At 65.9% G+C, this 54,167-nt stretch carries 58 protein-coding genes and 2 pseudogenes (1 of these 60 running past the window's edge); 33 read left to right on the top strand and 27 right to left on the bottom strand.

Annotated elements, in window-relative coordinates:
* From E8F12_RS09325 to E8F12_RS09310, 4 genes are all read left to right on the top strand, one after another.
* Window positions 1-300, top strand: partial view of an ankyrin repeat domain-containing protein gene (locus E8F12_RS09325; RefSeq protein WP_280324957.1) — the 3' portion only. It extends 369 nt beyond the left edge of the window; the window shows 300 of its 669 coding nt (coding positions 370-669); its start codon lies beyond the left edge, outside the window; the stop codon is at window positions 298-300.
* Between the two features lie 15 nt (window positions 301-315).
* Window positions 316-777 (top strand): nucleoside deaminase, encoded by a 462-nt coding sequence (locus E8F12_RS09320; protein ID WP_280324956.1) that lies wholly within the window; start codon window positions 316-318, stop codon window positions 775-777.
* A complete protein-coding gene (locus E8F12_RS09315; RefSeq protein WP_280324955.1) occupies window positions 764-1,960 on the top strand; it encodes a CynX/NimT family MFS transporter in 1,197 nt (398 codons plus the stop codon). The genes E8F12_RS09320 and E8F12_RS09315 overlap by 14 nt, the downstream gene beginning before the upstream one ends.
* Window positions 1,961-2,161: 201 nt before the next feature.
* Entirely contained in the window at window positions 2,162-2,905 is a 744-nt protein-coding gene (locus E8F12_RS09310) for an SDR family oxidoreductase (protein WP_280324954.1), read from the top strand.
* A 17-nt stretch (window positions 2,906-2,922) separates the two neighbouring features.
* Here E8F12_RS09310 and E8F12_RS09305 read toward each other — a convergent pair whose 3' ends face one another.
* Entirely contained in the window at window positions 2,923-3,810 is an 888-nt protein-coding gene (locus E8F12_RS09305; RefSeq protein ID WP_280324953.1) for an HD-GYP domain-containing protein, read from the bottom strand.
* Between the two features lie 167 nt (window positions 3,811-3,977).
* Between E8F12_RS09305 and E8F12_RS09300 the strand changes: the two genes are divergently transcribed.
* The 9 genes from E8F12_RS09300 to E8F12_RS09260 all read left to right on the top strand — a co-directional run bounded on the left by E8F12_RS09300 (window position 3,978) and on the right by E8F12_RS09260 (window position 12,121).
* Window positions 3,978-4,304 (top strand): DUF190 domain-containing protein, encoded by a 327-nt coding sequence (locus E8F12_RS09300; protein ID WP_280290493.1) that lies wholly within the window; start codon window positions 3,978-3,980, stop codon window positions 4,302-4,304.
* A 52-nt stretch (window positions 4,305-4,356) separates the two neighbouring features.
* A complete protein-coding gene (locus E8F12_RS09295; protein WP_280324952.1) occupies window positions 4,357-4,581 on the top strand; it encodes a DUF3820 family protein in 225 nt (74 codons plus the stop codon).
* Window positions 4,582-4,890: 309 nt separating this feature from the next.
* On the top strand, window positions 4,891-6,240 hold the full coding sequence (locus E8F12_RS09290; RefSeq protein ID WP_280324951.1) for an outer membrane beta-barrel protein: 1,350 nt from the start codon (window positions 4,891-4,893) through the stop codon (window positions 6,238-6,240).
* 83 nt (window positions 6,241-6,323) lie between these two features.
* Window positions 6,324-7,628, top strand: coding sequence for an ABC transporter substrate-binding protein (locus E8F12_RS09285; RefSeq protein WP_280324950.1), 1,305 nt, complete (start codon window positions 6,324-6,326; stop codon window positions 7,626-7,628).
* 112 nt (window positions 7,629-7,740) lie between these two features.
* Window positions 7,741-8,463, top strand: coding sequence for an ABC transporter ATP-binding protein (locus tag E8F12_RS09280; protein ID WP_280324949.1), 723 nt, complete (start codon window positions 7,741-7,743; stop codon window positions 8,461-8,463).
* Window positions 8,464-8,467: 4 nt separating this feature from the next.
* Window positions 8,468-9,169 (top strand): ABC transporter ATP-binding protein, encoded by a 702-nt coding sequence (locus E8F12_RS09275; protein ID WP_280324948.1) that lies wholly within the window; start codon window positions 8,468-8,470, stop codon window positions 9,167-9,169.
* Between the two features lie 2 nt (window positions 9,170-9,171).
* Complete coding sequence (locus E8F12_RS09270; RefSeq protein WP_280324947.1) at window positions 9,172-10,035, top strand: branched-chain amino acid ABC transporter permease; 864 nt, start codon at window positions 9,172-9,174, stop codon at window positions 10,033-10,035.
* Window positions 10,035-11,051, top strand: coding sequence for a branched-chain amino acid ABC transporter permease (locus E8F12_RS09265; RefSeq protein ID WP_280324946.1), 1,017 nt, complete (start codon window positions 10,035-10,037; stop codon window positions 11,049-11,051). The genes E8F12_RS09270 and E8F12_RS09265 overlap by 1 nt, the downstream gene beginning before the upstream one ends.
* Before the next feature lie 140 nt (window positions 11,052-11,191).
* Window positions 11,192-12,121 (top strand): LysR family transcriptional regulator, encoded by a 930-nt coding sequence (locus tag E8F12_RS09260; protein ID WP_280324945.1) that lies wholly within the window; start codon window positions 11,192-11,194, stop codon window positions 12,119-12,121.
* Window positions 12,122-12,229: 108 nt separating this feature from the next.
* On the opposite strand, the gene E8F12_RS09255 is transcribed toward E8F12_RS09260, so the two are convergent.
* Together E8F12_RS09255 and E8F12_RS09250 are read right to left on the bottom strand one after the other, a co-directional pair.
* Window positions 12,230-13,423: an MFS transporter gene (locus E8F12_RS09255; RefSeq protein ID WP_280324944.1), complete on the bottom strand. Its 1,194-nt coding sequence runs from the start codon at window positions 13,421-13,423 to the stop codon at window positions 12,230-12,232.
* A gap of 168 nt (window positions 13,424-13,591) precedes the next feature.
* Window positions 13,592-14,266, bottom strand: coding sequence for a response regulator transcription factor (locus E8F12_RS09250; protein WP_280324943.1), 675 nt, complete (start codon window positions 14,264-14,266; stop codon window positions 13,592-13,594).
* Window positions 14,267-14,384: 118 nt separating this feature from the next.
* On the opposite strand from E8F12_RS09250, the gene E8F12_RS09245 reads away from it, so the two are divergent.
* Window positions 14,385-15,116 carry a phosphatase PAP2 family protein gene (locus E8F12_RS09245; RefSeq protein WP_280324942.1) on the top strand — a complete coding sequence of 244 codons (732 nt, stop codon included), beginning with the start codon at window positions 14,385-14,387 and terminating at the stop codon, window positions 15,114-15,116.
* Here the strand turns inward: E8F12_RS09245 and E8F12_RS09240 are convergent.
* The 10 genes and pseudogenes from E8F12_RS09240 to E8F12_RS09195 form a co-directional block, all read right to left on the bottom strand.
* Window positions 15,103-16,062 (bottom strand): SdiA-regulated domain-containing protein, encoded by a 960-nt coding sequence (locus E8F12_RS09240; RefSeq protein ID WP_280324941.1) that lies wholly within the window; start codon window positions 16,060-16,062, stop codon window positions 15,103-15,105. The genes E8F12_RS09245 and E8F12_RS09240 overlap by 14 nt on opposite strands.
* A gap of 78 nt (window positions 16,063-16,140) precedes the next feature.
* Complete coding sequence (locus tag E8F12_RS09235) at window positions 16,141-17,664, bottom strand: glycosyltransferase family 39 protein (protein ID WP_280325025.1); 1,524 nt, start codon at window positions 17,662-17,664, stop codon at window positions 16,141-16,143.
* 44 nt (window positions 17,665-17,708) lie between these two features.
* Window positions 17,709-18,449 carry a glycosyltransferase family 2 protein gene (locus tag E8F12_RS09230; protein ID WP_280324940.1) on the bottom strand — a complete coding sequence of 247 codons (741 nt, stop codon included), beginning with the start codon at window positions 18,447-18,449 and terminating at the stop codon, window positions 17,709-17,711.
* Window positions 18,450-18,557: 108 nt separating this feature from the next.
* Window positions 18,558-19,253, bottom strand: coding sequence for a VTT domain-containing protein (locus tag E8F12_RS09225; protein ID WP_280324939.1), 696 nt, complete (start codon window positions 19,251-19,253; stop codon window positions 18,558-18,560).
* Window positions 19,253-20,251, bottom strand: coding sequence for an NAD-dependent epimerase (locus E8F12_RS09220; RefSeq protein WP_280324938.1), 999 nt, complete (start codon window positions 20,249-20,251; stop codon window positions 19,253-19,255). The genes E8F12_RS09225 and E8F12_RS09220 overlap by 1 nt, the downstream gene beginning before the upstream one ends.
* The gene (locus E8F12_RS09215) at window positions 20,248-21,594 is read right to left on the bottom strand and encodes a UDP-glucose/GDP-mannose dehydrogenase family protein (RefSeq protein WP_280324937.1); all 1,347 of its coding nucleotides are present in this window, start codon (window positions 21,592-21,594) and stop codon (window positions 20,248-20,250) included. The genes E8F12_RS09220 and E8F12_RS09215 overlap by 4 nt, the downstream gene beginning before the upstream one ends.
* 160 nt (window positions 21,595-21,754) lie before the next feature.
* Window positions 21,755-22,699: a hypothetical protein gene (locus E8F12_RS09210; protein WP_280324936.1), complete on the bottom strand. Its 945-nt coding sequence runs from the start codon at window positions 22,697-22,699 to the stop codon at window positions 21,755-21,757.
* A gap of 14 nt (window positions 22,700-22,713) precedes the next feature.
* Window positions 22,714-23,310, bottom strand: coding sequence for a class I SAM-dependent methyltransferase (locus E8F12_RS09205; protein ID WP_280324935.1), 597 nt, complete (start codon window positions 23,308-23,310; stop codon window positions 22,714-22,716).
* Between the two features lie 304 nt (window positions 23,311-23,614).
* Window positions 23,615-25,234 (bottom strand): annotated as a pseudogene (locus E8F12_RS09200) (phosphoethanolamine--lipid A transferase); the annotation flags it as partial.
* Window positions 25,235-25,672: 438 nt separating this feature from the next.
* A complete protein-coding gene (locus E8F12_RS09195; protein WP_280324934.1) occupies window positions 25,673-27,250 on the bottom strand; it encodes a malate:quinone oxidoreductase in 1,578 nt (525 codons plus the stop codon).
* A 281-nt stretch (window positions 27,251-27,531) separates the two neighbouring features.
* Here E8F12_RS09195 and E8F12_RS09190 point away from each other — a divergent pair, with 281 nt between their 5' ends.
* Window positions 27,532-28,098 (top strand): GNAT family N-acetyltransferase, encoded by a 567-nt coding sequence (locus E8F12_RS09190; RefSeq protein ID WP_280324933.1) that lies wholly within the window; start codon window positions 27,532-27,534, stop codon window positions 28,096-28,098.
* A 38-nt stretch (window positions 28,099-28,136) separates the two neighbouring features.
* Here the strand turns inward: E8F12_RS09190 and E8F12_RS09185 are convergent, their stop codons facing one another.
* The 3 genes from E8F12_RS09185 to E8F12_RS09175 all read right to left on the bottom strand — a co-directional run bounded on the left by E8F12_RS09185 (window position 28,137) and on the right by E8F12_RS09175 (window position 30,940).
* Window positions 28,137-28,751 (bottom strand): HTH domain-containing protein, encoded by a 615-nt coding sequence (locus tag E8F12_RS09185; RefSeq protein WP_280324932.1) that lies wholly within the window; start codon window positions 28,749-28,751, stop codon window positions 28,137-28,139.
* A gap of 31 nt (window positions 28,752-28,782) precedes the next feature.
* A complete protein-coding gene (locus tag E8F12_RS09180; protein ID WP_280324931.1) occupies window positions 28,783-29,415 on the bottom strand; it encodes a hypothetical protein in 633 nt (210 codons plus the stop codon).
* Between the two features lie 97 nt (window positions 29,416-29,512).
* On the bottom strand, window positions 29,513-30,940 hold the full coding sequence (locus E8F12_RS09175; RefSeq protein WP_280324930.1) for a mechanosensitive ion channel family protein: 1,428 nt from the start codon (window positions 30,938-30,940) through the stop codon (window positions 29,513-29,515).
* Window positions 30,941-31,086: 146 nt separating this feature from the next.
* Here E8F12_RS09175 and E8F12_RS09170 point away from each other — a divergent pair, with 146 nt between their 5' ends.
* Window positions 31,087-31,674: a DUF4157 domain-containing protein gene (locus tag E8F12_RS09170; RefSeq protein WP_280324929.1), complete on the top strand. Its 588-nt coding sequence runs from the start codon at window positions 31,087-31,089 to the stop codon at window positions 31,672-31,674.
* 183 nt (window positions 31,675-31,857) lie between these two features.
* Here the strand turns inward: E8F12_RS09170 and E8F12_RS09165 are convergent, their stop codons facing one another.
* Window positions 31,858-32,166, bottom strand: coding sequence for a hypothetical protein (locus E8F12_RS09165; protein WP_280324928.1), 309 nt, complete (start codon window positions 32,164-32,166; stop codon window positions 31,858-31,860).
* A gap of 429 nt (window positions 32,167-32,595) precedes the next feature.
* On the opposite strand from E8F12_RS09165, the gene E8F12_RS09160 reads away from it, so the two are divergent.
* The 10 genes from E8F12_RS09160 (at window position 32,596) to E8F12_RS09115 (ending at window position 41,357) form a co-directional block, all read left to right on the top strand.
* The gene (locus tag E8F12_RS09160) at window positions 32,596-33,090 is read left to right on the top strand and encodes a hydroxyquinol 1,2-dioxygenase (protein WP_280324927.1); all 495 of its coding nucleotides are present in this window, start codon (window positions 32,596-32,598) and stop codon (window positions 33,088-33,090) included.
* 38 nt (window positions 33,091-33,128) lie between these two features.
* On the top strand, window positions 33,129-34,148 hold the full coding sequence (locus E8F12_RS09155) for a hydroxyquinol 1,2-dioxygenase (RefSeq protein WP_280324926.1): 1,020 nt from the start codon (window positions 33,129-33,131) through the stop codon (window positions 34,146-34,148).
* Window positions 34,149-34,251: 103 nt separating this feature from the next.
* Window positions 34,252-35,715, top strand: coding sequence for an aldehyde dehydrogenase family protein (locus E8F12_RS09150; protein WP_280324925.1), 1,464 nt, complete (start codon window positions 34,252-34,254; stop codon window positions 35,713-35,715).
* A gap of 7 nt (window positions 35,716-35,722) precedes the next feature.
* Entirely contained in the window at window positions 35,723-36,790 is a 1,068-nt protein-coding gene (locus tag E8F12_RS09145) for a maleylacetate reductase (RefSeq protein ID WP_280324924.1), read from the top strand.
* Window positions 36,791-36,897: 107 nt separating this feature from the next.
* Window positions 36,898-37,773, top strand: coding sequence for an intradiol ring-cleavage dioxygenase (locus E8F12_RS09140; RefSeq protein WP_280324923.1), 876 nt, complete (start codon window positions 36,898-36,900; stop codon window positions 37,771-37,773).
* On the top strand, window positions 37,770-38,081 hold the full coding sequence (locus tag E8F12_RS09135) for a YciI family protein (RefSeq protein WP_280324922.1): 312 nt from the start codon (window positions 37,770-37,772) through the stop codon (window positions 38,079-38,081). Before E8F12_RS09140 ends, E8F12_RS09135 begins: the two co-directional genes overlap by 4 nt.
* Window positions 38,078-38,404 carry a Rieske 2Fe-2S domain-containing protein gene (locus E8F12_RS09130; RefSeq protein WP_280324921.1) on the top strand — a complete coding sequence of 109 codons (327 nt, stop codon included), beginning with the start codon at window positions 38,078-38,080 and terminating at the stop codon, window positions 38,402-38,404. The genes E8F12_RS09135 and E8F12_RS09130 overlap by 4 nt, the downstream gene beginning before the upstream one ends.
* A 121-nt stretch (window positions 38,405-38,525) precedes the next feature.
* Window positions 38,526-39,425 (top strand): LysR family transcriptional regulator, encoded by a 900-nt coding sequence (locus tag E8F12_RS09125; protein ID WP_280324920.1) that lies wholly within the window; start codon window positions 38,526-38,528, stop codon window positions 39,423-39,425.
* Between the two features lie 33 nt (window positions 39,426-39,458).
* Window positions 39,459-40,118: a DUF480 domain-containing protein gene (locus tag E8F12_RS09120; protein WP_280324919.1), complete on the top strand. Its 660-nt coding sequence runs from the start codon at window positions 39,459-39,461 to the stop codon at window positions 40,116-40,118.
* Between the two features lie 108 nt (window positions 40,119-40,226).
* A complete protein-coding gene (locus E8F12_RS09115; RefSeq protein WP_280324918.1) occupies window positions 40,227-41,357 on the top strand; it encodes a M14-type cytosolic carboxypeptidase in 1,131 nt (376 codons plus the stop codon).
* 138 nt (window positions 41,358-41,495) lie between these two features.
* On the opposite strand, the gene epsC is transcribed toward E8F12_RS09115, so the two are convergent.
* Window positions 41,496-42,437, bottom strand: a complete 942-nt coding sequence (epsC, locus tag E8F12_RS09110) for a serine O-acetyltransferase EpsC (RefSeq protein WP_280324917.1) — start codon at window positions 42,435-42,437, stop codon at window positions 41,496-41,498.
* A gap of 92 nt (window positions 42,438-42,529) precedes the next feature.
* Window positions 42,530-43,423 carry a threonine/homoserine exporter RhtA gene (gene rhtA, locus E8F12_RS09105; RefSeq protein ID WP_280324916.1) on the bottom strand — a complete coding sequence of 298 codons (894 nt, stop codon included), beginning with the start codon at window positions 43,421-43,423 and terminating at the stop codon, window positions 42,530-42,532.
* 59 nt (window positions 43,424-43,482) lie between these two features.
* On the opposite strand from rhtA, the gene E8F12_RS09100 reads away from it, so the two are divergent.
* A complete protein-coding gene (locus E8F12_RS09100) occupies window positions 43,483-44,073 on the top strand; it encodes an XRE family transcriptional regulator (RefSeq protein ID WP_280324915.1) in 591 nt (196 codons plus the stop codon).
* 141 nt (window positions 44,074-44,214) lie between these two features.
* Here E8F12_RS09100 and E8F12_RS09095 read toward each other — a convergent pair whose 3' ends face one another.
* Both E8F12_RS09095 and E8F12_RS09090 read right to left on the bottom strand, forming a co-directional pair.
* Entirely contained in the window at window positions 44,215-44,544 is a 330-nt protein-coding gene (locus E8F12_RS09095; RefSeq protein ID WP_280324914.1) for a DUF5629 family protein, read from the bottom strand.
* Between the two features lie 56 nt (window positions 44,545-44,600).
* Entirely contained in the window at window positions 44,601-45,701 is a 1,101-nt protein-coding gene (locus tag E8F12_RS09090) for a 2OG-Fe(II) oxygenase (RefSeq protein ID WP_280324913.1), read from the bottom strand.
* Window positions 45,702-45,737: 36 nt separating this feature from the next.
* Between E8F12_RS09090 and E8F12_RS09085 the strand changes: the two genes are divergently transcribed.
* Together E8F12_RS09085 and E8F12_RS09080 are read left to right on the top strand one after the other, a co-directional pair.
* The gene (locus tag E8F12_RS09085; protein WP_280325027.1) at window positions 45,738-45,911 is read left to right on the top strand and encodes a hypothetical protein; all 174 of its coding nucleotides are present in this window, start codon (window positions 45,738-45,740) and stop codon (window positions 45,909-45,911) included.
* Window positions 45,890-46,027, top strand: a pseudogene (locus E8F12_RS09080) (CorA family divalent cation transporter); the annotation flags it as partial. The gene E8F12_RS09085 and the pseudogene E8F12_RS09080, both read left to right, overlap by 22 nt.
* A gap of 1 nt (window position 46,028) precedes the next feature.
* Here E8F12_RS09080 and E8F12_RS09075 read toward each other — a convergent pair.
* The 4 genes from E8F12_RS09075 to E8F12_RS09060 form a co-directional block, all read right to left on the bottom strand.
* On the bottom strand, window positions 46,029-46,349 hold the full coding sequence (locus E8F12_RS09075; protein ID WP_280324912.1) for a hypothetical protein: 321 nt from the start codon (window positions 46,347-46,349) through the stop codon (window positions 46,029-46,031).
* A 154-nt stretch (window positions 46,350-46,503) separates the two neighbouring features.
* Window positions 46,504-46,761 (bottom strand): DUF2790 domain-containing protein, encoded by a 258-nt coding sequence (locus tag E8F12_RS09070; RefSeq protein WP_280324911.1) that lies wholly within the window; start codon window positions 46,759-46,761, stop codon window positions 46,504-46,506.
* Window positions 46,762-46,806: 45 nt separating this feature from the next.
* Complete coding sequence (locus E8F12_RS09065) at window positions 46,807-47,367, bottom strand: cytochrome b/b6 domain-containing protein (RefSeq protein ID WP_280324910.1); 561 nt, start codon at window positions 47,365-47,367, stop codon at window positions 46,807-46,809.
* Entirely contained in the window at window positions 47,364-48,422 is a 1,059-nt protein-coding gene (locus E8F12_RS09060) for a catalase family peroxidase (protein WP_280324909.1), read from the bottom strand. Before E8F12_RS09060 ends, E8F12_RS09065 begins: the two co-directional genes overlap by 4 nt.
* A gap of 137 nt (window positions 48,423-48,559) precedes the next feature.
* Here E8F12_RS09060 and E8F12_RS09055 point away from each other — a divergent pair, with 137 nt between their 5' ends.
* Entirely contained in the window at window positions 48,560-49,066 is a 507-nt protein-coding gene (locus tag E8F12_RS09055; protein ID WP_280324908.1) for a sigma-70 family RNA polymerase sigma factor, read from the top strand.
* Entirely contained in the window at window positions 49,063-49,809 is a 747-nt protein-coding gene (locus E8F12_RS09050) for an anti-sigma factor (protein WP_280324907.1), read from the top strand. The genes E8F12_RS09055 and E8F12_RS09050 overlap by 4 nt, the downstream gene beginning before the upstream one ends.
* A gap of 263 nt (window positions 49,810-50,072) precedes the next feature.
* On the opposite strand, the gene E8F12_RS09045 is transcribed toward E8F12_RS09050, so the two are convergent.
* On the bottom strand, window positions 50,073-50,669 hold the full coding sequence (locus E8F12_RS09045) for a cytochrome P460 family protein (protein WP_280324906.1): 597 nt from the start codon (window positions 50,667-50,669) through the stop codon (window positions 50,073-50,075).
* Between the two features lie 498 nt (window positions 50,670-51,167).
* Here E8F12_RS09045 and E8F12_RS09040 point away from each other — a divergent pair, with 498 nt between their 5' ends.
* Together E8F12_RS09040 and E8F12_RS09035 are read left to right on the top strand one after the other, a co-directional pair.
* A complete protein-coding gene (locus E8F12_RS09040) occupies window positions 51,168-51,614 on the top strand; it encodes a nuclear transport factor 2 family protein (protein WP_280324905.1) in 447 nt (148 codons plus the stop codon).
* A gap of 154 nt (window positions 51,615-51,768) precedes the next feature.
* Window positions 51,769-52,212 carry a DUF1772 domain-containing protein gene (locus E8F12_RS09035; protein ID WP_280324904.1) on the top strand — a complete coding sequence of 148 codons (444 nt, stop codon included), beginning with the start codon at window positions 51,769-51,771 and terminating at the stop codon, window positions 52,210-52,212.
* Window positions 52,213-52,979: 767 nt separating this feature from the next.
* Here the strand turns inward: E8F12_RS09035 and E8F12_RS09030 are convergent.
* On the bottom strand, window positions 52,980-54,167 hold a 1,188-nt coding region (locus E8F12_RS09030; RefSeq protein ID WP_280324903.1), incomplete at its 5' end, for a gamma-aminobutyraldehyde dehydrogenase.

The following is a 54,167-nucleotide window of genomic DNA, read 5'->3' as shown; positions in this document are numbered from 1 at the left end:
CGCTTCGGCGGCACCGCGCTCATCCCCGCCTGCGAGCGCGGACACGTGGACACCGTGCGCACCCTGATCGGCGCCGGCGTCGACCTCGACCACGTCAACAAGCTGGGCTGGACCTGCCTGCTGGAGGCCGTGCTGCTGGGCGACGGCGGTACGGCCCACCAGCGCATCGTCGAGCTGCTGATAGCCGCCGACGCCGACCTCGACCTGCCCGATCGTGACGGCGTCACCCCCTTGCAACATGCCGAGCAGCGCGGCCAGCGGGAAATTGCCGCCAAGCTGCGCGCTGCCGGCGCCCGCTGAAAATCGGAGTACCCCATGTCGGAAGACCGCAACTACCTCGAACAGGCCGTGGAACTGGCGCGACAGAACGTCGAGCAGGGCGGCCGTCCTTTCGGCGCGCTGCTGGTGCGCGATGGCCAGGTCCTGGCCCGCGCAGTGAACGAAATCCACCTCAGCCAGGACCCCACCGCCCACGCCGAGCTCCAGGCCATCCGCGCCGCCAGCCGGCAGCTGGGGCCGCGCCTGGACGGCTGCGTAATCTACGCCAGCGGCCAGCCGTGCCCCATGTGCCTGGCGGCCATGCACCTGTGCGGCGTCAGCCGGGTGGTGTTCGCCGCGGCCAATGCCGAAGGCGAGCCCTTCGGCCTGTCCACCGCCGCCGTCTACCAGCAGATGGCCCTGCCGCTGCAGCAGCAGAAGCTGGACATCCAGCACCTGCCGCAACCGGCCATGGCCGAGATCTACGCCCGCTGGAAGGCCCTGCATGCCACGCGCTGATCGACTCGAAACCCTCGCCGCCTGGGCACTGCTGGTGGTCCTGGGGCTCAACCTGCGGCCCATCCTCAGCTCGGTCAGCCCTTTGCTGGCGGACATCCGCGCCGCCACTGGCATGGGCTTCCAGACCGCCGCGCTGCTCACCACGCTGCCGGTGATCTGCATGGGCCTGGTGGCCCTGCTGAGCAACCGCCTCGGCGGCCTGGGCGAGCGCCGCGGCATCGGCCTGGGCCTCGCGCTGATCGCCGGGGCCTGCCTGGCGCGGCTGCTCAGTGGTCAGGCGGGGCCGCTGCTGGCCACCGCATTGCTGGGAGGCGCCGGAGTTGCGTTGATCCAGGCATTGCTTCCGACCGTGATCAAACGCCGTTTCGAAGGCCACGTGGCCCTGGCCATGGGCGTCTACTCGGCGTCCCTGATGGGCGGCGGTGGTCTGGCGGCGCTGTTCAGTCCGCTGCTGGCGCAGCAGTTCGAGCACTGGCAGGCGGGGCTCGGTCTGTGGATGCTGCCGGCGCTGCTGGCACTGGCGCTCTGGCTAGCGCGCCCCTTGCCCAGCCCGGCACCGGTTGCCGCCGCCAGGCCGACGAGCTTCCTCGGCAATCGCCGTGCCTGGTTGCTGGCGCTCTATTTCGGCCTGGTGAATTGCGGCTACATGAGCATGGTGGCCTGGCTGCCGGCCTACTATCAGCAACTCGGCTGGAGCCCGACCCGCAGCGGCTCGCTGCTGGCATTCATGACCATCTTCCAGGTGCTGGCCGCCCTCAGCATGCCGGCCCTGGCGCAACGCGGCAGCGACCGCCGGCCGCTGCTGTCGGTGAGCCTGCTGGCTCAGGTCGTGGGCTACGCCGGCCTGATCTGGGCGCCCCTGGAGTTCGCCGGCCTCTGGGTGGCGCTGATCGGTTTCGGCCTGGGCGCCTGCTTCGCCCTCAGCCTGATCCTCACCCTCGACCACCGCCGCGACCCCCGCGAGGCCGGCCAGCTGGCGGCTTTCGTGCAGGGCGTGGGCTTCCTGATCAACGCCATTTCGCCCTGGCTCAGCGGCTGGCTGCGGGAGCTCACCGGCAGCTTCACCAGCGCCTGGCTGGTGCTGGTGGTGAGCGTGGTGCTGATGCTCGGGGTGACCCGGCTGTTCAGCCCGGCGAGCTACAGGCCAGCGGTCGTCAAGGAGCCGGTACCCGGGTTGGGGTAGGGTGGAAATCGCCTTTCATTTCCACCAGCGGGGCGTCTCCCGCCTCCCAAGATGGATCGATGAAGCGTGATCCGCCCTCCAGCTCCTACAAGCCGTCCCGGATGGCCGGTCCCGCACGCCGCGCCAACTCCGGCTATACCACTGAAATAGCCCTGTAGCCGGCACCGGCCGGGGCTTCGAGGTGATTCCCGGGAGGCTCGCATGTCGCAATCCGCCAGAACCGCCATTGTCACGGGGGCTTCTCGTGGCATAGGCGCCGCCATTGCGCGGCGCCTGGCCGCCGATGGCATCCAGGTGGTAGTCAACTACGCGACGCGGCCGGAGGCTGCGGAACAGGTGGTACAGGAAATCAGGCTGGCCGGGGGCCAGGCCTATCCGATACTGGCCGATATCAGCGACCCGGTGGCGGTGGCCGTGTTGTTCGACCAGACGGAAATGGAGTTCGGCGGCATCGACATCCTGATCAACAACGCCGGGGTGATCCAGCCCGGCCTGGTACCCCTGGCCGACACCGATACGGCGCTTTTCGACCGCCTCTTCGCCATCAATACCCGCGGCACTTTCAATACCCTCAAGCTGGCGGCCACGCGCCTGCGCAGCGGCGGGCGCATCGTCAACCTGTCCAGCAGCGTGGTAGGGATGGGCCTGCCGGGCTATGCGATCTACGCCGCATCCAAGGCCGCGGTGGAAACCATGAGCGCGATCTTCGCCCGCGAGCTGCGGGGGCGGAACATCTCGGTCAACTGCGTGGCGCCAGGACCGACCGCGACCAATCTGTTCCTCGAAGGCAAGCCGGTCGAGCTGGTGGAGCGCCTGACCCGGCAGGCACCCCTGGAGCGCCTGGGCAATCCCGAGGACATCTCCAGCCTGGTGGCCTTCCTGGTGGGGCCGGAAGGGGCCTGGGTCAATGGCCAGACCCTGCGGGTCAATGGCGGGATCGTGTAGCCCCGTCCCGGATCGGCTCAGGCCGCGACATCCAGCAGCGTCTCGGTTTCTTCCAGCAGTTCCTCCAGCAGGAAGTCGTCCATGTCCGGCTCCAGCGCTGCCGCATTGCCGAGCCGGCCGGTGAAGATCAGGCGCATTTCCTTGCCGTCGCGTTCCACCCGGTGCTCGCCGCCGCAGGCGCGGCAGTAGACCAGGGAGCCGCTGGGCTGGCTGTGCTTGACCACTATGATCGGTCCGCAGCCGGCGCAGTGCTGCAGCGGGATATGCGGCTCGCTGTGGCCGACTATGTGCTCCAGGGCGCCGCGCTCTCCCAGGGCGATCAGCCGTTCGCCGCATTCGCGATCGAACTGGCTGCCCAGGTACTCGGCGATGATGTCCAGCGCCGTGGCGATAGGCATGGCACTGCGATAGGGGCGGGTGCTGGTCATCGCGTCGAAGGCGTCCGTTACCCCGACTATCCGCGCTTCCACGGGAATGGCCTCGCCGCGCAGGCCCTGCGGGTAGCCGCGGCCGTCCGGGGTCTCGTGGTGCATCAGCACCACCGGCAGCACCAGGGGCGCCAGCGGGTGCCCTGTGAGCAGGCGCTGGCCGACTTCCGGGTGGGTGCGCATGACTTCGAACTCATGCTCGTCGAGCGGGCCCGGCTTATTCAGCACGGCGTCGGGCACGCCTATTTTGCCGAGGTCATGGAGAAAGCCGCCGAGGGAAATGCGTGCCACTTCGGAGGCTGGCAGGCCCATGTCCATGGCCAGCAGCTGGGAAAACTGGGAAACGCGCCAGAGGTGGCCGCCGGTATAGGCGTCCCGGGCCTCCACCAGGGCGGCCATCACGTAGAGGCTCTTCAGCAGCGGGTGGATGGCGCTGGCCGCGACGCTGAGACGGGGCCGGTAACCGGGGATGTTCATCAGGTGTTCCTCCGCAGGGTTGGAGGTGGAACAGCACGTGAGGGACCTTCCTGATTACGCCCGGCCGCGGCTGTTGGGAAGGGCGCTTCATCGGCTGGTGCCGGCCATCGACAAAGGGGCGTCGTCCAGGGTTCGGGTGCCATGCTTGAATTGGGCAGGAGGCAGTCATGAAGGGTTACCAGCTTACGCTCTACACGCAGCAGAACCGCCGGCACCAGGGCAAGATGCTGGCCGACTGGGTAGTCGGCCTGGCCATGGACATGGGCTTGCGCGGCGCCACCCTGGTTTCCGGGATCGAGGGGTTCGGCCATACCAGGCAGTTCCATTCCCACCACTTCTTCGAGATGGCCGACCAGCCGATGCTGATCCTCATGGCCCTTTCCGAGGACGAATGCGACGCCCTGCTGAAGCGCCTGGACGAGGAGGGTGTGCCGCTGTTCTACGTCAAGGTCCCGGCCGAGTTCGGGCTGCTGGGCACACCGGTGGATGCCTGAGCCATTCGCCTCTGCGACAATCGCCGCTCCCGATCGCTGACAAGGCCGCCCGATGAACCCCGAAGACCTTCTGCTCCTGGTCACCCGTGAGATGCCCTACGGCAAGTACAAGGGCCGGCTGCTCGCCGACCTGCCCGGGCACTACCTCAACTGGTTCGCCCGCGAGGGCTTTCCCAAGGGCGAGATCGGGCGGCTGCTGATGCTGATGCAGGAGATCGACCATAACGGGTTGAAGCCGTTGCTGGAGCCCCTGCGCAACAAGCAACAGCGCTTTTGATTCCTTGTAGGGGCGAATTCATTCGCCCCTACAGTTGAAATCGCCCCCTCAGGGTTCGAGCAGCCCGCAATCTCTTGCGAATCCCGTCCGATAACCGCCCACCCCCGCCACACCCCATCCCCGCACCAACCGCTCTACCTCGCCGCCCGCCCGCCATTGTTCTCGATTCGCAAACACTCAAATCGCTGAAAGCGGAATTGTTGGGGGAGGAGGGCGCTTGTAGCTTGCGAGCCAGCCGAACGACAGGGCCGCACTGCCATCAGGACCCGACTCGGCATCAGGCTGACTAATAACAACAAGGTAGCTGCCATGATTCCTCGCAAGCATCTTCCCGCGTCCTCCCTGCTCGGCCCGCTCCTGGCGGCCGCTGCGCTGTTCCCTGCATTCACCCAAGCCGCCGAATCGGGCCCGGACGGTTCCCTGTTCCGCAGCGTCTTTGGCGACAGCCTGGAAAAGGACCATGGCATCAAGGTCCACGGCTGGGCCCAGGCCGGCTGGATCTACAACGACAACGGCAGCGACGACGTGAGCAAGCAGGCCTTCTTCAACAACGACGAAGGCTTCAACCTCAACCAGTTCGCCCTGGCCATCGAGAAGACCCCCAAAGGCAATGTGGTCGGTCGTGTCGGCCCGTTCCCCGGTCCGATGCCGCAAGAGGCCGATTGGGGCTTCAACGTCACCGCGCTGTATGGCAAGGACGCACGCTTCTTCAAGACCTACGGCTTCGATGAAGACTTCGGCGTCAACCGTGATGCCGACGCCAATGACGAGAACTTCAACATCGCCCAGGCCTACCTGGACTTCTATATCCCGGTGCTTGGCGGTTCCAACCTGATGCTCGGCGTCTTCCACACCCCGCTGGAAAACGAGATCGGCTTTGCCCTCGGCAGCCCGGCGCCGACGGACTTCTACAGCCATACCTACTCCTTCATGCACGGTCCGGCCAAGCACACCGGCGCGCTCTACTCCTTCAAGCTGCCGCAGGAAGAGGGCGGCAGCATGCTCGGTTTCGAACTGGGTGTGGTGCAGGGCTGGAACAACATGCAGGACCCCAACGGTGACCCCGACGTGATCGCCAACCTGCGCTGGCGTTCGGCGGATTTCCGTACCTGGGTCGACTGGGAAAACATCTACGGCAATGGCGCTGGCGACAGCTTCGCCGAATGCGCCTGCGGCTCGCCGATCCCGGCCGGGACCGAGGACCAGGACCTGACCCGCTACGCCTCCTACCTGACGGTTTCCCATGTGCTCGACGAGCGCAACCGCGTCGCCGTGGAGTTCAACTACGGCCAGCAGGAGGACGGGGCCTTCGCCGCCTTTGCCAACAAGAGCAACGCCCACTGGTACGGCACCGACGTCAACTGGTACCACCGCCTGGGCGACAACCTGATGTGGAACAGCCGCGCCGAGTGGTTCTACACGGACGCCCCGGTGCATGTGGTGATGGCCAACATCGACCCGCAGACCGGCATCCCCGACCCGAGCTGGGGCAGCTTCTACGGCTTCACCACCAACCTCGCCTGGACGCCCGTGCCCAACGTGCGCCTGCGCCCCGAGCTGCGCTACGACATTCACAGCGGCAACGGCCGCGACGCCTTCGGCGACGGCCGCGAAGACAGCCAACTGGTCGGCTCCTTCGACATCACCGTCTTCTTCTGATCGGGCACCACCCCAGTGCCAGTCCTGGCCGGGCGCCTTCGCGAGCCCGCGCCGGGTTCCACGCTCTCGACGAGGTACACGCCATGGACAACAACAAGAAACTCCTCGGTGCCGGGCTTTCCCGGCGTGATTTCCTGCGGGCAAGCGGCGTCGTGGCTGGCGGCTCGCTGCTCGCAGGCTTTTCTTCAGGACCGCTGCTGGCGGCGGAGAAGGTCATCCGCATCGGCTATGTCAGCCCCCAGACTGGCCCGCTGGCCCCCTTTGCCGCAGCGGACGCCTACATCATCGAAAGCCTCGCTTCGGTGCTGAAGAACAGCATCACCGTGGGCGGCCAGCGCTGCCGCCTGGAGGTGCTGGTCAAGGACAGCCAGTCCAACCCCAACCGCGCCGCCGAAGTGGCCAACGAGCTGATCCTGTCCGATGGCATCGACCTGATGCTGGTGTCGTCCACCCCGGAAACCACCAACCCGGTGTCCGACCAGTGCGAGATCAACGAGATCCCCTGCATCTCCACCGTGGCGCCCTGGCAGCCCTGGTTCTTCACCCGTGGCGGCAAGCCGGATGAAGGCTTCGAGTGGACCTATCACTTCTTCTGGGGCCTGGAGGACGTGATCGCCAGCTACACCGCCATGTGGGGCGGCATGGGCAGTAACAAGGTGATCGGCGGGCTGTTTCCCAACGACGGCGACGGCAACGCCTGGGGCGATGACAAGCTGGGCTTCCCGCCGGTGCTCTCGCAGAAGGGCTTCCAGCTGGTGGACCCGGGCCGCTTCCAGAGCCTGACCGACGATTTCTCCGCGCAGATTTCCGCCTTCAAGAAGGCCGAGGCCGAGATTGTCACAGGCGTGGTTATCCCGCCTGACCTCACCACCTTCTGGACCCAGGCGCGCCAGCAGGGCTTCCAGCCCAAGGCCATGTCGGTGGGCAAGGCGCTGCTCTTCCCCTCGGCGGTGGAGACCCTGGGCAAGGCCGGGCACAACCTGTCCACGGAAATCTGGTGGAGCCCGAGCCACCCCTTCAGCTCCTCGCTCAATGGCCTCACCGCCGGGCAGCTGGCCGCGCGCTACACCCAGGCCACCGGCAAGCAGTGGACCCAGCCGCTGGGCTTCGTCCATGCGCTGTTCGAGCTGGCCGTGGACATCCTCCAGCGCACCGAGGAGGCGGGCAATCCGGCGGCCACGCGGGATGCGCTGCTGAAGACCGAGCTGAATACCGTGGTCGGCCCGGTGAGCTGGAAGAACGGCCCGGTGAAGAATGTCGCCAAGACCCCGCTGGTGTCGGGCCAGTGGCGTCTCGGTGGCCCCTTCACCTATGACCTGGTGATCACCAGCAACCAGACCGCGCCGCAGATTCCCCTGGGTGGGGAGATGCAGGCGATCGCGTACTGAGCGGCGGGTCCCCCCCTCTCCCCAGCCCTCTCCCCGAGGGGAGAGGGGGCGGTTCGTGCCCGGATGCAATCCGGGAATTCCGGCCAGCATGGCCGCAAACAGGTATCACGACATGCAACAACTCCTCGTACTGGAGCAGGTGCACAAGAGCTACGGCTCGGTGAAGGTGACCGACAATCTCAGCCTGGCCCTGGCGCCGGGCGAAGCGCTGGGCATCATCGGGCCCAATGGCGCGGGCAAGAGCACGCTGTTCAACCTGATCGCAGGCGGCGTGGCGCCCGACAGCGGGCGCATCCACTTCCAGGGTGAAGACGTCACCCGTGAACCGGTGTTCAAACGCTGCCAGCGTGGCATCGGCCGTTCCCACCAGATTCCCCATCCCTTCGTGAAGATGACGGTATTCGAAAACCTGCTGGTGGGCGCCACCTTCGGCGCCGGGCAGGCGGAAAAGGACGGCCATGCCTGGTGCGCGCACATCCTCGAACTCACCGGCCTGATGAAGAAAGCCAACGCCCTGGCCGGCTCCCTGACCCTGCTGGAGCGCAAGCGCCTGGAAATGGCCCGCGCCCTGGCCACCCGGCCGCAGCTGCTCTTGCTCGACGAGATCGCCGGCGGCCTCACCGAGCCCGAGTGCCTGGAGCTGGTGGGCACCATCCAGGGCATCCATCGTTCGGGCACCGCGATCATCTGGATCGAGCACATTGTCCACGCGCTGCTGGCGGTGGTCGGCCGCCTGGCGGTGATCAACTTCGGCCGCAAGCTGGACGAAGGCGAGCCCCACGCGGTGATGGCCAACCCCAGGGTGCAGGAAATCTACATGGGCATCGGGAGCTGAGGTCATGCTGACGATCCGCAAACTGCGCGCCGGCTACGGCGACTTCCAGGCCTTGTTCGACATCGACCTGGAACTGGCCGAGGGCGAAACCCTGGCCATCATCGGCTCCAACGGCGCCGGCAAATCCACCTTCCTGCGCTCGCTTGCCGGGCTGATCCGCAACGACTCCGGCGCCATCCGCTTCAAGGGCGAATACATCGGCAGCCTGCCGGCCAATCGCGTGCTGGAGCGGGGCATAGCGCTGGTGCCGGAAGGTCGCAGGCTGTTCCCCTCCCTCAGCGTCGAGGAGAACCTGCTGATCGGCGCCTACAGCAAGCGCCAGGGTGCCTGGAACCTGCAGCGCATCTACGCGCTGTTCCCGGTACTGGAAACGCTGCGCAAGCGCCCCGGCACTGCGCTTTCCGGCGGCCAGCAACAGATGGTCGCCATCGGCCGTGCGCTGATGTCGAGCCCGAGCCTGCTGCTCTGCGACGAGATCAGCCTGGGCCTGGCGCCCACCACCATCAAGGACATCTATGCCGCGCTGCCGTCGATCAAGGCCGACGGCACTGCGGTGATCCTGGTCGAGCAGGACATCAACCAGGCCCTGGCCGTGGCGGACCGCTTCTACTGCTTCCAGGAGGGGCGTATCTCCCTCTCCGGCAAGCCGGGCGAAGTCAGCAAGGAGCGGATCAAGGCGGCCTATTTCGGCCTGGCGGAGGCATGACGATGGAATGGCTCAATACCCTGGTGCAGGGCGTGCTGCTCGGCGGCCTCTACGCCATGTTCGCGGTCGGCCTGTCGCTGATGTTCGGCATCATGCGCCTGGTCAATATCGCCCACGGCGACTTCATCGTGCTGGCCTCCTACCTGGCCCTGGTGGTGGTGGAGGCCCTCGGTCTGTCGCCGCTGGCCAGCCTGGTGCTGGTGGTGCCGGTGATGTTCGCGGTCGGCTACGGCCTGCAGCGCGAACTGCTGAACCGCACCCTCGGCCAGGACATCCTGCCGCCGCTGCTGGTGACTTTCGGCCTGTCGATCATCCTGCAGAACGTGCTGCTGGAGTTCTTCAGCGCCGACAGCCAGAAACTTTCCCAGGGCGACCTGGAAGTGGCCAGCCTGTCCCTCGGCGGTCTCAGCCTCGGGGTGATGCCGCTGATGGTGTTCGGTTGCGCGCTGCTGGTGATAGGCGGACTGCAGCTGCTGTTCTACAAGACCAGTCTCGGCCGCGCCTTCCGCGCCACCTCGGATGACCAGCACACCGCCCAGCTGATGGGCATCGACAACCGCCACATCTTCGGCCTGGCCATGGCCCTGGCGATGGCGGTGGTGTCCATCGCCGGGGTGTTCCTCGCGGTGCGCACCAGCTTCGATCCCAGTGTTGGTCCCGCACGCCTGCTCTATGGCTTCGAGGCAGTAATCATCGGCGGCCTCGGCAGCCTCTGGGGCACTCTGGCCGGTGGCGTGATCCTCGGTGTCGCCCAGGCGGTGGGCGCGCGCATCGACCCGGGCTGGCAGATCCTCGCCGGCCACCTGGTGTTCCTGCTGATCCTGGTTTTCCGCCCGCGCGGCCTGTTTCCCCGGAGTGTCGACTGATGAATGCGATGAACAACGCCTACCTCGTCCAGCGCAGCACCCGCAGCAGCCAGGTGGGCCTGGCGCTGCTCGGCGTGCTGGTGCTGGTGCTGGCTTCCCTGCCGTTCTGGGCCGACCGCGCGGTGCTGCGCCTGGTGGTGGAATTCGCCTACTACCTGGCCCTGGCGCAGATGTGGAACCTGCTGGCGGGCTACGCCGGCATGGTTTCGGTGGGTCAGCAGGCCTTCGTCGGCCTGGGCGGCTACCTGCTCTTCGTCCTCGCTGCCCACCTCGGCGTGCCGCCGCTGGCGGCGGTGTTCCTCTCGGGGCTGGTGGTGGCCGTGCTGGCGGTGCCCACCGCGCTGGTGCTGTTCCGCCTGCGCGGCGCCTACTTCGCCATCGGCACCTGGGTGGTGGCTGAGGTGTTCCGCCTTGGCCTCGCCCAGGTGGGCAGCCTCGGCGGTGGTTCGGGGCAGAGCCTGCCGGCGTCCATCGTCCGGCAGATCGGCAGCAGCCGCGACGGCCGCGAGATGCTGCTGTACTTCAGCGCCCTGACCATCGCCGTGGCCGCGGTGCTGGTGGTCTACCTGCTGCTGCGCTCCCGCCAGGGCCTGGCGCTGACCGCGATCCGCGACTCGGAGCCGGCATCCGGTAGTCTCGGCATCGATGTGTTCCGCACCAAGCTGATGGTCTACGTGCTGGCCGCCGGCTGCACGGGTGTGGTCGGCGCGCTGATCTTTCTGCAGAAGCTGCGCATCTCTCCGGACGCTGCTTTCAGCGTGCAGGACTGGACGGCGGCGGTGATCTTCATCGTCATCATCGGCGGCATCGGCACCCTCGAAGGGCCGCTGATCGGCACCCTGATCTACTTCGTGCTGCGCAGCTGCTTCGCCGAGTTCGGCGCGCTGTACATGATCATCCTCGGCAGCGTGGCGGTGCTGATGATGCTGAAAGCACCCCAGGGCGTCTGGGGGCTGGTGAGCGAGCGGTTCGGCTGGCAGCTGTTTCCGATGCAGAGAAGGTTAATAGCGGGCTAACAACGCTCTTGTGGGGGCGAATTCATTCGCTAAGGGTCGCGAAGCGGCCCCAAGAAGAGGCAGTCCTTCGGCCTGCATAGCGAATGAATTCGCCTCCACATGTTTCAATCCTGCAACTCATCGCCAACCCGGAAAAAACCATGGACCGCCTGCTCAGCATCGAAGCCTTCGTCCGCGTCGCGGAAACCGGCAACTTCGCCAAGGCCGCCCAGCAGCTGGGGGTGACCCGCTCGGTCATCAGCCACCGTATCCAGCAGCTGGAGGACTACATCAGCGCGCCGCTGTTCCACCGCAGCACCCGCCATGTGCGGCTCTCGGAAGTGGGGGAGACCTACTACAAGGAATGCGCCGACATGGTGGCCAGCTTCAACAGCCTCACCGAGCACATGCGCGACCTGCGCGCCAAACCGACAGGCAAGCTGCGGGTGCAGATGCTGCCGGGCTTCGCCATCGGCCATTTCGGCAGCCTGCTGGCGGAGTTCACCGATCTGTACCCGGACATCGAAGTGGACGTGATCGTCAATGACCGGGTGGTGGACCCGATCGAGGAAGGCTTCGACCTGGCCTTCCAGATGTTCCCGCCGCTGGCCGAGTCCCTGATCGAGCGCAAGCTGTTCAGCGTCCGCCGCCTGTTCTGCGCTTCGCCCGAGTACCTGGAACGCCATGGCGCGCCCAGGGCCCCGGCGGAGTTGCAGGCACACAAGGTGGCGCTCTACGAGGGCTACCCATCGCGCAACAAATGGCTGTTCAACGGTAGTGAACAGGTAGAACTCAACCTCACCGGCCAGGTGCGTTCCAACTCCGTCCACCTGCTGCGCGACTACGCCATCACCGGCGCCTGCGTGGTCTGCTTGCCCACTTTGGTGGCCAGCGCTGATCTGCTGGCCGGCCGGCTGGTGCCGGTGCTGACCGATTATTCGCTGTCCTCTTTCAACTTCTCCGCCGTCTACCCGGCTACCCAGCGCCGCGCCCTCAAGGTGCGCAGCCTGATCGAGTTCCTGGTGGAACGCATCAGCGACGAACCGGAATGGGACCGACCGCTGCTGGCGCGGGGGTGGGTGCAGCCGTAGCCGCTTTTCCTCCCCTCTCCCTTTGGGAGAGGGGGTGAGTAGGTTGGTGCAGAGCGAAGCCCAACGAAGGAAGAACTCGGCGCCTCGGTTCTGTTGGGCTTCGCAGGCTCAGCGCCAACCTACGGGAGCATTTCTCAGCCCCAGCAGCACCAGGGCCGCCACGCAGAAGGCAGCGCCGGCGATAAAGGTGCTGGCCGCGCCCAGGCTTTGCCAGAGCCAGCCGGCGAGCAGGCTGGCCAGCAGCAGGGCGGCGCCGCTGGCAAGGTTGAAGAGGCCGAAGGCGGTGCCCTTGAGGTCGGCCGGGGTGGTCTCGGCCACCAGAGCCGCGAGGATGCCCTGGCTGAAACCCATGTGCAGGCCCCAGAAGGCCACGCCGGCCAAGAGCAGGGCAGGTGATCCGGCTTTCGCCAGGCACAGGTCGGCGATGATCAGCAGCACCAGGGAAACGGCCAGCAGGGCGCTGCGGCTGAGGCGATCGGACCATTTCCCCGCAGGGTAGGCCGAGAGCATGTAGAAGCCCGCCATCACCACCATCACCAGGGGCACCCAGGTGGTGGAGAAGCTGGCATCTTGCGCCCGCAGCACCAGGAAGGCCTCGCTGAAGCGGGCCAGGCTGAACAACGCGCCCAACCCCACCACCCACCAATAGGCTGCCGGGAAGCTGCGCCAGGCGGCGAGCCGGATGGGCGAACGCAGGTGCCGGGCGGGACGCGCGCTGTCCGGCTCGCGCACACCGACCACTATCAGGCCCACCGAGACCAGTGCCGGCAGCACGGCGAACCAGAGCACCAGGCCGATATCGCCGGCCAGCAGGCTCATCAGCAGGATGGCCAGCAGCGGCCCGAGGAAGGCGCCCACTGTGTCCATGGCCTGGCGCAAGCCGAAGCAGGCACCGCGAATCTCCTCTGGAGCGATATCGGCCACCAGGGCATCCCGTGGGGCACCCCGGATGCCCTTGCCGATGCGGTCCAGCAGGCGGGCGAAAAGCACCTGGTCGACCGAGCCGGCGAGCGGGAACAGCGGCTTGGTCAGCGCCGCCATCCCGTAGCCGAACAGCAGCAGGACCTTGCGTTTGCCCAGGTAGTCGCTGATGGCGCCGGAGAATACCTTGACGATCAGCGCCGTGGCTTCGGCCAGGCCTTCGATCAGGCCGACCGCCAGCATGCTCGCACCGAGGCTGCCCACCAGGAACAGCGGCAGCAGGCTGTGCACCAGTTCGGACGACAGGTCCATGAACAGGCTGACGAAGCCCAGCGCCCAGACCGTGCGCGGAATGCGGTGCGTGGTGGTGGATGCGGGCATGTCCCTGTCCTGTCGGTCCGCTGTGCCTGGCCCTGTCTACGTTAGCCCGTCCGGGTAGGGTGCGCCGCGCGCACCAGACTTTGGTGTCAGCAGACCCGATGTCAGGCCCGGGCATCGGACCTGGTGCGCATGGCGCATCCTACGGCCGGCTTCTCGATTTCAGTCGTTCTAGTCCAGCTCCGCCAGGCGATAGCCGACGCCGTGGATGGTGTGCAGCAGCGCTTTGTCGAAAGGCTTGTCCAGGACCTGGCGCAACTGGTGGATATGGCTGCGCAGGCTGTCGCTGTCCGGGCAGTTGTCACCCCAGAGCGCCTCTTCCAGCACCTCCCGGCGCACCACCGCCGGGCTCTTGCGCATCAGGGTGGTGAGCAGCTTGTGGCCAATGGGGTTGAGCCGCAGGGTCTGGCCTGCGCGGGTGGCTTCCAGGGTGTCGAGGTCGTAGCGGAGGTCTCCCACTTGCAGCCGGGTCCTGCGGCCGCCATGGCTGCGGCGCACCACGGCCTCGATGCGCGCCACCAGTTCGGACAGGGCGAAGGGCTTGACCAGGTAGTCGTCGGCGCCGGATTTCAGGCCGGCCAACCGATCCTCCAGGGTGTCGCGGGCGGTGAGCATGATGATTGGCGTGTCGCGGCGGGCGTCCTGGCGCAGCCGGTTGCACAGCTGCAGTCCGTCGATGCCCGGCAGCATGATGTCAAGCACGATCAGGTCGTAGTGCTGGGTGGTGGCCAGGTGCAGGCCGCTGAGGCCGTCCTGGGCGCAGTCGACGCCGTAGCCCTTGAGCTGGAGGTAATCCAGCACGTTGGCGAGGATGTCGCGGTTGTCTTCGATGATCAGTACGCGCACGGAATGCCCTCTGTCCGGCGGCCAGGCGCCGATGATGTTTTTTTCACGAGTTCTATACCAGTTGCTCACGCGGGGCTGGGCAGACTGCCGCGGTCCCACTTCCCCCAAGGACCCTTAGATGCAACCTTCGCGTCCCTTCAATTTCCTGCTCTGGAGCGGCCTACCGTTGCTGGTCATGGCACTCCTGCTGCTGGTCGACGTACCCCGGCTCGACTTCGCCCTGGCCAATCTGTTCTATGACCCGCAGACCGGCTTCATCGGCCGCCACAGTGCCTTCCTCGAAGACGTACTGCACGATCGCGCGAAACAGGCGGTGATCCTCCTCGGCGTCCTGGCCGTGGTCGGCTTTGTCGCCAGCCTGTTGCCCACCCGGCTGCGTCCGTTGCGCCGTCCGCTGGGCTACCTGGTGCTGGCGCTGGGCGTCTCCACTGCCATCGTCATGCCGCTCAAGGCCGTCACCGCCGTCCAGTGCCCCTGGAGCCTGGCGGAGTTCGGCGGCGTGGAGCCTTATTCGCCGCTGCTCGGCCATCACGCCTTCGTCGACAAGCCTGGCCGTTGCTGGCCCGGTGGCCATGCCTCGGCCGGTTTCTCCCTGCTGGCCCTGTACTTCGTCCTGCGCGACCGCCGCCCGCGCCTGGCCAAAGTCGCCCTGGTGGGGGCCCTGGCCCTTGGCGGCCTGTTCTCCCTCGGACGGATGATGCAGGGCGCGCATTTTCTCTCGCACAACCTCTGGACCCTGCTGTTCGACTGGATGATCAGCCTGGTCTGCTATCGCCTGGTGCTCTATCGCCCGGCGCCGGCCCCGGAAGCGCTGGCGGAGGACGAGGTGGCGAGCCTCAGTTCTTCCTGAAGCGGTAGAACAGGTTGGGTTCGCTGACCACATAGAGCCGTCCCTGCTCATCCAGGGTCAGGCCTTCTGCCTGACCCGCGCTTTTCTTGAGGTCACTAATGTGCCCGAGCAGGGTGCGGAAACTGACCATCTCGCCGTTCTCGCCCAGCTCGATGACCAGCCTGGATTCATGGCTGAGCACTAGCAGGTGCCCAGTCTTCGCGTCGTAGTGCAGGTCGGAGATGTCCTTGGCGAAGACGCTGCGCTCGACCCAGTCGGTAAGGTCCTGCACCTTGATCCGCAGTTCGCCGCCGAGGCTCTCCTTGACCCCGGATATCGCGTAGAGCTGCCGCGGGTCGCGCTCCTTGGCGACGAACAGGCGGTCGTGGGCAGCGTCGTAGGTCACCCCTTCGAAGCCCTTGTTGTGGGTGCCGAGGTTGATGCCCAGGGTGAGGGATTGCGCGTCCTTCTTGTCGATGGCCTGGCCCGGCTGGTCGGGCAGGCGGAAGAACAACAACTGTTGCGCTTTCTCGTCAGTGACCACCACCTGGCCGTCGCCCATATAGGCCAGGCCCTCCACGTCCTGGAAGCCCAGCAGGGGGTACTCGGCGCTGACCAGGCCTTCCGGGTCCAGCGCGACTATCTTGGTCGGTGCCGCATTGGTGACGGCCAGCAAGCGATGTTTGTCCGGGTCGTAGTCGATGGCCGAGAGGTCGTCGGCGATGCCCGTTACGGGCCGCGCCTCGATATCCACCCGGTAATCCGGCAGCCAGATGCTGCGGCCGGCCCATTGCTCGGCATCGAGGCGGCTGGCGACATAGAACCAGGCCCGCTCGTGCCAGTGGAATACGGCCGAAGCCAGGCCCGCGGTGACCACCACCGTCAGCGCCAGGCCGCACAGGCCCCAGGTGCGTAGCGGGCGCCTGGGCTTGATCTTCAACTTGTGGTGTTCGATGGCACTGTTCATCGGGTTGTCCTGTTTTGCGGACGAGCGCCAGCCGCGAACCCCGCCTGTGGCGGAGGTCGTGGCGCGGTCAGCGGGGCATCAGTCGAGCGGTTGCTTCCAGGCGAAGCGGTAGGGCTGGGCGGCCGTGGGGTCGTGGCATTGGCCGTTGTCGGCATCGGCCTGCACCAGATACCAGTCTTCGTCGTCGGCATCGCCGACTCGTCTCGCCTTGTCAGGCTTGAAGCAGCGTGGCAGCTCGGCGGGCTGGATCAGCGCGTAGCTGCCGGGATTCTTGCGCAGCCATTCGGCGGCCTTGTCCGTCTGGTTCGGCGCTATCACGCCGAAGTGCACCACGGGCTGTCGGGCGAACAGCCAATGGCCCTCGCGCCAGTGGGTCAGCACCAGTTCGGCGCCACCGGTAACTTCGGCCACGTCCTCCATCAGGGTCTGGCGCGGGTTGACGCCCTCCTTGATCGGCTCGACGAAGCCGCGGGCGAACCAGGCGAAGAACCAGAACAGCGCCAGGCCGATGAAGATCTTCCGACCGCGCGGGCGCTGGGCGAACCAGCGACGCAACAGCCATGGCACCAGCGGCGCCATGGCCAGCACCAGCCCGGGCAGGGCGGGGTAGATGTACAGTTTGCGCTTGCCGCTGCTGAGACTGAAGAACAACAGCACCAATATCACCCAGCCGAGCAGCACCAGGTAGCGGCCGTCGTGCTTGGCCAGCTGGCGACGCCAGGCCGGCACCATCCAGGGCAGGGCCAGCACCAGGGGGAGCCAGTACTTGGGGATCACGTTGGTGAAGAAGAACCAGAACGGCTCGCGATGGTGCCAGGCATTGGCGTAGCGGTGCGCGGTCTGGCGCAGGAGGATCTCGTCGAGGTAGGCGCGGCTGGCCTCGTCACCGAACAGCGTCACCTTGATGATCAGCGGCAGCAGCCAGGTACCGATGGCCGCCAGGGCCACCACCAGACCGAGGAGCCAGGCGCGGCCTTCGCCGGGCATCCGCGCCACGCCGCTCCAGTCACGGCGGACGGCGAAGGCGTAGGGGATGAGCATCAGCGCCGGGAGGAAGCCCACGCCCTTGCTGATGATGCCGAAGCCCATGGCCGCGCAGGCCACGTAGAACCAACCCCAGGCCGGGCCGAGCAGCAGGTGGCGGACCATGCCGTAGAGGCCGAGGGCGGTCCAGAGCAGGAGAAAACCGTCGATCTGCCCGGCGCGCTGGATGCTGTAGGTCTGGTAGGTGGCGAGGAACAGCAGGCCGGCGATCATGCCCACCCGACGATTCCACAGGCGCGTGCCCAGGTCGTACAGGCAGGCGGTGGCCACCATGCCGGCCAGCAGCGCCGGCAGGAACAGGGCGATGGTCGGCGCGACGCCGAGGCGGACGAGGAGGGCGATGGCCCACATGAACAGTGGCGGCTTGTCCGGGTAGATCTCGGCGGCGCGATGGGGAATCAGCCAATCGCCACCCTGGAGCATTTCCAGGGCCACGCCGAGGAAGCGCTCCTCGTCCACATTGGACGGATGGCGCATGCCGAGACCAGCGCTGATCATCGCCGCGGCGAGCAGCAGCAGGAGCAGCAGCGAGGCACGCTGGGAGCTGAGCAGGCGCATGGGCTCGGCGCTTCCGCCTACGGCTGGCGAGATGCGGCCCATGCTCAGCCCTCCAGCTCGCGGGGGCTGGCGTTGAAGCGGGTGCGGCGGATCAGCCACCACACGCCGAACAGATCGAGGATGCCCACCAGCGCGCGATCCAGGTTGCCGTACTTGGAAACGCCGGCGCTGCGCGGGCGGTGGTTCACCGGGTGCACCAGCATGCCGCCCTGGTGGCGCTGGATCAGCGCCGGAATGAAGCGGTGCATGTGGTCGAAGTAGGGCAGGCGGAGGAAGGCGTCGCGCTCGATGAGCTTGAGGCCGCAACCGGTGTCCGGGGTGTTGTCCTTGAGCAGGCGGCCGCGCAGCCGGTTGGCGAAGCGCGAGGCCCAGCGCTTGCTGGCGGTGTCGCGGCGGTTCACCCGGTGGCCGGCGATCAGCTTGAGGTTGATCGGCGCTTCCGGCCCGCGAACGATGGCCAGCATGCCGGGAATGTCCGCCGGGTCGTTCTGGCCATCGCCGTCGAGGGTGGCCAGCCAGGTGCCCTCGGCGGCCTGCGCCGCGTGGTAGATCGAGGTGCTCTGGCCGAGCGAGCGGTCGTGGCTGAGGATGCGCAGTTGCGGGTAACCGGCGTGCTTGAGGGCGAGCAGCCGTGCCGTGGTGTTATCGGTGCTGCCATCGTCGACGACTATCACTTCGAAGGATTCGCCGGAAAGCGCCTGACGAATCTCTTCCAGCAGGCCGGGCAGGTTCTCGGCTTCGTTCTTGGCCGGGATCAATACGGAGAGGTAGGGCCGGTTCGACATTCTGGATCCATCAATGGAGGTATTGGTTCGAGTGGTTGACGCGGTATCGCGCGGGCCAGCGTGGCTACCCAGGGTTGCAGGCGGACGACACCGCGGATCGCTCGCGCATCAGGATTGCTCCGCCTCGCCCAGGGCGGCATCGACCTTGTCGTCGATGCCGAGGCCGTGGCGATGGCGGTGGTACAGGTAGGCGCCGAGCATCCCGGACAGCAGGAACAGCACCGTGGCCATGCCGATCCGCAGTGTCGGCGCGACGGTGATGCCGCTGCCCACCAGGACGAACACCAGGGTCTGCGGCAGGAAGCCGACGAAGCTGGCGGCCAGGAAGGGCGCCATGCGCACGCTGGAAATCCCGGCGGCGAGGTTGGTCAGCAGGTTGCTGCCCACCGGCAGGAGGCGGATCAGCAAGGTCATGAAGAAGGGATGTTCAAAAATGAATTGGTCGAAGCGCGCGGCGCGCTTGCCGAGGCGCTCGCGCAGCAGGCTCCTGCCGAACGAACGCGCATAGATGAAGGTGATGAGGCAGCCCAGCAAGGCCGCCAGGGTGCCGAGCAGCGTGCCCGGAGCCAGACCGAAGGCGTAGCCGGCGAGGAAGGCGATGATCTGCCGGGGCAGGCCGACGGCAGTGAACAGCGCCCCCATGGCGAGGAACAACAGGGTGCCTTCGAGGCCGTGGCCGCGGATATGCGCGTCGACCCAGGCCTCATTCACGGCATTGCCCAGGTCGCTGCTGTCGAACAGGTAGCCGACCAGGGCCAGGCTGAGGATGAGCCCGAGGCCCTTGATCACCGCGCGCAGGGGCATCAAGGGCGCACCCCGTAAAAGGAGCGGTACCAGTCGACGAAGCGTGCGACGCCCTCCTCGAGCGGTGTGACGGGGCGGAAGCCGGTGCGCCTGGCCAGTGCACTGACATCGGCCCAGGTCTGCGGCACGTCGCCCGGCTGTATGGGTTTCATCTGCTTGATCGCCTGCACGCCGGTGGCGGACTCGATGCAGCCGACGAAATGCAGCAACCGCACGGGCGAACCCAGGCCGATATTGAACAGTCTGGCCGGCGGTCCGTTCCTGGCGTCGTCCGGCTCATCGGCGTAGGGCGGAGGACAGTCCTGGATGCGGACTGTCCCTTCGACGACATCGTCGATATAGGTGAAGTCCCGCGACATATCGCCGTCGTTATAGAGGTCGATCGGCTTCCCTTCGAGGGTCGCCTTGGTGAACTTGAACGGCGCCATGTCCGGGCGTCCCCAGGGGCCGTACACGGTGAAGAAGCGCAGGCCTGTAGTGGGAATCCGGTAGAGATGGGCGTAGGTATGGGCCATCAGCTCGTTGGCACGTTTGGTGGCGGCGTAGAGCGAAACCGGATGGTCCACGGCGTCCTCGGTGGAGAAGGGCACCTTGCTGTTCATGCCGTATACCGAACTGCTGGAGGCGTAGACCAGGTGCTTGACCTTGGCCTGGCGGCAGCCTTCCAGCACGTTCACGAAGCCGCTCAGGTTGGCGTCGGCGTAGGCGTGGGGATTCTCCAGGGAATAGCGGACGCCCGCCTGGGCGGCGAGGTGGATGACCCGCTCGAAGTCCTGCTCGCGGAACAGCGCCTGCATCGCTTCGCGGTCGGCGATGTCCAGCTTGAGGAAGGAGAAGCCGGGCAGCGCCTGCAGCTGTTCCAGCCGTGCGAGCTTGAGTGCGACGCTGTAGTAGTCGTTGAGGTTGTCGATGCCCACCACCTGGTGCCCCGATTGGCAGAGGCGCATGGCGGTGTGGAAGCCGATGAAGCCGGCGGCGCCGGTGACCAGGAATTTCATGGCTGCGCCACCCCCACGGCGGCACGGCCTATGGGGTAGTAGGCCAGGCCTTCGCGAGCGAGGTGCGCCGGATCGAAGATATTGCGGCCGTCGAAGATCACCTTGTCGCCCAGGCGTTCGCGGATCAGGGCGAAGTCGACGACGCGAAAGTTCAGCCACTCGGTGAGGATCACCAAGGCATGGGCGGTGTCCAGCGCCGCTTCCTTGGAGTCCATCAGGGTCAGGTCGTTGCGTTCGCCGTAGAGGCGCCGGGCCTCCTGCATGGCCTCGGGGTCGAAGGCCTGGACCCGTGCACCGGACGCCCAGAGGGACTCCAGCAGGACCCGGCTGGGCGCCTCGCGCATGTCATCGGTATTGGGTTTGAACGACAGGCCCCAGAGGGCGATGGTCTTGCCGCTGAGGTCGCCATTGTAGTGGCGGTGGATGTTCTCGAAGACCTTGTGCTTCTGCCGGTGGTTCACCGACTCCACCGCTTCCAGCAACTGTGGGCGATAGCCGACTTCAGCGGCGGTGCGCTGCAGCGCCTGGATGTCTTTGGGGAAGCAGGAGCCACCATAGCCGCAGCCGGCGTAGATGAAGTCGTAGCCGATGCGCGAGTCCGAGCCGATGCCCTTGCGCACCATCTCGATGTCGGCGCCCAAACGCTCGGCCAGGTTGGCCATCTCGTTGATGAAGGAAATCTTGGTGGCGAGCATGCTGTTGGCCGCGTACTTGGTCAGCTCGGCGCTGCGGCTGTCCATCACCATCAGCTTCTCGTGATTGCGGCCGAAGGGCTTGTACAGCTCGCGGAACAGGTCGATGTCGGAGCGGTCGCCGTCCAGGCCGATGATGATGCGCTCCGGGCGCATGCAGTCCTCCACCGCCGAGCCTTCCTTGAGGAACTCGGGATTGGACACCACCTGCATCTCCAGGCTGCGGCCCTGGCTCGCCAGGGCTTCATCCAGGCGACGCTTGATGCGTTGCACGGTGCCGACGGGGGAGGTGGACTTGTTGATCACCACCTTGGCCTCGGTGGCCTGGCTGGCGATGCTGTCGGCCACGGCGAACACGTACCGCATGTCCGCGCTGCCGTCTTCGCCGGGAGGCGTGCCCACGGCGATGTAGATGACCCGGGCGTAGGCCACGCCTTCCGCGGCCTCGGTGGTGAAGCGCAAGCGATCCGCGGCGAGGTTGCCCCGGAGCAGGGCGTCCAGGCCGGGCTCATGAATGGGCGAATGGCCCTGGTTGAGTTGCGCGATCCGGCGCTCGTCGACGTCGACACAGCAGACCGAGTGACCTACTTCTGCCAGGCAGGCTGCCTGAGTCAGACCGACATAGCCGGTTCCGAAAATGGTGATCTTCATTCAGCCCCTGTTTGTTGTTATCCCGCATGCCTGGAAGCCAGACCCGGCACTGTGGGCGGAGGCTCCCGGTTGGCCGCAGCTCGCGGGCATGGCCACCAACCTAACCCTACAAATGTGAAAATTGTGTGGTGATATTTCCAAGGGGGCGAAATGGCCCGAATCATGGCTCGGCAGATGCTCGTTCCAGCTCGAGCACCCGATTGCGGCCCTGCTCGGCCACCAGGTAACGCCCGGGTTCGGTCTCGACTATGGTCTGCGGCGAGCGCAGGTGGGCAAGCACCGGGTGCAGCTGGTTGCGCCTGTCCAGCAGCAGGACGCGGGCCTGGTGGGTGGCGTCTTCGGTGATCCACAGACCCTCCCGGTTGCACATCAGGAAGCCCGGCTCGCGCAGGCCATCCAGCACCACCGGGTCCTGGCCGCCGAGCGTGAGCTGGCGCACTTGACCGCGCACCTTCTCGCTGTAGAACAGCCGGCCATCCGGGCAGGAGGCCACCGCCTCGGCTTGGTCCAGGCCGCTGCGCAGGGTGGTGACGCTGTCGGTCTCCGGGTCGTAACGCAACAGGCGACCGTTGCCGTGGAGGTCTTCGACGGCATAGAGGTAGTGACCGTCGGTGGCCAGGCCCTCGACGCTGTCGGCACTGAACAGCTGCCGGGTGCCCTCGCCATTCATCCAGTAAACCGGGTGTTCGCCCTGTTCCTGGCTGAAGGCGATGCCGCCGCGGTAGCGCACCATGCCGTCGGGCTTGGAGAGCCCGCTTTCCAGCTGGCTAAGTCGGTCGCCCGGGGCGGCGCGCAGGATACGGCCCTTGCCGTCCTGGATTTCCTGGCTGATGTAGAGGCCTCCCTGGCCATCCGGGACCAGCGCGCTGACCCTTTCGATGGCGTCCAGCTGCACCCGGTAGCTCCAGCCCGGCGCGGCGGTGGCCGGATAGAGGTGGCGCCAGGCCGGGATGCCGGCGCCGAGCAGCAGGAGCAGCGTGAAGGCCGCCAGCAGCCAGCGCGCGGCGAGTCTGTCGAGTGAGGCGATGAGCCAATGCGATCGCGGGCGTGGGCGCTTGCCGATGGCTGGTTGTCGAAGTGGAAAGGCAGTGGTTTCAGCAGTCATGGGAGCTCCGGCGCTCAGGGCACCTTGCGCAGTACGTAGACCCGCAACATGGCGATGCCAGGCAAAAGGTCCAGGTGGGAAAGGATACGGAAGCCGACGCTGCGGAACTCTGCTTCGATCTGCTCACGGCTCACTACGCAGCGGCTGCGTTGCCGGCCGGCGGGATCGATCGGAGCCCGGCGCCTTTCCGAACGCTTGCGTCGCCAAGCCTGGTAGTTGCCGTCCACCCAGAGCGACAGGATCAGGGTGTCGCGGCTGACCCGATGGAACTCGCGCAGCATCGACAGGCGACGGTCCACGGTCTCTATCCGCTGCAGCAAACCCATGCAGAAAATGGAATCCACGGCGTTCTCGCCCAGGTCGATGGCGCCGGCGGAGATGGGCAATACGCAGATACGCTGGGCCATTTCCGCGGGTTTCGTGGCGTGGGGTTGCGCCAGCTGCCCGGCCGGATCATCGGCGGCGAGCACCAGGCGATTGGCGTGGCGGGTCAGCAGTGGCCAGAAGCGGCCGCTGCCGCACAGGTCGAGCACCAGGTTGGGCTCACCGGCAATGCGCAGCGCCTGGAGTGCCATGCGCTCCTCGCGCCAGGCCGCCAGCCTGCTGCCCACGTTTGCGCTGCCTGAGTGCGGCTGCGTCTCGGAGCGCTCTCGGTAGGTCGCGCGTGCGCTGTCCAGGTCGAAAGGCTTCGGCCGTGGTGATGGCATGTACCGCAGCTCCATGTCTGGCGGAAAGAGTGGCCAATCTAGGGGGCGAGCTGTAATGGCGAGGTCAAAAGCCTGTGAAAAAAATGTCAACGCCAGCCGCCGAGGGTTACCGAGAAGCAGCTGCCGGACTCGGGGCCAGCGAATGGCGCAGCTGGCCCAGGGTCTCGTCGAAGGCCGCGGCCAGACGGCCGACCTCGTCGGCGGGGGGCGCGGCGCGGCAGGGCGCGAACATGTCCAGCCCCGGCTTGTATTCGCCGGTCTGCACCTGCAGCAGGCCCAGGACCGAGTGGAAGAAGTTGTCCTGGCTCAGCGGCATGTCGCGCTCCTTGCCCAGGCAGCCGGTGTCGAGCGCGAAGTCCTGTTTGTAGTTGTCGGAGAACCAGCTGAGCATGGCGACGTGCTTCTGCTGGTCGGGGGCCAGCAGGTAGGGCGTGCCGTGGAGGAAGAGGTTGTACTCGCCGAGGGATTCGCCGTGGTCGGCGATGTAGAGCATGGCGGTGTCGACCTTGTCCTGGTTCTTGCGTAACAGGTCGATCAGGCTCGAGAGGACGTAGTCGGTATAGACCAGGGTGTTGTCGTAGGCGTTGACGATGCTCTCGCGGCTGCAATCGTTCAGGGCATTGCTGGTACACACCGGGGTGAATTTCTCAAAGCGCTGGGGATAGCGCTTGAAGTAGTCCGGGCCGTGGCTGCCCATCTGGTGCAGGACCAGCACCGAGTCGTCCTTGAGCTGGTCGATGTAGGCCTGTAGACCGTTGAGCAGGATCTCGTCATGGCACTCGCCGCCGTTGCATAGGACCGGATCGTTCTGGTGGCTGAGGTTCTCCTGGGCGACCCGGTCACAGGTGCCTTTGCAGCCGGATTGGTTGTCGTGCCAGGTCACTGCCAGGCCCGCGTGCTTGAGCACGTCCAGCAGACCCTCCTGGCCGCGCGCATCTGTGGCGTCGTAGTCGCTGCGGCCCATGTTGGAGAACATGCAGGGCACCGACACGGCGGTTTCGGTGCCGCAGGAGCGCACGTTGCTGAAGGCGGTGATGCCATGCTGGGCGCTCAGCAGCGGCGTGGTGTCGCGGCCGTAGCCGAGGATGCCGAAGTTCTCCGCCCGCGCGCTTTCGCCTATCACCAGCACCGTCAGCGACTTGCGCTGGTGGGCCTGCCAGGCTGGCGCCTTGTGGGCGTCGGTGCCGATCTGGCGCAGCGGCGCCTTGGCCAGGGCCAGCTCCTCGCGCACATAGCCGTAGGAGGCGTTCAGGTAGTTGCTGGGTACCACCAGCAGGCGCAGCTCATGGTGGTTGCGGAACAGTGACGCCAGGCCCTGGTAGTTGACCAGGGCCACCACGCCGAGCACGGCCACCGAACCGATGGCGAGCGCGAGCTTGCCGAGCAGTGCGCGACGCAGCGGCTGGTGCCGCACCGGCAGCTTCCACAGCAGCCAGCTGGGCAGCAGGCCCAGCAGCAGGACGAACAGCAGCAGTTTGAATGAGAGCAGGTCGCGCACTTCGTTGACGTCGGTTTCGGCGACGTTGCGCAGCATGTTTGCGTCGATGAGCACGCCGTACTGGCTCATGAAGTAGGCGACGCAGGAACTGGCCAGGAACAGGACAATCAGGACCGGCTTGAACACCCAGCGGAAGGACACCAGCACCAGGACGACGTTGAACACGGCGAGCACCATCAGGCCGAAGGCCAGGCGCATCCCCAGGCCGCCGGCATCCGCCGGGACTATGGACGAGAGGTGTTGCCAGAGCGGGACGTTGTACAGCGAGAGCAGCAGCAGGCTGGTCAGGAGGGTGAGGCTTTCAGGACGAACCGAGATGCGTTTGAACATGGACCAGGTGGCTCCCTATTGGAGTACCTATCTCTCAAGGATAGGGCGCCGAGAATAGGAACGCCGGTATCAAGCTTTTGTGAAAAAAACCTCGGGAAAATGTTGGGTTTGTGAACGGAATGTTTTGCGGACAGGCCTGCGGCCTGCTTCGCGAGTAAAGATCCACGTTCGTAGAACGTGGACTTGCCTGCACGTGCCCCACCGTAGGGTGCGCCATGCGCACCGAGCGCGGGATCAACCCCTGCGCCGCGCTCAACCATTGGTGCGCGCGGCGCACCCTACCGGGTCGACTCCGTCGCTCTATCCAGACAACCTGAGTCGTCACAGGCAGAGCCGGTGACTCATGACCACGCCCCGAGGACGTGGTTTCCCAAGTTCAAAGGAATTCGCTCCTGCAGGGGGCGGGGAGACGGAAGCCCCGGCAGGTTCATCAAGGTCTTACTGCGCGGCCACTTCCGGCAGTACCGGCACATGGTCCAGTTGCAGGCGCTCGCTGCTCCAGGCGCGGACCTGGTTGGTCAGCTCCAGGTCGTTGTTCAGCTTGCGGCCGTAGGAGGGGATGATTTCCTTCAGCCTGGCCTGCCACTCCGGGGACTGGACCTCGTCCTTGAAGGTCTTTTCCAGCACCGTGAGCATGATCGGCGCGGCGGTGGAGGCGCCTGGCGAAGCGCCCAGCAGCGCGGCGATGCTGCCATCGGCGGAGCTGACGACTTCGGTGCCGAACTGCAGGATGCCGCCTTTCTCGGCGTCCTTCTTGATCACCTGCACGCGCTGGCCGGCATTGAGCAGCTCCCAGTCAGCGTCCTTCGCCTGCGGGAAGTACTCGCGGAGCTCGTGCATGCGGTCGGCCTGGCTCAGCATCAACTGGCCCATGAGGTAGGTGCTCAGCGGCAGGTTGTCGAGGCCGGCATGGGTCATCGGGCCGATGTTGTCGGTGGTCAGGGCGCTGAACATGTCCAGCAGCGAGCCGTTCTTCAGGAACTTGGTGGAGAAGGTGGCGAAGGGTCCGAACAGCAGCACCTTCTGGCCGTCGATCACGCGGGTATCCAGGTGCGGCACGGACATGGGCGGCGAGCCCACGGACGCCTTGCCGTACAGCTTGGCCTGGTGCTGGGCCACCACTTCCGGGTTGCGGGTGACGAGGAACTGGCCGCCCACCGGGAAGCCGGCGTAGCCCTCGGCTTCCGGGATGCCGGACTTCTGCAGCAGCTTGAGGGCGCCACCTCCGGCGCCGATGAAGACGAACTTGGCCTTGACGCTGGTTTCCGCTTCGCCGTTGCCAAGGTCGGCGACAGTGACGGTCCAGGTGCCGTCGTCATTGCGCTGGATGTCGCGCACTTCGTGCTTGAGGTGCAGCTTGACCTTGTCGCTTCGGGTCAGCGAACCGATCAACTGGCGGGTGATTTCGCCGAAGTTGACGTCGGTACCGATGGCCATGCGGGTGGCGGCCACTTTCTGATCGGCCGGGCGGCCATCCATCGCCAGAGGCGCCCATTTGCTGATCTGCTCATGGTCCTCGGAGTACTCCATGCCACGGAACAGCGAGCTGTGCTGCAGGGCGGCGTGGCGCTTCTTGAGGAAGGCGATGTTGTCGTCGCCCCAGACGAAGCTCATGTGCGGCACGCCATTGATGAAGGACTTCGGGTTGCTCAGCACATTGCGCTCGACCTGATAGGCCCAGAACTGCTTGGAGAACTCGAAGGATTCGTTGATCGCCACCGCCTTGCTGATGTCGATGCCACCATCGGCGGTTTCCGGGGTGTAGTTCAGCTCGCAGAAGGCCGAGTGACCGGTACCGGCGTTGTTCCAGGGGTTGGAGCTCTCCGCGGCCACCTGATCCAGGCGTTCGTAGATGTCGATGGTCCAGTCCGGCTCCAGTTCGTTGAGGTAGGTGCCGAGGCTGGCGCTCATGATGCCGGCGCCGATCAGCAGCACGTCGACCGTCTTCTCCGGCTCTTCATGCTTGGCACAGCCGAGCACACTGAGGCAGAGGAGTCCTATGAGGAGTTTTTTCATGGAACCGTCCCTTTGCTTTTTTCGAAAAGGGCGGTGCGTAGGCAAGGGGCGTGCCGGATCGGTGAAATGTCCATGAAATAGTCATGTCGGCGCTTCTCGGGCCGACCAATGCATGCGGGGCTGGCGAGAATCCGCCAAGGATGTGCGCTTCAGGCGGCCAGGGTGGCGGATTTCCGCCATTGCTGCAGCGGCATCTCGATGCTCAGGGAAAGCGGCGGAGGGCGGACAAGCCCCTGTTCGCCGGATAAGCTCGAGCGTTACCTGTTCGATGGACTCGCCCCATGGTCACCACTTTGCCTGCCCTCAGCACGCCGCGCCTTCTCCTGGAACCGCTATGCCTGGCCGATGCCGAGGCGATCCAGCGCGTCTTCCCTCAGTGGGAGGTGGTGCGCTATCTGTCCTGCCAGGTGCCCTGGCCCTATCCCGAGGATGGCGCGCTGAGCTACCTGCGCGACGTCGCCTTGCCGGCCATGGCGGCCGGGCGCGAATGGCACTGGAGCATTCGCCCGCGCAGTGAGCGCGGGCGCCTGATCGGTCTGATCAACCTGCGCGAGGAGCCGGGCAACAACCGCGGTTTCTGGCTCGACCCGGCCTGGCAGGGGCAGGGCCTGGCGAGCGAGGCCGCCGAGGCGGTAACCCGATACTGGTTCGAGGTGCTCGGCCGGCCGTTGATGCGGGTGCCCAAGGCCGCAGCCAACCTGGCATCCCGGCGGATCTCCGAGCGCAGCGGCATGCGCCTGGTGGCGACGGACGAGCGCGACTACGTCTCCGGCCGCCTCAACACGGAAGTCTGGGAGCTGACACGGGAGGAGTGGCTGGCGCAGCAGCGCCCGTCGACCGACCGCTGACACAGCCTTGCCGTGATTCCTGACCTTCGAGCCGCGCGTCAGGGCTTGCGATCGACCCGGAAGCGGCAGACCTGGCCGTGGCGGACCATGCATTCCAGGTGTTCGACCTGGCCGCCGCCGAGGGTGCCGATCAGCGCCAGGTCGAGTTCGCAGACTTCCGGGTGGGCCGCCGCCAGGTGATGGAAGACGCAATTGTGCGCGACGATCTCCGGCTCGCCGGAGGAGCGGAAGAAGACTTCCGCCTCGTAGCCGGCCTCGTTCATGTGCTGGACGATACGTGCCTCGTCCACCACCTGCGCTTCCATGTCGGTGGCCAGCTTGCGGCCCAGGGTGCGCATCAGGCGCAGCAGGGCATCGCGGCCGATGACGGCGGCGACTTCGTCGATCAGCAGGTCGGCGAGCAACTGATACTGCCGTGGAAACAGCTCGCGGCCGTGCGAGCTGAGTAGGTAGAGCTGCTCGGGGCGGCGGCCAGTGGGCCGCGTTTCGCCCCGCAGGATCAGCCCGTCACGCTCCAGCGCGGCCAGGTGCTGGCGGATCGCCGTACGGGTCACCGCCAGGTGGCCGGCCAGCTCATCGATGCTCATGCCGCCCGGCTGGTAGAGCAGGGCGCCGAGCAGGTCCTGCTGGGTTCGTCCCATTCCTTGAAGCATTCGACTACCTCGCAAGGCCCTGCGGCCGTATTCAGAACTTGTCCGGGAACTGCTTGACCAGCGCCGCTGTGAGGGTGTCGGCCAGCACCAGCATATGTTTGCGCATGGCCTCCCAGGTATTCGCTTCTCCGGCGAAATCCCCTTCGCTCAATTGGTCGACCTGCGCCACGTGGTGCCCGCCATGGGCACTGAGTATGTTGATCAGGGCGTCTTCCGGCAGGTTGGGGTTGGCACTGGAAAGGAACTTGGCGATGCCCTTGGCATTGCGGGTCAGGTCGCTGACTGCTGCTTTCTTGCCATCGACATCCTTGGCCACGCTGGCATCGCTGTAGTGCTTCACGGCGCTCCAGTGACCGGCCAGCAATTCCAGCAGCTGGTCCGCCGCCGGCTGGCCGTAGAGCGGAGCAATGCTGTTGGCGATGGCCTTGGCGTTGCTCACCACGCTGGTGGCGGCGGCTTCAGCCTGTTTTTTCTGCCCATCCTGGTTGGCGACGGCGTAGTTCCTGACCCAGAAGATGTGCTCCACCCAGAGGTCGCGCAGCGCCAGGCGGGTGGTCAGTGCGGCGCTGTCGGCGGTGGCCTTGGTCGGCTCCTGGGCGGCCTGGGTCCAGAGGGGTTGGGCGAGCGTGACTAGCAGCAGTAAAGCCAGTGTCCGGCGTTTCATGGCGGAATCCTCGCTGTGCGGAAAGTCCTACAAAATCAATTAAAGCATAAAAAAATGCCATTATTGGTTTTGTCGGGAAATCCGCCGAACGGCCGCGCTACTGCTTCTTGTGCAGCCAGCTGAGGAAGCCGCCTTTCTTGATCGTCTGAGGTTTCTGCAGCAGCAGCGAACGGCTGGCCTGTTCGCGGAAGCTGCGCAGCCGGGTGAGGGCGGCGCGGACTTCCACGCGCTCGTCCAGGCAGGTTCGGATGGCCTCTTTCTCGATGCGGTAGAGCACGCAGGAGGTGAGGGCGGTGAACTGCGCCTGGGACGGCGCATCGTTGGCGATGCCATCTTCGCCGAGGATCTCCCCCGGCCCCATGCGGCCGGCCTCGAGCATGCCGGCGCCGTCCGGCACCGCCGCCGAGACCACGCCGGTGCCGATTACCAGCAGGCCGTCTGACACCTCACCGAAGCCGAGCACCACCTGCCCGGCGGAAAAGGCCAGGGGCGACATCAGCTGGCTGAGGTTGTCCTTCTCCTCGTGGCTGAGTGCGCGGAAGACTTTCACCTCCTCCAGCAGCAAGCGCGGGCGCGACCAGGGTTGGGGCGCGGCGTCGCTGCTGAAGGCGATGCCGGCGGCTTCCAGGTGGCGATGCGCCAGGTCGTACATCAGGTTGCGGATCTCGGTCTTGTTCTCGCCGGTGCGGATGAAGCCGCTGGCCTCGTATTCCATGGATTCCAGGTCCGAGCCCTTGATCGCCACCTTGGGTTTCGGCGAGGGGAGCAGGGCGCTGATGCCTTGCACCGTCTTCTCCAGGGCATCCAGCACCCGGCGCGGGCGTACCTGGGTGGCGACCTTGAGGCTGATGGACACGCCCGTCACGTCGTAGGGACGGCTGAAGTTGTGCACCTTGGTCTTGGCCGCCACCGAGTTGGGGATCACCACCGTGCTGCCCTGGCTGGTGAGCAGGTGGGTGGCGCGCCAGTCGATCTCCACCACCTTGCCTTCGGTGCCGTCGATGGAGATCCAGTCATCCAGTTGGTAGGGCTTGGTGGTGTTCAGGACGATGCCGGAAAACACGTCGCTGAGGGTGCTCTGCAGCGCCAGGCCGATGACGATGGCCATGATCCCGGAGGTGGCCAGCAGGCCCTTCACCGGCAGCTGCATCACATAGGCCGCCGCAGCGACCACCGCCACCAGGAAGATCACCGCACCCAGCAGGTCCTGCAGCAGCCGGCCGGCATGGCCGATGCGCGGCATCAGCAGGCCGAGCACCACCGTAAGGGTGCGCGCGCAGAACAGCCACCAGACGATTTCCAGCACGGTGGCCACCAGGTTGAGGGTGCTGTCCGGCCAGGGTGGGGGCTGCAGCGGGCTCATCCCGGCGTCGATGATCACCGCGCTGTAGAGAAGGAACAGGCCCAGGCGGCCGCACACCCGCCAGGTCCGGTATTCGGCGGGAATTAAGCGCCAGGCGAGCAGATCGAGCAGCAACAGGACGACGCCGAACACCAAGGGGTGGTTCTGGATGAATACGAGCATGAATTCCCTTCCGCGAGATGGCCTGCATCACGTTAGCAGAGCGCCGCACCCAGGCGGTATGGTCCGGTTGGCCGAAGGGTTGCGTCATTTCCCCGGAAACGGAGTCAGAGCAGTTGGCGCACCTCGAACGTGCCGGAGAGGGTCAGATGGCCAAGTTCGCTCCAAGAATCGCGCTGGCGCTCGGCGCCTTCAGTCTTCATGCCGCAGTTCTGGCCTGTCCGCCGGGGCAGTACGAGGTCTGCGTGACCGCCTGCATCTGCCTGCCCGATGCCAAGGAGGTGATAGGGCCGTTGCCCGGCGAGGTCAGCCAGGTGGCGGCCGACGCCCTGCAGCAGTGGCTGGTGCAATCCCGCGCGGCCGCGGCCGCTGCGGGAACCGAGGCGATTCCGCCCGAGGTCAGGCGCCAGTTGCTGCCTTATTACGATGCCGCGCTGCTGGACGCGGTGCGTTACCGGATCGGCGACAGCAGCGAGCTCAGTGCCGCCAGCGCCATGCTGCAGAACCCGGATATCAAGGCCGTGACCCTGATCGACATCATCGTCTTCCGCTTCCCCGAGGGCGCCACGGAGGATCTGGCGCTCTGGGCCCATGAGCTCCGGCATGTGCAGCAGTACCGGGAGTGGGGCGTGGAGGAGTTTGCGGCGCGCTACACCCGCGATCCGGATAGCGTGGAAGGACCGGCCTACGAGATGCAGTTCAGGGTGGCGAAGGAGTTGCGGGAGAAGGGGACGTGATGGCGAAGCTCGTCGGATGGTCGGGAGGGCAGCCCTGCGGTCTGCTCAGCGATTGAAATCGCCCCCACAGGAAGAACGGCTCCTTTTGCATTTCCCAAAAAGAAAGAAGGCGCCACAAGTGGCGCCTTCTGCCTGTCGAGGGGATGCATACATCGTGATTGCCTGCCTCTGGTTGCCTCGGGATCAGCTGATGCGGTTGGCGCCAGTGCGGTCGGCACCACCTTCAGCGACATCGAAGCCCTTGGTGCGGTCGGAGCCACCTTCAGCGACATCGAAGCCCTTGGTGCGGTCGGAACCACCTTCAGCTACACGCAGGGACTCGGAACGTTCGGCACCGCTTTCAGCGATACGGTCGGCGCCAGTGCGATCGGCACCGCCTTCGGCTACGCGGTGGATGCTGGTGTGATCGGAGCCACCCTCCGCGACGGACAGGGCAAAGGCAGAAGCGGACAGGCTGGCGATGAACAGGCTGGCAAGGATTTGCTTTTTCATTTTGGGCACCTCGGTGAAGGGGGTTGGAATTCGTCTACGGGGCCCATGTTACTGATGTAATTTCGATCAAGAAGTGATGCTGCGTGATGATTGCTATCGACGTCAGTGATACTTGGGTATGTTCTTTTAAAAACAATAAGTTAGAAAGCAATTAAGAGCACTTTTACGCAAAATGGAAAGACTTTTCCTTTGAATTGTCATAATCGATTTATTCGATTTATCTGGACGATAAGCTCAGTCTATCGCTTGCTGCAGGGCGGAAATTTCCCCTGAAGCGAGGTCTGGCGATTCGCTGAAATCCGCGTAATAGAGCCGTTTCTTCACTGTTCGCGTTTCGCAAACACTGTTGTCGCCCGACCTGGAATTGTTGGCCGGAGGCCCTGCTCGTAACTTTCCCTTCACCCACTACAACAACAAACGGTGAATGAGATGAGCAATGCCGCATTCCGTACTGTCTTCGGCTCGCTCGACGACCATCGCAAGGGGTCGATCGAGATCATCCAGGGCGAAGCCCGCCACTACGCCTTCTCCAACATCTTCGAGGTCGCCGCAAAGTCCGCCCCCTATGAAAAGGTGGTGGTCGGTCTGAACCTCGGCTACGTCATCGAGACCCTGCGCGCCGAAGGCCAGTCGCCTTGGTACAGCTGTGCCCATGACGAGTTCGTCATCTCGGTGGACGGCGAAGTGCGGGTGGACTTCCTCAAGCTCGACCAGCCCCTGACCGAAGGCGAGGGCACCCAACTGGCCGGCGAGCAGCCCAAGGGCCGGCCCATGGGCTACGTGTTGCTCAAGCGCGGCCACCAGGCGCTGCTGCCGGTCGGCTGCGCCTACCGCTTCGAGAGCGCACGCCCCGGCGTCCTGCTGCTGCAGACCATCAAGGGACCGCTGTCGGTGGAGAAGTGGGCAGACATCTGCCTGAAGTGACAGCCCCGACCGACAACCAGAACAAAAGGACATCCACCATGGCCATGCTCGAAACCCTCGATACCTCCGCCAGCTTCGCCGCCGATGAAGTCGAAGCCAGCCTGCCCGATACCGTTACCGGCTACCGCACCTTCAAGCTGGGCGCCTTCACCCTTTCCCGCGACGAATACTTTGTGCGTATCCAGTGGCCGGCCAAGGGCCAGGAGCGTTCGCACCTGATTCCCGCCGACGCCTTCCTGCGCGCCACCATGCGCGATGTGGCCTGGGGCTTCTTCTACGGCTGGGTGAACTTCGACGAAGTGATCGGCACCCGCAACCACTACGGCAAGGTCGACCTCTATGCCGGCAGCTTCAACGGCGTACTGAAAGCCGCCGGGGTCGACTACACCGAGCAGTTCGAGACGCCGAAGATCATGGCCACCTTCAAGGCCATCCTGCGCGACTGGACCAACGCCGGCTTCGACCCCTTCGCCGCGCCGGAGGAGACCGGCAGCGCCTTCGGCCGCAAGAATGGCGACAATATCGAGGCCATCGAGCGTTTCCGCGTCGCCACCCGGCGCATGCCCGGCCTGCCGGACGACTCGCCGCTGCGCAACGACCTGCCGGTGAACCGCCAGTTCGCCGACGTGCCCCAGGACGAACCGGAAATCCATTCCGCCGAAGGCTTCGAAGGTGAGTTGCACGCCTTCAACCTCTACAAGTACCTGTCGCGCTCCGATGTGACCTGGAACCCCTCGGTCAGTTCGGTGTGCAAGGCCAGCCTGTTCTGCCCGACCACCGAAGAATTCATCCTTCCGGTGTTCCACGGCAACGACCGCGTGGAGTGGTTCCTGCAGCTGTCCGACGAAATCATCTGGGATGTGGCGGACAAGGACGACGGCGCTCCCCGCGCGCGCATCACCATGCGTGCCGGCGATATCTGCGCCATGCCCGCGGACATTCGCCACCAGGGTTACTCCACCAAGCGCTCCATGCTGCTGGTCTGGGAGAACGCCACGCCGAACCTGCCCCAGCGCTACGAGAGCGGCGAGCTCCCGCCGTACCCGGTCGAGTTCTGAGGTCGCCACGCCCCTCTCCCTAGCCCTCTCCCCGGAGGGGAGAGGGGACTAATCCATCTCACACAGACGTCGCGGTTCGCTGCGGCGCCCGGAGAGCTTTTCAATGCAGAACCAACTCTTCATCGACGGCCGCTTCGTTCCGGCCCTGAAGGGCGGGACCATCGACGTCCTGTCGCCCCACGATGGCTCGCTGATCACCCGGATCGCCGCCGCCGAAGCCGAGGACGTGGACCTGGCGGTGGCTGCCGCCAAGCGTGCCTTCCCGGCCTGGGCCGCGCTGTCCGGCGCTGAACGCGGGCGCCTGCTGCTCAAGCTGGCAGACAAGATCGAGGAGCACCTCGAGGAGCTGGCGCAGCTGGAATCCCTGGATACCGGCCATCCGATCCGCGACTCGCGAAGCCTCGACGTGCCACGCACCGCCGCCTGCTTCCGCTATTTCGGCGGCATGGCCGACAAGATCGAGGGCGCGGTGATCCCGGTGGAATCCGGCTTCCTCAACTATGTGCAACGCAAGCCCATAGGCGTGGTCGGGCAGATTGTGCCGTGGAACTTCCCGCTGATGTTCACCAGCTGGAAGATGGGCCCGGCCCTGGCCGCCGGCAACACGGTGGTGATCAAACCGTCGGAGATCACCCCGCTGTCCACCCTGCGCATCGCCGAGCTGATGAAGGAAGTGGGCTTCCCCGATGGCGTGGTCAATGTGGTGCCGGGCTATGGCCACAGCGCCGGGCAGCGCCTGGCCGAGCATGAGGACGTGGGCAAGATCGCTTTCACCGGTTCCACCGCTACGGGCCGGCGCATCGTCGAGGCCTCCCAGGGCAACCTCAAGCGCGTGCAGCTGGAGCTGGGCGGGAAGGGCGCCAATATCGTCTTCGAGGATGCCAACCTGGACGCGGCCGTCAACGGCGCCGCCTGGGCCATATTCCACAACCAGGGCCAGGCCTGCATCGCCGGCTCGCGGTTGATCCTCCACGAACGCATCGCCGACGAGTTCCTCGAACGCTTCATCGGCCTGGCCCGTTCCATCCGCCTGGGCAGCCCGCTGGACCCGGACACCGAAATGGGCCCGCTGACTTCCGCCCAGCACCGCGACCGCGTGCTGTCCTACGTCGAGATCGCCCGCGAGCAGGGCGGCCGCGTCCTCAGTGGCGGCAAGGTGCCCGCGGACCCAGCCCTGGCTGACGGTTACTACATCGAGCCGACGGTGGTCGAAGCCCAGCCGCATCACCGCGTGGCCCAGGAAGAGGTGTTCGGCCCCTTCGTCACGGTGCTGCGCTTCTCCAGCGACGAGGAAGCCCTGGCGATCGCCAACGGCACCCAGTACGGCCTGGGCAGCGGCCTCTGGACCCGCGACCTGCAGCGCGCCCACCGCATGGCGGCGAACATCCATGCCGGCATGTGCTGGATCAACTGCTACAAGCGCGTCAGCCCCGGCAGCCCCTTCGGCGGTGTCGGCCAGTCGGGCTATGGCCGCGAGATGGGCTTCGAGGCCATCCACGACTACACCGAGGCCCGCTCCGTGTGGGTCAACGTGGACGCCAAGATCCCGCCCCACTTCAAGCGCTGAGGTAACCATGAATCCCTTCATCTATCAGGGCCTGGCCTCCCGCGTGGTGTTCGGCTGGGGCAAGCTGGAATCCTTGGCCGAAGAGCTGGACAAGCTCGGTGCGCGGCGTGCGCTGATCCTCACCACCCCCGAGCAGCGCCACCTGGGCGAGCGGGTGGCGGTCATCCTCGGCGAGCGCTCTGCCGGGGTCTACCCGCAGGCGGTGATGCATGTGCCGGTGGAGGTGGCCCGCGCCGCCCGCGCCGAGGCCGCACGGCTGGATGCCGATTGCTGCGTGGCCATTGGCGGCGGCTCCACCATCGGCCTGGGCAAGGCCATCGCCCTGGAGTCCGGGTTGCCGATCCTGGCGGTGCCGACCACCTACGCCGGTTCCGAGATGACGCCCATCTACGGCGTGACCGAGAACCGCCTGAAGAAGACCGGCCGCGACTTCCGCGTATTGCCGAAGACCGTGGTCTACGACCCGCAACTGACCCTGACGTTGCCGGCAGCCATCTCCGCCTGCTCGGGCATGAACGCCATGGCCCACGCCGTGGAGGCGCTCTATGCCCAGGACGCCAACCCGATCATCGGCCTGATGGCGGAGGAATCCATCCGCGCCCTGGCCGAAGCCCTGCCCAGCGTGGTGGCCAACCCGGAGGACGCCCAGGCCCGTAGCCGTGCCCTCTATGGCGCCTGGCTCGCCGGCATCTGCCTGGGCTCGGTGGGGATGGCCATCCACCACAAGCTCTGCCACACCCTCGGCGGCACCTTCAACCTGCCCCACGCCCAGGCCCACGCCGTGGTGCTGCCCCATGCCGCCCACTACAACCGCGAGGCCGCTGCCGAACCGTTGCGCCGCGCCGCCCGCGCCCTGGGTGGACGGGATGCGGAGGAGGTGGGGCCGCTGATCTTCGCCCTCAACCGGAAACTGGGTATCCCGGCGTCCCTGGCCGAACTCGGCCTGCCCGAGGAAGGCCCGGCGGAAACGGCGGTGATCGCCTGCTCCAGCCCTTACTACAACCCGCGCCCCTTCGAGCAGGGCGCCATCGAAACCATGCTGGTCCGCGCCTGGAAAGGCCTCCCACCGGCATGACGCCTTCTCGTAGGGTGCGCTGTGCGCACCGATGCCTCCGTGCAGGATTTCCCGTGCGCACGGCGCACCCTACGGTCGATCCGAACCGAGACCCACGGGAATAAGCGATGAACGATATCCCGGCCAATGAAGCCAAGATCTCCGCCGAGGCCGTAGCGGCCTTCGGCAACACGCCCAATCCGCGCCTGCGCCAGGTGGTGCAGAGCCTGGTGCGCCACCTGCATGCCTTCGCCAGCGAGGTGGAGCTGAGCGAGGACGAGTGGCTGGAAGGCATTCGTTTCCTCACCGACACCGGCCAGAAATGCGATGGTGCCGTGCGCCAGGAATTCATCCTGCTGTCGGATGTGATCGGCCTGTCCACGCTGGTGGACGCCATCAATCACCGTGCCAGCGAGAGCGCCACCGAAACCACGGTGTTCGGGCCCTTCTACATCGCCGGTATGCCCAAGCGCGGCCATGGCGAGAACATGGCCTCTACGACGGGCCAGCCCGCGCTGGTGCTCGGCCGGGTCCTGGACGCTGCCGGCGAGCCCATCGCCGGCGCCATCCTGGATGTCTGGCAGACCGCCGAGAATGGCATGTACTCGGGGCAGGACCCGGACCAGCCGCTGACCAACCTGCGCGGCCGCTACCGGACCGACGAAGAAGGGCGTTTTGCCATTCGCACCATCATTCCGGTGAGCTACCCAATCCCCACCGATGGGCCGGTGGGCCGCCTGCTGCAGGCCAGCGACCGGCATCCCTGGAGACCGGCGCACCTGCACTTCATGGTCAAGGCCGACGGGTATCGCAGCCTGGTCACCCACCTGTTCAACCATGACGACCCCTACTTGGAATCGGACGTGGTGTTCGGGGTCAAGGACTCCCTCAAAGTGGTCTACCAGCCCTGCCGGCAGGACCATCCCCTGGCGGCGCGCTATGACATCGCCGGGCCTTTCAGCCTGGCCAGCTACGACTTCGTGCTGGAGCGCGAACCGGGATGAGCCAGTACTTCGCGATCTTCGCCACCGACAAGCCGGACCAGCTGGCGCTGCGCAACCAGGTGCGCCCGGCCCATCGCGAACACTTGCGCGATCCCTATCCGCACCGGGTGGTGGTGCGCCTCGGCGGGCCCACCCTGGACAGCGGCGATGGCCGCATGAACGGCACCCTGCTGGTGGTCGAGGCCTCGAGCCTGGGCGAGGTGCAGGCCTTTCTCGGCGACGACCCCTACGTACGTGCCGGGCTGTTCGAGCACATCGAGATCCGCCCCTGGAACTGGGGCCTGGGCAACCCGGAGCTGCGCGGATGAACGACCTCTGCGCACTGGATGCCATCAGCGACGGCGGCGCCCTGGCCCTGGACGCCGAGCTGGACGGCCGCCCCCAGCCCCTGGTGCTGGTACGCCGGGGCCGGGAGGTCTGGGGCTACCGCAATCGCTGCCCGCATTTCTCCGTGGGCCTGGACTACCACCCCGGCGAGTTCTCCACTTACCGCAGCCAGGTGCTGATGTGCGCCCATCACAGCGCGCTGTTCCGTTTCGAGGATGGCCAGTGCATCGAAGGCCCCTGCGAGGGCAGCCGGCTGGATGCCGTGGCGGTACGGGTGGTGGAGGGGAGGGTGCATCTCCTGTAGGGGCGAATTCATTCGGCCCTACAGGAGATGCACCCTGCATCGGGGACGCATTAACAAATGCCAATGCCCAAACCCGCTAAACCTGTGATAACGGCCCATCGCAATTCACAGGCGGCACGCCATGAACCTGTTCGAAGACATGCGGGTGTTCGTAGTCGTCGTTGAGACCGGTGGCTTCTCGGCGGCGGCGCAGCGGCTGAACATCGCCAAGTCGGTGGTCAGCCGGCGCATGAGCGCCCTGGAGCGGCACCTGGAGTGCCGGCTGTTCAATCGCACCACGCGGCGGCTCAGCCTGACCGAAACCGGTCTGGACTATTTCGAGCGCACCCAGCGCATCCTCCGCGACCTGGCCGAGGCCGAAGAGGCCACCCGCAGCCTGCAGAGCGAGCTGCGTGGGCGGCTACGGTTGGCGGCGCCCATGTCCTTTGGCCTCAAGTACCTGTCGCCGGCCCTCAACGAGTTCATGCGGGCATATCCCGGGCTGGAGGTGGAACTGGATCTCAACGACCGCTATGTCGACCTGGTCAACGAGGGCTATGACATCACCCTGCGCATCGGCCGTTTGAGCGATTCGACCCTGGTCGCCCGTGAACTGGGGCCTTGTCCCCACGCCGTCTGCGCCAGCCCCGGCTACCTCGCCGCCCATGGCCGGCCCGAGGCGCCCGACGACCTGCGCGAACACACCTGTCTGGGCTACAAGAACCGCGCCAACAGCAGTCAGTGGCAGTTCCTCATGGGCCGCGAATGGCGCTCGGTGGCGATACGTCCGCGGCTGATGGCGAACAATGGCGAGGTGCTGGTGCAGGCTGCGGTGGATGGCCTGGGGCTGGTGTCGCTGCCCCGCTTCCTGCTGGCGGAGAGTCTGGCCAACGGCCAGCTGGTGGAGGTCCTGCAGGACTACCCGCTGCCCAGCTCGCAGATATACGCCGTGTGCCCGCCGGGGCGGCGTCTGCCGGCCAAGGTCCGCGCCTTCATCGATTTCCTGGTGGATCGATTCGCTCAACAGCCTGCAGCGGGTTAGGCTAATGGCACTTTTCAGTAGACGGATGCCGCAATGTCCACCGAGATCCATGCCCAGTTCGCCGAAGCCCCCCTCAATGCCATCGAGGCCCGACTCCTCGGCAGCCTGATCGAGAAGCAGGCCACGACCCCGGAATCCTACCCGCTGACCCTCAACGCCCTGGTGCTGGCCTGCAACCAGAAGACCAGCCGCGAGCCGGTGATGAACGTCACCCCCGGCCAGGCCGGCCAGAGCCTGCGTGGCCTCGAGGCGCGCGGCCTGGTGAGGCTGGTGATGGGCAGCCGTGCCGACCGTTGGGAGCAGCGCAGCGACAAGGCCCTGGAACTGGTGCAGCCGCAGCTGATCCTGATCGGCCTGCTGCTCCTGCGCGGCCCGCAGACCCTCGGCGAACTGCTCACCCGCAGCAACCGCATGGCCAATTTCGACGACACCGAGCACGTCCGCCACCAGCTGGAGCGCCTGATCGGTCGGGGCCTGGTGGTACTGCTGCCGCGCCAGGGTGGGCAGCGCGAAGACCGCTACATGCACCTGATCGGCGAGCCGGCCGACCTGGAGGCCCTGCTGGAGGCCCGCGCCAGCCAGCCTGAACGTGGCGAATCCCGTGCTGCCACTGATGCCCGCATCGAAGAACTGGAAGCCCGGGTCGCCGACCTGGAGGCCCGTCTGGCCAGGCTGGAAGATCGGGGCGAATGAGCCACGCCCGGGGTGCGCCGGCTGTCCGTCCGTGTCGCCCCGACGATTTCCCCGCGCAATGCGACCTGCGATCCTGTCGCAACCGTGAAACACTGCCCTGAGGTATCCATGAAGATCAGCTCGGACTTCGACAGCGGCAATATCGAAGTGATTGATGCCAGCAACCCGCAACAGGTGCTGCTGGCCATGCGCCCGGACCTGAAGAGCCACCACTTCCAGTGGTTCCACTTCAAGGTCGAGGGCCTCACCCCTGGCCAGCGCCACGCCTTCAGCCTGACCAATGCCGGGCAGTCCGCCTACAGCCATGCCTGGACTGGCTACAACGCCGCCGCCTCCTACGACCAGGTCAACTGGTTCCGCGTACCCAGCAGCTTCGACGACAAGGGCCTGCACTTCGCCTTGGAGCCGACCCACGAGCAGATCTGGTTCGCCTACTTCGAGCCTTATAGCCGCGCCCGCCACGAGTGGCTGCTCAGCGAGGCGCTGGACAAGGCCGACGCCGAGGTGCTGGCCATCGGCAAGAGCATCGAGGGACGCGAGATCCCGCTACTGCGCGTCAGCCGCAACCCCGACGCCCAGCGCAAGGTGTGGATCATTGCCCAGCAGCACCCCGGCGAGCACATGGCCGAGTGGTACATGGAAGGCGTGATCGAGCGCCTGTCGCGCCGTGACGACGCCGAGATGGACGCGCTGCTGGCCAAGGCCGACCTCTACCTGGTGCCGAACATGAACCCGGACGGCGCCTTCCGCGGCCACCTACGCACCAACGCCGCCGGCAAGGACCTCAACCGCGCCTGGCAGTCGGCCGACGACAGCGAGACGCCCGAGGTGTTCTTCGTCCAGCAGCAGATGCGCAAGGTCGGTGTGGACCTGTTCCTCGACATCCATGGCGACGAGGAAATCCCCCACGTGTTCACCGCCGGCTGCGAAGGCAACCCCGGCTACACGCCGCGCCTGGAAGCCCTGGAAAGCGAGTTCCGCCAGCGCCTGGTGGACATCGGCGCGGAGTTCCAGACCGCCTTCGGCTACCCCCGCGACGAACGGGGCAAGGCCAATACCACCCTGGCCTGCAATGCCGTGGGCATGGCCTTCGACTGCCTGTCCTTCACCATCGAGATGCCGTTCAAGGATCACGACGACAACCCGCACCCGCGCACGGCCTGGAACGGCGAACGCTCCAAGCGGCTGGGCAAGGATGTGCTGTCGGTGATCGCGGCGATGGTGGACAAGTTGCGCTGAACGCCAGACGACCAGCCCCAAGGGGGCTGGTTTCTCACTCACGCGGCAGGATCAGACAAGTAGGGTGCGCTGCGCGCACCGGAACATCCGCGCGGTGTTCCGGTGCGCACGGCGCACCCTACGCACAGGCGCTGGAGCTCAAACCCCGACTTCGTTCTGCAGGTTGGCCTGGGTGATGTTGCTGCCTTCCGGCACGCTGCGGGTCAGCCAGACGTTACCGCCGATGGTGGAGCCCTTGCCGATGGTGATGCGGCCGAGAATGGTCGCGCCGGCGTAGATCACCACTTCATCTTCCACTATCGGGTGGCGCGGCTGGCCCTTCTGCAGGTTGCCTTCCTCGTCCGCCGGAAAGCGCTTGGCGCCCAGGGTGACGGCCTGGTAGATGCGCACCCGCTCGCCGATGATCGCGGTTTCGCCGATCACCACGCCCGTGCCGTGGTCGATGAAGAAGCTCTTGCCGATCTGCGCGCCGGGGTGAATGTCGATGCCGGTGGCGGAGTGGGCGATCTCGGCGATCATCCGCGCCAGCAGCGGCAGGCCGGCCTGGTAGAAGTAGTGGGCGAGACGGTGGTGGATCACCGCGTGCACGCCCGGATAGCAGATCAGTACCTCGTCCACGCTGCGCGCCGCCGGGTCGCCCTGGAAGGCGGCCAGCACGTCGGTGTCCAGCAGCACCCGCAACTTCGGCAGGGTGGCGGCGAAGCCTTTGACAATCTCGATGGCCTGGCAGGCGATGTCATCGCCGCTGGCGCCATTGTGCCGCGCGGCGTAGCTCAGCTCGCGGCGGACCTCGCCGGCCAGGGCGTTGAGCGCCACGTCCAGGGTGTGGCCGACGTAGAAGTCCTCGCTTTCCTCGCGCAGGTCGGCTGGGCCCAGGCGCATGGGGAAGAGGGCGCCGGAAAGGGCTTCGATGATATGCCCGACCGTGATGCGCGACGGCAGTTCGCGGCCGCCGCGGTCCTGCAGCCGGCCATGCTGGCTGCGCCACTGGGCGCGGGCGTCGCGCAGCTCGCTGACGATCTGGTCGAGCTGCCAGTTGACCGGTTTGCAGCCGGTGGCGACGTAGGGAAGTCTGTTCATGGGGGTACCTGTAAGGCGCGGTCCGGATCGCTATAGCCTGCGGAGAATCACCCTCTTTCTGCAAGAGGGGATTCGCCGGAAATGCGTGCCGCTCAGTCCGCCGGTACCAGGGGTTGAGTCGGTTGCCGTGGCGCAGCGGTCACCGTGCAGCCGACGGAGGCGAGAATGATGCAGAGAATCGCCAGCCACTGGAGCGCCGACAGGTGCTCGCCGAGGAAAATCAGCCCGGAGAGTGCGCCGAAGGCAGGTTCGATGCTCATCAGGGTGCCGAAGGTCTGCGCCGGCAGGCGGGTCAGGGCGACCATCTCCAGGGTGTAGGGAATGGCGGTTGAGAGCAGGGCGACGGCCAGGGCCACGGGCAGCAGTGCCGGGTCGAGCAGCGCGCTGCCGGCGTGGATCACGCCTATGGGGGCGATGAAGATGGCCGCTACCAGTACGCCCAGGGCCGCGCCCTGCATGCCGTGGTCGCTACCGGCGCGCTGCCCGTAGAGGATATAGAGCGCCCAGCAGATGCCCGCGCCCAGGGCATAGGCGATGCCGGTCAGGTCCAGGTGGCCTTCAGTCTTGCCCAGGGGCAGGAGCAGCCAGAGTCCCACCACCGCCAGGCCGATCCAGAGGAAGTCGATGGCCCGCCGCGAGGCGAACAGCGCCACCGCCAGCGGCCCGGTGAACTCCAGGGCGACGGCGATGCCCAGCGGGATGCTGCGCAAGGACATGTAGAACAGCAGGTTCATGCCACCCAGGGCGAGGCCGTACATGATCAGCGGACGCAGGGAGGCCATGCTCAGGCGCGTGCGCCACGGGCGCAGCACCAGGGTCAGGATGATGGCGGCGAACATCAGGCGCAGGGCGGTCGTGCCCTGGGCGCCGACCACCGGGAACAGGCTCTTGGCCAGCGAAGCGCCGCTCTGGATGGAGGCCATGGCCACCATCAGGACGGCAATGGGCAGAAGGGTCGAAGCAAGGCGACTCGACAGCGAAGGCATGGAGACTGTTCCGGCAGGCAAGTAAAGGGTGGCGCGTTGGCGTGCTAATGTGCAACATAATGCGCAAAAAACAGGGTGTGAGCAATATGTTGCCCAAATCGGATGAACGCCCCAATGTCCTCGAGCACGTCTCCGAGAATGTCCGTCGCCTGCGCCGCGCGGCGGGCCTCAGCCAGGAAGCCCTGGCCAGTGCCGCGGGCGTCAGCCGGCGCATGCTGGTGGGGATCGAGGGCGGCGACGTGAATGTCAGCCTGGCCACCCTCGACCGTATCGCCGCGGCCCTCGGCGTGCTCTTTCCCGACCTGGTGCAGCGGCCGGACCGTCCCGACCGCTCGCGGATCGATGCCGTGGCCTGGGTGGGTAGCAAGCCGGGAAGCCGCGCGACCCTTCTGGCGAGTTCCGCCGCGCGCCACGAAGTGGAGCTCTGGTCCTGGTCACTGGAGCCGGGCGAACGCTATACCGCCGAACCGGATGTCGAGGGCTGGCGGGAGATGATCTACGTGATCGAGGGTAGCCTCAGCGTCCGTCGCGGCGAGCAGGTGCAGCAGGTCGACGCGGGGGATTTCCTGGTATTCGGCAGCGACCAGCCCTACACCTACGCCAACGAAGGTGACGCCCTGGTGCGCTTTGTCCGCAATGTGCTGACCTAGACCCGCTTCGCGGCCCGGTCTTGTGTAGGGTGGGCCACGCTTCACCGGCCCACCATCGCGGTCAGGCATGGCGCCCATGGTGGATAGGAAAAGCGCTATCCACCCTACAAGAGAACGGCGACTCCGGTGTCGGTGGAGCCGTTATTCCTGCTCTTCCTCATCCTCGGCATCGCCACCGAAGGCATCCAGGCAGCGCAAGGCATGCTCGCCTTCTGCTCCGGCCAGCTTCCAGCAACCGCTTTCGGCATCGAAGCGCGCCGCCTGCACGGCGGCCTGACTGAAGCGCCATTCACGGCGGTTGCGGCCATCCATGCATTCCACCCGCAGCAGCTGGGCCTCGGGCTGGCCCGGCTGGCCGGCTTCCAGGGCGTCCACCAGGGCTTCGTCCAGGTCGAATTCCCAGGCGTGCAGGTCGTCGATTTCCAGCATGTCGGCAGCCAGCAGGGCGGCCAGCAGGGTCTCGTGGTTCATGGGCACGGTCATCCATCAGTCATTGAAAGGCGCGGGATGATAAGCCAGGGCGCCGGTCATTGCTCGGCTGAGCTTTCCAGGTACTGCAGGTTTTCGTCGCGCACGCGGCGACCTTCCTCGTCATAGAGGAAGGGCAGGAACATGTAGCGACGCCCCGCAGTGACCGCCGTGGCCTCGTGCAACAGCGAGCAGGAGAACACCACGGCGCCGCCCTGCGGCGCGCTGTAGAGGCTTTGGCCGAACTCCGGGAAGCGCAGGTAGCCACCTTCGTATTCGCCGCTGTTGAGGAACAGGGACACGGCGAAGCGGCGATGGGCGGTGCCCTTGGTGGTGTTGTCGCGATGCGGGCGGAAGTGGCCGCCTTCCTTGGCGTCGTAGCAGGCCACCAGGTAGCGCTCCATGCGTGTGGCATGGAACTGGAAGGCCTTGAGTATTTCCGGTAGCAGGCGCGTGGTGATGCGATGTAGGCAGGCCTGGCTCAGTTTTTCGTCGTTCAGGGCGCAGTCGCGGCGGCGCTTGTGGTCGTGCTTGACGACCTCCACCGTCTTGCCGTCGCGCTCGATCATGTAGCCCGATTCGAAGCCGCCATGGTGGTCGTAGTAGTCGATCAGTTGCTGGCAGAGGGCCGCTTCGAAGATGCGCGGGATCACCAGCACTGGCGCCTGGGCCTGGGCGGGCGCTGAGGGTGGAAAGCTGTCCTGGGCATCGAGCAGGGCGAGGACGGCGTCGACATGGCCTTCGCCGCCGGGGAGTACCGGCAGCACGGCGATCACCCGCAGGCGCGGGTCGAGCAGGTAGGTCATCTGGCGGATGGCGCCGCTTTCCTGCTGCACGCCATAGAGGTTGCAGACGGCGCGGTCGAAATCCCAGAAGAAGCGGATGCCCGGCCGCAGGTCGCGGACGCGCTGGCGCTCGCGGTCCTGGGGGTCGACGCTGACGCCGAAGAAGCTGGCGCGGTTGTCGTCGAAGCGCTCGCGGCGGGCCAGCAGGTCGGTGAGTACCCGCGCCGCGGTCGGGTCCGCCGCCGAGCCGAGGAAGCTCAGGACGATGTAGCGTCCGGCGACGGTGTCGAAGGTGAAGCGCTCGCGGCTGGGGGTGCTGCTGGTGAACCAGGGCACCGCTTCGCCCGGGGCCACGGGTGAGTTGCGCTGGGTCATGATTGCCTCCTTTGGCCTGAACTCAAGCTAGACCAAATGCCGCTGGCGTGCCTCGCCCGCTTCCCGTTGCGTCTTCGCTGGGCCCACCCGGTGCTTTACTCATTCACGCCGCGGCACAAGGGCGGCGCCCGCGCCGACCTGCAACAGGTGGTCAAGCGCCTGGGACGGCACAACTCGGCGCTGGTGAAGTGGGCACCGTGTACGGCATGAACTTCAGGTCCATGCCGGAACTGGACTGGGCCTTCGGCTACCGGGTGGCGCTGGGGCTGATGGTGATCTCGGCGATCCTGCCCTATGCCTGGTTCAAGTGGAAAGGCTGGTTCTGAGTCAGGGCTTGCGCTCGCCGAGCAGGGTATCGGCTTCGGCGATGTGAGCCTTGCGCGATTTGCGCTCGAACAGGCAGAGCTCGCGTCCGCGCTGGCCCTTCATGTGCTTCTGCGGGTAGCGGCCCTCCAGCAGCAGGGCCGTGAGCCCGAGCCGGTCATCGAAGAGCACGGGCTGGCCGGCAGGGCGCACGTCCTCGAGCCCGCTGACGGCCTTGCAGGCGGTCAGCAGCCGGGCGTCGTGCTCGTGCCAGGCCTGGTCGCTGGAGGCGCTGGCCTGGGCGGCGAAGAGGGTGGCGGCGAGCAGCAGGTGGCGGGTATCCAATGGGGTTTCCTCGAATGCCGTCTGGCGATCTGCCATGGACAACCGCGACGACCGCTCGGTTTCCTGACGTTGCGTAGGTTGGGCCGGGCGGCGTTCCGGGAGCGTAGCGAAGCCCAACGCCTGATGTTGGGCTTCGCAGGTTCAACAGGAGCCGTCAGTAGTCGTTCTTGCAGCCAGTTCCCCAGACCAGGTACTCGATGGTCTTCGTCTGCATCTGGCTGTCTTCGTAGGTCATGCGCGCCGGGCCGATGCCGCAGAAGGTGGTGAGGTCGGTCATCTGTATCACGCGGGCGATGTCCAGGTGGACGCCGTATTCGTACTGGATGACCGGTTGTGTCGCCTGGTCGGTGCTGGCGGCCAGGGCGGCGCTGGTGGTGAGACTCAAGCTCAAGGCGACGACAAGGGTTCTCATGGCGGATTCTCCTGCTGGAGAGGGGATTTGCGGGTAGTCCCGCGCCTACTGACCGTCAGGCATCGAATGGATGCCACTGCCGGTGGTCATGCTCGAGAGCACGCCATCCCTGCGGATGAGCGCGTGGTAGAGGGCCGCCGCCAGGTGCGCCAGGATGCTGATGAATAGCAGGTACGCCAGTACAGTGTGGGCCAGGCGTAGCAGGGCATGGAGCCGTGCGTCTGGTGGGACGATGGGCGGCAGTACCAGGGATTCATGGAGCACCACCGGATAGCCGCCGGCGGACTGCATGCCCCAGCCCACCAGCGGCATGGCCAGCATCAGGGCGTAGAGCAGCAGATGGGAGAGGTGGGCGGCGCGGCGCTGCCAGCCGGGCATGTCGCGGGGCAGTGGTGGCGTGGGGCTGGCGAGGCGCACCGCCAGGCGGACCAGCACCAGAACCAGCAAGGCCAGCCCCAACGGCTTGTGCAGCGCCACCAGCTCGCTGTGGCGCGGCGACAAGTCGGCCACCATGCTCACGCCGATGAAGAGCATGGCCAGTAGCAGGACCGCCATCAGCCAGTGGATGGCCCGCAGCAGCGGGCTGAAATGGGTCGGCGCATTCATGGCTGGGCTCCTTGCTCGGCTTGGGGGGCACCTTCGCGGGTACGGCGGTTGTAAGAGACGGCATAGGCGGCTGAGCGCGCACTGAGGAGCGGGTCGTCGGAGGCCTGGATGCCGTCCGGCAGGATCAGCGGGTCGTAGTTGATATCACGGCAGGCGCCCTGTTCCTGGGACTCCGCCCGTTCCACCACCAGGGTGCCGGCGTCCACTTGGCGGCGGTCCGCCGGCCATTGGCGGGTGGCATCGCCGGTCGGGTCGCCGGGTTCGGCCAGGGTCAGCACCAGGCGCCAGCGCAGGGGGCCATGGGCGAGGCGCTGCTGCAGGTCATGGGCGAGAAAGTCCGGGTCCTTGCCGGCATCGCCCAGGGGGTCGAACGGCGTCTCCGGCTGTACCGACCAGCGCACGAAGCGGCTGTTGCCGGCGGCGTCCAGCAGGCGGAAGGCGTTGATCCCGTGGTAGGGGACATTGGCGAAGCTGTTGCTCGGCTTGCTGGCCTTGGCCCACTCACGGAAGGCGGCCGATTCCGGGTGGGCGGCGAAGAAGGCCTGCAGCTTCGCCGGGTCGGGCTTGCCGGTGGCGGGATCGGGTCGCGAGGCCAGCACTTGCTCGTAGAAGGCTTCCGGGGTGGCCACCGGCAGCACCGGTGGGCTGTTCATTCCGGTGCGCCATTGCTCGCCGCCGGGCAACTGGAACAACAGCGCCATGCTGCGGACGGGCACGCCGGCATCCGCTGCGTGGGGGTTGCTGCCACCTATGGCGAAGCGGCCGATCACCGGGACCTGGCCGGGGGCGAAGACGCTGGCGCGGGATAGGCTGGCCGCCTTGCCGTTGCTGTCGAAATGGCCGCTGATGCAGATGCCTTTCGCGTGGTTCTTGCGGTACCCGGGAAATTTTCCGGCGTTGGTTTCGAAGGCGTCGATGATGTGCTGTGGGGTCAGGCGTTCGCCGCCGATCCAGCCGCCGGCGTAGGCGAAGGCTGCAGCCAGGCCGCCGACGGCGACTCCGATCACCGCCAGCCGTGCCGCCAGGTCGATTCCCTTGGGCGTTGCGTTGCTCATGCGATACTCCCGGGCGTTGTGCCCTGTCCATGAGCCGGTGAGACGCAGTCCCCGGGGTTTTATTCCAGGCCGGGAATAAAGTCCCGTTGCGCACGTCTTCCTGTCGCACCTGAGCGAGAGTGACGCAAGACCTGACCATGAACATGATTGATGACGCGGAACTGCGGGAGTTGTTACAGCGGCTGCGGCGTTTCGCCTTGTGGCTGACGCGCAATGCGAGCAGTGCGGACGACCTGGTCCAGGCGACCCTGGAGCGGGCGCTTTCCCGATGGGGTAGCAAGGGCGAGGGCAACCTGCGCGCCTGGCTGTTCGCCATCCTCTACCGGCAGTTCCTCGACGGGCAACGCCGGGCGCGCCGCCATGCGCGGTTATTGGAGTTCTTCGGCGGCCGCAGCGAGGAGGCGCCGTCCACCGAGGAGCTGGTGGTCAATCAGGCCACCCTCGCGGCCTTCGCCCGCCTGCCGGCGGAGCAGCGGGCGCTGCTCTTGCTGGTGAGCGTGGAAGGGCTCAGCTACAAGGAGGCCGCCCAGGCCCTGGAGATTCCCATCGGTACCGTGATGTCCAGGCTGTCCCGCGCGCGCAAGGCGCTGCGCGAACTGGCCGAGGGCGAAATGACCAACCCTCAGCTGCGGGTACTCAAATGAACGCATTCCATCCCAGCGAAGACGATCTGCACGCCTACCTCGACGGCCAGCTCGACGCCGAGCAGATGCAGGCGGTGGAGGCTTACCTGGCGGCCAATCCCGAGGTCGCCGCACGGGTGGAGGGCTGGCGGCGAGACGCCCAGCAGTTGCGTGCCGCCCTGGCCAACCTGAAACTGCCGGCGCCCAACCCGCGCCTCGATCCGGCGTTCATCCGCGCCTCCATGCGCGCTCGCAAGCAGCGACGCCTGGCCCTGGCGGCGTCCTTCGTGCTGGCCCTGGGCGCGGGCGGCCTGGGTGGCTGGCAGGCACGGGAGATGAGCCTGCTGGCGGCCAACCCACCGATGCAGGATGCCCTGCAGGCCCACCGGCTGTTCGCCCTGAACCCGGTGGTGGATATCCGCGCCCGCCGGCCCGGCGAGTTGCAGGCCTGGCTGGACCAGCGCTTCAGCCATGCGGCGCGGATTCCCGATCTCGGCCCCTACGGATTCACCCCGGTGGGCGGGCGCTGGCTGGTCACTGAGCAGGGCGCAGCGGCATTGCTGCTGTTCGAGGACGACCAGGGCCAGCGCGTCAGCCTCTACCTGCGGGCGCCCGGCTCACTCTACCCGCGCATGCGCAGCGGCCAGCGCCGCGATGGCGAGCTGGAGGCCAGGTACTGGTCGAGGGATGGCTACAACTACGCCCTGGTCAGCCGCGAAGGGGATCCGCGCAGCGAGGCGCTGGGGAGGGCGCTGGCGTTCTAGCGGGCACCTGATTCCGCCCCATCCCTGTAGGGGCGAATTCATTCGCCAAGGGCAACTCTGTTGCCCCAAATGCCCCTCTCCCAACCCGGAAGAGGGGCCACTTCACAGTGGGAACCGGCAGAAACCGGCCAGTTCGCGTCAATTGACCAATCGGTGCGGTGCGCTTCGCTCACCAGCTCCCTTCACCAATTTCCCGGCTAAGCGCGAAGAACCTTAGAAAGGCACTCTGCGGGCGGCTCTTCGGGGCCATCTCAACCTAACAATTACCGATTGAAATCCGCAAATCGGTCCTTGGCGTCGAGCAGGGGGTATGCCCAGACATGCACCCAGTCGGTCTTCTTGACCGGGAGATGGCAGGCGATGCATTCGGCTTTGTAGTTGGTGGTGGTCGGCTTGGTCCGGTTGGCGGCATCGAAGAGGGCCCAGCCCCAGCCGTCGCCCCACAAGCCGCTGTCCTTGAAGCGGCCCTGGGTGTCCTTGATCATCACGAACCAGCCGGCGTCCTCCTTCCAGGACGAGGAGTGGCCGGTGGTCATGTCCAGGGCGCGGGCCTTCTGCAGTTCCTTGACCAGGATGGCCCCGTCCGGAAATGCCTTGGTGCGGCGGTATTGCTCAATGGAATCCGGGTCTATGTACACCTGGTGAAACTCTGCCTGGCCTCCGGCCTGGTCGCCCCCGGCCACGCTAAAGGTGCCGAGGAAGATGAATTTGGTTCGGTAGTCCTCGGGTACCGTGATGGTGCCGTCCGGCTTGACGTACTTCTTATAGGTCTCGGAATAGGAAGGCGATTCGGCTTGGGAACCGGCTGCGAGGGCGGTCAGCCCGGTTGCAACGGCGAGAGCGATCAGATGGCGATTCATGATCGTCTCTCGCTCCTGCCGAACGCCCTGTGTGCGGCTGCGCAATAGCCGCAGCCAGAAGAGCCAGGCGATTCGGCAGTGTTTTCAACAATCGTTCGAACGCACGTCATTGTCACTCTCCTTCGTTTTGTGGTCGATGGGAATGAAAGGCGTAAGACAGCCGCTTAGGCTTGTCGGCAAGTCTAGGCCAAAGCCTCAAGGCGCAATGCCGCTAGCATTAAATAGACACCAAATGGTGCGGCGCTTTGACTGCCAGGCAGGTCATTGTGACAGTCGGGTGAACCGCTGAAGGGGTTATACACCATGGACGGAAAGCCCCTTCTGCTCGATAAATTTTGGCATCAGGCCGATGCATAGCTACGCATTTACCATCGCTCCGTCCATCGGCAGCGGTGGCGGCAACGCGTGCTCGGACAAAGTGCTGGGGAGTCGCTTCAAGGTTGCCAGGCCCCTGGGCAGGCTGATGCCGAAGTGTGCACTTAAACAAAGGAGACAAAAATGAACGAAGAGCAGCGCAGAACGGATGAAGCCCAAATCCGCCAGCGAATAGAAGGTTGGACAAAGGCACTACGCGCCAAGGATGTCGATGGGCTCATGTCCCATTACGCGGAGGACATCGTGGTGTTCGACGTCCCGCCCCCGCTGCGGTATGACGGGGCCGCCGCGTATCGAAAGAACTGGGCGGACTGGTTCGCCTCGTTCCGAGGCCCGGTTGTTGGCTACGAGATTCGCGACCTGAGCATCACTGCGGGCGCTGACGTGGCCTTCTGCCGCAGTCTCAATCGAATCACTGGAGCGAGAACAAGCGGAGAAAACACCGATGTCTGGGTGCGCGCGACCGTCTGCTTCCGCAAGATCGACGGCACGTGGCTGGTCACCCATGAGCATCTCTCGGTGCCGATCAACATGCAGACCTACCAAGCGGTGCTCGACCTGAAACCATAGCGTGTCACGGCAAACCGACACTGTGAATGCATCGCTCCGATCAACCAAGCTGCGAGCATCAAGGCAGCACAGAAACGCCTACCAACGGCATGCAGCGGACGGCGCTGCACGCCGCCGCTGATGTCGAGCGTTAGGCCCCAGGCTGGAGAACGTCGTGCTTCCACTTGCCCAGTTCATCGCCATCTTTGCAACCTCGATCTTTGCGGGCGCTGCGGTCTACATCAATCTTGTGGAGCATCCCGCGCGGATGGGTTGTTCGATAGAACTTGCCGCGACACAGTGGGCTCCGAGCTACAAGCGGGCAACCCTGATGCAGGCGCCACTTGCCGTCATTGGCTTTCTAGCTGGTTCATCAGCGTGGTGGCTTGGGGCCGGCCTACTTTGGCTGATTGCAGCATTTCTCATTCTGGCGGTTGTCCCGTTCACGCTTGTCGTGATCGAGCCCAGAACAAATAAGCCGCTACTCGTTCCCGGCCGCGATCTTGGCGCTGCAGAGACCCGGGAGCTTCTGGTCAAATGGGGGCGGCTCCATGCTGTACGTAGCGTTCTTGGCCTTATAGCGTCTGCTATCTTCATTTGGCAGGCGGTTGGGGCCTGACAATTCATTCAAGCCGAACCCGCTTCGCGGGTCGGCTTAATTCACGCTAACGTCCGCTTTGGGTGGATTCTGTTGAAAAACTCCCTTTGCGATTCCGTGAAGGTGGAGCGGAGAGACCCCGACTTTTTCAACAGAATCAGCCGTTCAGAGTAGGACAATCAAATCTCTCCTTCTCCCATTCACGAGCGGGCTGATTTCCGGAGCTCCATAGCGGGGTGCATTTGTTCCTGCCCGATCGTCTTCAATGCCAGGGTACTTGGGCCGTAGCTGCCTCTTGCGTGGCGAGGTGCTCCTGCAGATATTCTGAGACCTGCTTGTCGACTCACGTTTTTCAACTCGCAAGCTCGCTCGCCATCTGTGCCGTAATGGTGAGCTTGGCGCCAGGTGCAGTGTGGTCATTGGGCTTCATCGGCCCGAACAATCTCTTCGAGTTCCGTTGCCAAGGACGCAGTGCTTCTGAAATGGGTGTCTGGTCCTGGAGGAAGTAGGCGAGGCAAAGGACGGCTGAGCGGATTGCAATGGAGTCAGACTGACGCCAGGGCGAGTTCGGCAAACACGCCGATTAGGATGAAGCTGAAATTACGCAAGGTGTTACGCATTGATCGTTCTCCTGGTGAGTGATGGTGCCGGTGAAGCGAATCTGTTCTTCCTGTGGGGGCGAATTCATTCGCGAAGGGCGACGCAGCTGCCCCCTGGTTGCTCCCAGGGCAGGCCTGCGGCCTGCTTAGCGACTGAAGTCGCCCCCACAAGGAAGAGCGAACAGCCGATTAATGCTTGAACATCACATGACGCACGGCGGTGTAGTCCTCCAGGCCGTACATGGACATGTCCTTGCCGTAGCCGGAGTGCTTGACCCCGCCATGGGGCATTTCGCTGACCAACATGAAATGAGTGTTGACCCAGGTGCAGCCGTACTGCAGGCGCGCGGACAGGCGGTGGGCGCGACCGACATCGGCGGTCCACAGCGAGGAGGCCAGGCCGTAGTCGGAGTCGTTGGCCCAGGCCAGTACCTGCTCCTCGTCGTCGAAGGCGGTGACCGAGACCACCGGGCCGAACACCTCGCGGCGGACGATCTCGTCGTCCTGGCGGGCGCCAGCCAGCACCGTGGGCTGGAAGAAGAAGCCGGGGCCGGCGACGCGCGCACCGCCGGTGACCACCTGGATGTGCGGCACGGCGCTGGCGCGCTGGACGAAGCCTTCGACGCGCGCGAGGTGCTGCTCGGTGATCAGCGGGCCGAGTTCGGTGGCCGGGTCGTCCTGCAGGCCGGTCTGGATGCTGCCCACGGCCTCGCCGAGCTTGGCCACAAACTTGTCGTAGATGCCCTGCTGCGCGTAGATGCGGCAGGCGGCGGTGCAGTCTTGCCCAGCGTTGTAGAAACCGAAGGTGCGGATGCCTTCCACGGCGGCGTCGATGTCGGCATCGTCGAAGATGATCACCGGGGCCTTGCCGCCCAGTTCCATGTGCATGCGTTTCACGCTGTCGGCGGTGCCGGCGATGATCCGCGAGCCGGTGGCGACCGAGCCGGTGAGGGAGACCATGCGCACTTTCGGGTGGGTGGTCAGCGGTTCGCCGACGCTCGGGCCGCGGCCGAAGACCAGGTTCACCACGCCGGCGGGGAAGAGCTCGTTGATGAATTCGGCGAGCTTGAGGGCGGTCAGTGGAGTCTGCTCGGAGGGTTTCAGCACCACGGTGTTGCCGGCGGCCAGGGCCGGGCCGAGTTTCCAGGCGGCCATCATCAGCGGGTAGTTCCACGGCGCGATGGAGGCGACCACGCCGATCGGATCGCGGCGGATCATCGAGGTGTGGCCGGGCAGGTATTCACCAGCGGCGGAACCGCTCATGCAGCGGCTGGCGCCGGCGAAGAAGCGGAACACATCGGCGATGGCCGGCAGCTCGTCGTTCAGCGCGGCGGTGTAGGGCTTGCCGCAGTTCTGCGATTCCAGGCGGGCGAGTTC

The organism is Pseudomonas sp. BN102, from assembly GCF_029871245.1.
GTDB lineage: Bacteria > Pseudomonadota > Gammaproteobacteria > Pseudomonadales > Pseudomonadaceae > Metapseudomonas.
Note: the sequence above shows the minus strand (reverse complement) of the source record. Positions and strands in the feature narration are given on the sequence as shown.

Excerpts from the sequence above, each read along its gene's own strand:
- E8F12_RS09215 (WP_280324937.1), bottom strand. The coding sequence starts at position 21,594 with ATGAAGATCACCATTTTCGGAACCGGCTATGTCGGTCTGACTCAGGCA.
- E8F12_RS09050 (WP_280324907.1), top strand. The coding sequence starts at position 49,063 with ATGAACGCATTCCATCCCAGCGAAGACGATCTGCACGCCTACCTCGAC.
- E8F12_RS09140 (WP_280324923.1), top strand. The coding sequence starts at position 36,898 with ATGAACGATATCCCGGCCAATGAAGCCAAGATCTCCGCCGAGGCCGTA.
- E8F12_RS09280 (WP_280324949.1), top strand. The coding sequence starts at position 7,741 with ATGCAACAACTCCTCGTACTGGAGCAGGTGCACAAGAGCTACGGCTCG.
- E8F12_RS09100 (WP_280324915.1), top strand. The coding sequence starts at position 43,483 with ATGCGCAAAAAACAGGGTGTGAGCAATATGTTGCCCAAATCGGATGAA.
- E8F12_RS09260 (WP_280324945.1), top strand. The coding sequence starts at position 11,192 with ATGGACCGCCTGCTCAGCATCGAAGCCTTCGTCCGCGTCGCGGAAACC.
- E8F12_RS09130 (WP_280324921.1), top strand. The coding sequence starts at position 38,078 with ATGAACGACCTCTGCGCACTGGATGCCATCAGCGACGGCGGCGCCCTG.
- E8F12_RS09195 (WP_280324934.1), bottom strand. The coding sequence starts at position 27,250 with ATGAAAAAACTCCTCATAGGACTCCTCTGCCTCAGTGTGCTCGGCTGT.
- E8F12_RS09135 (WP_280324922.1), top strand. The coding sequence starts at position 37,770 with ATGAGCCAGTACTTCGCGATCTTCGCCACCGACAAGCCGGACCAGCTG.
- E8F12_RS09320 (WP_280324956.1), top strand. The coding sequence starts at position 316 with ATGTCGGAAGACCGCAACTACCTCGAACAGGCCGTGGAACTGGCGCGA.
- E8F12_RS09235 (WP_280325025.1), bottom strand. The coding sequence starts at position 17,664 with ATGCGCCTGCTCAGCTCCCAGCGTGCCTCGCTGCTGCTCCTGCTGCTG.
- E8F12_RS09220 (WP_280324938.1), bottom strand. The coding sequence starts at position 20,251 with ATGAAATTCCTGGTCACCGGCGCCGCCGGCTTCATCGGCTTCCACACC.
- E8F12_RS09120 (WP_280324919.1), top strand. The coding sequence starts at position 39,459 with ATGTCCACCGAGATCCATGCCCAGTTCGCCGAAGCCCCCCTCAATGCC.
- E8F12_RS09160 (WP_280324927.1), top strand. The coding sequence starts at position 32,596 with ATGAGCAATGCCGCATTCCGTACTGTCTTCGGCTCGCTCGACGACCAT.
- E8F12_RS09230 (WP_280324940.1), bottom strand. The coding sequence starts at position 18,449 with ATGTCGAACCGGCCCTACCTCTCCGTATTGATCCCGGCCAAGAACGAA.
- E8F12_RS09170 (WP_280324929.1), top strand. The coding sequence starts at position 31,087 with ATGGCCAAGTTCGCTCCAAGAATCGCGCTGGCGCTCGGCGCCTTCAGT.
- rhtA (WP_280324916.1), bottom strand. The coding sequence starts at position 43,423 with ATGCCTTCGCTGTCGAGTCGCCTTGCTTCGACCCTTCTGCCCATTGCC.
- E8F12_RS09090 (WP_280324913.1), bottom strand. The coding sequence starts at position 45,701 with ATGACCCAGCGCAACTCACCCGTGGCCCCGGGCGAAGCGGTGCCCTGG.
- E8F12_RS09155 (WP_280324926.1), top strand. The coding sequence starts at position 33,129 with ATGGCCATGCTCGAAACCCTCGATACCTCCGCCAGCTTCGCCGCCGAT.
- epsC (WP_280324917.1), bottom strand. The coding sequence starts at position 42,437 with ATGAACAGACTTCCCTACGTCGCCACCGGCTGCAAACCGGTCAACTGG.
- E8F12_RS09255 (WP_280324944.1), bottom strand. The coding sequence starts at position 13,423 with ATGCCCGCATCCACCACCACGCACCGCATTCCGCGCACGGTCTGGGCG.
- E8F12_RS09290 (WP_280324951.1), top strand. The coding sequence starts at position 4,891 with ATGATTCCTCGCAAGCATCTTCCCGCGTCCTCCCTGCTCGGCCCGCTC.
- E8F12_RS09175 (WP_280324930.1), bottom strand. The coding sequence starts at position 30,940 with ATGCTCGTATTCATCCAGAACCACCCCTTGGTGTTCGGCGTCGTCCTG.
- E8F12_RS09190 (WP_280324933.1), top strand. The coding sequence starts at position 27,532 with ATGGTCACCACTTTGCCTGCCCTCAGCACGCCGCGCCTTCTCCTGGAA.
- E8F12_RS09145 (WP_280324924.1), top strand. The coding sequence starts at position 35,723 with ATGAATCCCTTCATCTATCAGGGCCTGGCCTCCCGCGTGGTGTTCGGC.
- E8F12_RS09150 (WP_280324925.1), top strand. The coding sequence starts at position 34,252 with ATGCAGAACCAACTCTTCATCGACGGCCGCTTCGTTCCGGCCCTGAAG.
- E8F12_RS09045 (WP_280324906.1), bottom strand. The coding sequence starts at position 50,669 with ATGAATCGCCATCTGATCGCTCTCGCCGTTGCAACCGGGCTGACCGCC.
- E8F12_RS09040 (WP_280324905.1), top strand. The coding sequence starts at position 51,168 with ATGAACGAAGAGCAGCGCAGAACGGATGAAGCCCAAATCCGCCAGCGA.
- E8F12_RS09055 (WP_280324908.1), top strand. The coding sequence starts at position 48,560 with ATGAACATGATTGATGACGCGGAACTGCGGGAGTTGTTACAGCGGCTG.
- E8F12_RS09240 (WP_280324941.1), bottom strand. The coding sequence starts at position 16,062 with ATGAACAGTGCCATCGAACACCACAAGTTGAAGATCAAGCCCAGGCGC.
- E8F12_RS09305 (WP_280324953.1), bottom strand. The coding sequence starts at position 3,810 with ATGAACATCCCCGGTTACCGGCCCCGTCTCAGCGTCGCGGCCAGCGCC.
- E8F12_RS09300 (WP_280290493.1), top strand. The coding sequence starts at position 3,978 with ATGAAGGGTTACCAGCTTACGCTCTACACGCAGCAGAACCGCCGGCAC.
- E8F12_RS09275 (WP_280324948.1), top strand. The coding sequence starts at position 8,468 with ATGCTGACGATCCGCAAACTGCGCGCCGGCTACGGCGACTTCCAGGCC.
- E8F12_RS09315 (WP_280324955.1), top strand. The coding sequence starts at position 764 with ATGCCACGCGCTGATCGACTCGAAACCCTCGCCGCCTGGGCACTGCTG.
- E8F12_RS09285 (WP_280324950.1), top strand. The coding sequence starts at position 6,324 with ATGGACAACAACAAGAAACTCCTCGGTGCCGGGCTTTCCCGGCGTGAT.
- E8F12_RS09070 (WP_280324911.1), bottom strand. The coding sequence starts at position 46,761 with ATGAGAACCCTTGTCGTCGCCTTGAGCTTGAGTCTCACCACCAGCGCC.
- E8F12_RS09225 (WP_280324939.1), bottom strand. The coding sequence starts at position 19,253 with ATGCCCCTGCGCGCGGTGATCAAGGGCCTCGGGCTCATCCTCAGCCTG.
- E8F12_RS09245 (WP_280324942.1), top strand. The coding sequence starts at position 14,385 with ATGCAACCTTCGCGTCCCTTCAATTTCCTGCTCTGGAGCGGCCTACCG.
- E8F12_RS09210 (WP_280324936.1), bottom strand. The coding sequence starts at position 22,699 with ATGACTGCTGAAACCACTGCCTTTCCACTTCGACAACCAGCCATCGGC.
- E8F12_RS09180 (WP_280324931.1), bottom strand. The coding sequence starts at position 29,415 with ATGAAACGCCGGACACTGGCTTTACTGCTGCTAGTCACGCTCGCCCAA.
- E8F12_RS09265 (WP_280324946.1), top strand. The coding sequence starts at position 10,035 with ATGAATGCGATGAACAACGCCTACCTCGTCCAGCGCAGCACCCGCAGC.
- E8F12_RS09085 (WP_280325027.1), top strand. The coding sequence starts at position 45,738 with ATGCCGCTGGCGTGCCTCGCCCGCTTCCCGTTGCGTCTTCGCTGGGCC.
- E8F12_RS09185 (WP_280324932.1), bottom strand. The coding sequence starts at position 28,751 with ATGCTTCAAGGAATGGGACGAACCCAGCAGGACCTGCTCGGCGCCCTG.
- E8F12_RS09310 (WP_280324954.1), top strand. The coding sequence starts at position 2,162 with ATGTCGCAATCCGCCAGAACCGCCATTGTCACGGGGGCTTCTCGTGGC.
- E8F12_RS09125 (WP_280324920.1), top strand. The coding sequence starts at position 38,526 with ATGAACCTGTTCGAAGACATGCGGGTGTTCGTAGTCGTCGTTGAGACC.
- E8F12_RS09065 (WP_280324910.1), bottom strand. The coding sequence starts at position 47,367 with ATGAATGCGCCGACCCATTTCAGCCCGCTGCTGCGGGCCATCCACTGG.
- E8F12_RS09165 (WP_280324928.1), bottom strand. The coding sequence starts at position 32,166 with ATGAAAAAGCAAATCCTTGCCAGCCTGTTCATCGCCAGCCTGTCCGCT.
- E8F12_RS09270 (WP_280324947.1), top strand. The coding sequence starts at position 9,172 with ATGGAATGGCTCAATACCCTGGTGCAGGGCGTGCTGCTCGGCGGCCTC.
- E8F12_RS09295 (WP_280324952.1), top strand. The coding sequence starts at position 4,357 with ATGAACCCCGAAGACCTTCTGCTCCTGGTCACCCGTGAGATGCCCTAC.
- E8F12_RS09095 (WP_280324914.1), bottom strand. The coding sequence starts at position 44,544 with ATGAACCACGAGACCCTGCTGGCCGCCCTGCTGGCTGCCGACATGCTG.
- E8F12_RS09115 (WP_280324918.1), top strand. The coding sequence starts at position 40,227 with ATGAAGATCAGCTCGGACTTCGACAGCGGCAATATCGAAGTGATTGAT.
- E8F12_RS09060 (WP_280324909.1), bottom strand. The coding sequence starts at position 48,422 with ATGAGCAACGCAACGCCCAAGGGAATCGACCTGGCGGCACGGCTGGCG.